Below are 55637 nucleotides of genomic sequence, written 5' to 3'. Positions count from 1 at the left end.
AAGAGCGCGATGGTGAGCAATATTCTTATCGAACGTCCGACAGGTGCTGCTAAAGTAACAATTAGTACTGCTCGTCCTGGTATCGTTATCGGTAAAAAAGGCGAAGACATTGAAAAATTACAGCGCGAACTTACCAATATTATGGGTGTTCCTGCGCAAGTAAGTATCAACGAAATCGATCGCCCAGACTTGGATGCGCGTCTAGTTGCTGAAGCAATTGCTTCTCAATTGGAAAAACGTGTCATGTTCCGTCGTGCTATGAAGCGTGCGGTTCAAAACACGATGCGTGCTGGTGCTAAAGGTATCAAAGTTGAAGTTTCAGGCCGTTTAGGTGGTGCAGAGATTGCACGTACTGAGTGGTATCGTGAAGGTCGTGTACCTTTGCATACGCTTCGTGCGGACATCGATTATGCTACTATGCGTGCAGAAACAACTTACGGTACGATTGGTGTTAAAGTCTGGATTTTCCGTGGTGAGATTTTGGGTGGCATGAAACAAGTCATGAATCCTGCTCCTGCTGAAGATCGTCCAGCTAAACGCGGTCGTGGTCGTGGTGAGGGTCAAGAACAGCGTCGTGGACGTCGTAATGACCGTGCTGCTGACAAGGGAGAATAATCCATGTTGCAACCTAAACGTACCAAATTCCGTAAAATGCACAAAGGCCGTAACACTGGTCTAGCGCATCGTGGTAGTACAGTATCATTTGGTTCGATTGCGATTAAAGCGACTGAACGTGGTCGTATGACTGCGCGTCAGATTGAAGCTGCGCGTCGTACTATTAGCCGTCGTATTAAGCGTGGTGGTAAAATCTTCATCCGTGTATTCCCGGACAAACCAATTACCGAAAAACCATTAGAAGTTCGTATGGGTAACGGTAAAGGTAATGTGGAATACTGGGTTTGTGAGATCAAACCAGGTAAGATCCTGTACGAAATTGAAGGTGTGAACGATGAGTTGGCAACTGAAGCGTTTAAGCTTGCTGCTGCTAAACTTCCGTTTAAAACCACTATCGTGACTCGGACGGTAATGTAATGAAAACTAAAGATCTACGTGAAAAATCGGTAGAAGAGTTGAAAGCGTTGCTTGATGAGCAACAGCTTAACCAATTCCGTCTTCGTATGGCGAAAGCGACTGGTCAATTGGGTAAATCGCACGAAGTGCAAATTGCTCGTAAAACTATCGCTCGTATCAAGACACTCCTTACCGAAAAACAGGGGAACGGACAATGAGTGAAAAAACAGTCCGCACGTTAACCGGCAAAGTCGTAAGCGACAAAATGGACAAGTCTATTGTTGTTCTTATTGAACGCCGCGTTCAACACCCGTTGTATGGCAAATCAATCCGCCGTTCAACTAAATTACACGCTCACGATGAAAACAACGTTGCTAAACTTGGCGACCTAGTGACCATCAAAGAAAGCCGCCCAATTTCTAAAACTAAAGCTTGGACTTTAGTGGAAGTAGTTGAAGTAGCTGCTGAGTAATTACGTTCTTGTTGCATCATCGGTCAATTTCGAGTACTCTTTGAGCCTTTCGAAATTGCGACCGGTGTTGCTCGGTTTTGGAGTAGGGCAATGATTCAAACCGAAAGTATGCTCGACGTAGCAGACAATAGTGGTGCACGCCGCGTACAATGTATTAAAGTACTAGGTGGTTCACATCGTCGTTATGCTTCTGTTGGCGACATTATTAAAGTTACTGTTAAAGAAGCAATTCCACGTGGCCGTGTTAAAAAAGGCGACGTAATGAATGCTGTTGTGGTACGTACTAAGTTTGGTATTCGTCGTCCAGACGGTTCAGTGATCCGTTTTGATGACAATGCAGCTGTATTGTTAAACAACAATAAAGCTCCGATTGCCACTCGTATTTTCGGACCAGTGACTCGTGAACTTCGTACTGAACAGTTCATGAAAATCATTTCATTGGCTCCTGAAGTTCTATAAGAGGCAATCATGGCTAAGATTAAAAAAGGCGATCAGGTTATCGTGATCGCAGGTAAAGAAAAAGGCAAACAGGGTACTGTTCTGTCTGTTTCTGAAGACCGTGTTAAGGTTGAAGGCCTTAACCTAGTGAAGAAGCATCAAAAGCCGAATCGTGTAACTGGCGCTGAAGGCGGTATTGTTACTCAAGAAGCTTCGCTTCATATCTCAAACGTGGCAATTTTAAATGCTACAACCCAAAAGGCTGATCGTGTTGGTTACCAGATTGACGAAAATGGCGTGAAAACTCGCGTTTATAAGTCAAACGGTGAATCAGTGGCGACAGCGAAGTAATAGGTTGATACGGCAATGGCCAGACTTAAAACACGTTACAATGAAGAACTTAAAGCTAAGTTACAACAGGACCTTAGCATTAAGAATGTAATGGAGATTCCTCGCATTACAAAAATCACCCTAAACATGGGTGTAGGCGCAGCCGCAACTGATAAGAAATTATTGGATGGTGCTGTTGCTGATATGACTTTAATTGCTGGTCAAAAACCAGTAGTTACGCTTGCACGTAAATCAATCGCAGGTTTCAAAATCCGTGATGGTTGGCCAATTGGTTGTAAAGTAACCTTGCGTGGCGAACAAATGTACGAATTCTTGGACCGTTTGATCTCAATCGCAATTCCTCGTATCCGTGACTTCCGTGGTTTTTCTTCAAAATCATTTGATGGTCGTGGTAACTACTCGATGGGTTTAAAAGAGCAAATCGTTTTCCCTGAAATCGATTTTGACAAGATTGATCGTATTCGTGGTATGGATATTACTATCACTACTACTGCTCGCACCGATGACGAAGGCCGTGCGCTTATGCGTGCATTCGGCTTCCCGTTCAAATAAGAGGTCGATATGGCTAAGAAAAGTATGATTAATCGCGAGTTGAAACGCGAACAAACTGTTGCTAAATACGCTGCAAAACGCGCTGAATTAAAAGCGATTATTGCAAACGTAAATGCAAGCGATGAAGAGCGTTTCCAAGCGACATTAAAGTTACAGGCATTGCCACGTAACGCATCTCCAGTACGTCTTCGTAACCGTTGTGGTTTAACAGGTCGTCCTCATGGTTACTTCCGTAAGTTCGGTTTAAGCCGTAACAAATTACGTGACACAGTAATGCAGGGTGATGTACCTGGCGTTGTTAAGGCAAGCTGGTAAGGAGCAACTAAATGAGTATGCAAGATACCGTTGCCGACATGCTAACACGTGTTCGTAACGCACAAATGGCAAAGAAACAATCTGTTTCTATGCCGTCTTCTAAGTTGAAAGTTGCGATTGCCAACGTTCTTCAACAAGAAGGTTATATTTCAAACGTAGAAGTCGCTCAAGAAGAAGCAAAAGCTACTTTGACGATTACGTTAAAATATTTTGAAGGCAAACCAGTTATTGAAACTGTGAAACGTGTAAGCCGTCCAGGCCTGCGCCAATATCGCGGTAAAGATAAACTTCCGAGCGTTAAGCAAGGTTTAGGTATTGCAATTGTTTCTACAAGCAAAGGCATCATGACTGATCGCGCTGCACGTGCTGCGGGCGTTGGTGGTGAAGTTATTGCTTTTGTTTCTTAATAGGTGATTCCTCATGTCTCGTGTGGCTAAAGCCCCAGTAACTGTCCCTAACGGTGTAACAGTTACTCAGAACGGCCGGCAGGTCGAAGTGAAAGGCACTAAAGGTACATTGTCTTTCAACCTGCATGCGCTGGTCGAGCTAAAACAGGAAGAAGGTAAACTTCAACTAGCTCCAACTAAAGAGTCGAAAGACGCTTGGATGCAAGCTGGTACTGCTCGCGCTGTGCTTAACAACCTTGTAAAAGGTGTAAGCGAAGGCTTCGAACGTAAGTTGCAACTTATTGGTGTTGGTTATAAAGCTGCGGTTAAAGGTACAATTGTGAACCTTAACCTTGGTTTTTCTCACCCAATCGATTACAACCTTCCTGAAGGCGTAACTGCTGAAACTCCAACTGCGACTGAAATTATTTTGAAGTCAGCAGACAAGCAGTTACTTGGTCAAGTTGCTTCTGAAATCCGTGGTTATCGTCCACCAGAGCCTTATAAAGGTAAAGGTGTTCGTTATTCGGACGAAGTTGTTCTTCGTAAAGAAGCTAAGAAGAAATAAGGCGCGAGATTCTTATGAACGAAAAGAAACAATCCCGTTTGCGTCGTGCGAAAAGCACACGCTTGCACATTCGTGCATTGGGTGCGACTCGCTTGTGTGTAAACCGCACTCCGCGTCACATCTATGCTCAAGTGATTTCCGCAGATGGTGGCAAAGTATTAGCGCAGGCTTCTACTTTGGATGCATCTTTACGTAGCGGTACAACTGGTAACGTAGACGCAGCTACTAAAGTAGGTGCTTTAATCGCAGAACGTGCAAAAGCTGCTGGTGTAACTAAAGTTGCATTTGACCGTTCTGGTTTTAAATATCATGGTCGTATCAAAGCCTTGGCTGATGCTGCTCGTGAAAACGGCTTGGAGTTCTAATCATGGCTAAAGTTGAACAAAACGAAGGTCTTGTTGAAAAGCTGGTTGCCGTTGACCGTGTAGCCAAAGTTGTTAAGGGTGGTCGTATCTTCTCTTTCACAGCATTGACTGTTGTGGGTGATGGTAATGGTCGTGTGGGTTTTGGTCGTGGTAAAGCACGTGAAGTTCCAGCTGCTATTTCTAAAGCACTTGAGGCTGCGCGTCGCAACATGATTACTGTAGACCTTGCTGGTACTACTTTACAACATCCTGTGAATGCTCGTCATGGTGCAAGTCGTGTATACATGCAACCTGCTTCTGAAGGTACTGGCGTAATTGCTGGTGGTGCTATGCGTGCCGTTTTAGAAGCTGCTGGTGTACATAACGTACTTGCTAAATGTTATGGTTCTACGAATGCGGCGAACGTTGTAAACGCAACTTTTAAAGGTTTGCGTGATATGACTTCTCCTGAGAAAGTTGCTGCAAAACGTGGTCTTTCAGTAGAACAAATTCAAGGGTAATCAATCATGAAAACGATTAAAGTTACCCAGACTAAATCTGCTTCGCATCGTTTGAAAAATCACAAACTTTGCCTTCAAGGTTTAGGTCTGCGTCGTATTGGTCATACTGTAGAAGTGCAAGATACGCCTTCTAACCGTGGTATGATCAACAAAGTCTACTATATGGTTACTGTAGAGGAATAAGCCATGACTCTGCGTTTAAATGAACTTTCACCTGCTGAAGGTGCAAAGCGTGAACATCGTCGCTTGGGTCGTGGTATCGGTTCTGGTGTCGGTAAAACTGGTGGCCGTGGTGTTAAAGGTCAAAAATCACGTAAAAGTGGTGGCGTTCGCCCAGGCTTTGAAGGTGGTCAAACAGCAATTTATCGTCGTTTGCCTAAATTCGGTTTCACTAGCCAAATCGCATTGAAAACTGCGGAAGTACGCTTGTCTGAACTTGCTAAAGTTGAAGGTGATATTGTTTCACTAGAAACTTTGAAAGCTGCGAACGTTGTTCGTCGTGATCAGGTTCGTGCACGTGTTGTTCTTTCTGGTGAAGTAACTCGCGCGTTTACAGTGCAAGGTGTTGCTTTGACTAAAGGCGCTAAAGCTGCGATTGAAGCAGCTGGCGGTAAAGTCGAGGAGTAATACCGAGTGGCTATGTCTCCTAGTTCTTCAGGTCATGTGAACATGATGAAAGGACAACCATTTCATGTGAAATATCGTGAAATTATTCGCCGATTAATGTTCTTGGTTGGTGCATTGTTGGTCTTTCGACTAGGAGCGCATATTCCGTTGCCGGGTATTGATAATGTAGCGCTAGCCCGTTTTTTTAAAGCCAATGAAGGAACCTTCTTGGGTTTATTTAATATGTTCTCTGGCGGTGCATTAGAACGTATGTCAATTCTGGCTTTGGGTATTATGCCGTACATTTCTGCATCGATTATCGTGCAGTTGATGTCAACGGTTGTTCCTTCGCTAGAAGCTTTGAAGAAAGAAGGCGAGCAGGGCAAACGTAAAATCAATCAATATACACGTTATGGCACCTTGTTCCTTGCTTTAGTGCAGGGTGTAGGGATGTGTGCAGGCTTGATTAGTCAGGGTATTACTTTGACTTCAGGCTTGGCATTTTATGTTCCAGCGGTGGCTTCATTGGTCGCTGGGACTATGTTTTTGATGTGGCTGGGAGAACAAATTACTGAACGTGGTATCGGTAATGGAATCTCTATGATTATTTTTGCAGGAATTGTCGCTGGATTGCCAAATCAGGTTATTCAGGGGTTTACTTCTGTACAAAATGGTCAGGGCAGCTTAATTGGAATGGCTGTATTCGCTTTATTATCACTTGCGGTACTTGCTGCGATTGTTTTTATTGAGAAAGCACAGCGTCGAATTCCAGTTAACTATGCACAAAAACAACAAGGCCGTCGTGTATTTACTGCACAGCAAACACATTTGCCATTAAAAATTAATATGGCAGGTGTAATTCCAGCAATTTTTGCTAGCTCACTGTTATTATTTCCAGCGAGTTTAGGCCAATGGCTGGGAAGCGCTGATCCAAATGCAGGAATTGTAAAACGTGCACTGCAAGATTTGGCACTCGTGCTATCGCCTGGACAGCCGTTGTATCTCATGCTTTTTGGTACGTTAATTATCTTTTTCTGTTATTTTTATACGGCACTGGTGTTTAGCCCAAAAGAAGTATCAGAGAACTTAAAACGTAGCGGTGCATATGTACCTGGTATACGCCCAGGTGAGCAAACGGCTCGTTATTTGGATCATATTCTTAATCGTTTGACTTTTATCGGCGCGATTTATATTACTGTTGTGTGTTTAATGCCAATGATTCTGCAAAGTTCATTTGGAATTCCATTTCACCTCGGTGGTACATCGTTGTTAATTGTTGTCGTTGTTGTGATGGACTTTATGGCACAGCTTCAAGCTCACCTAACTTCACATCAATATGACAATCAAACGTTAATGAGAAAAACGACTGCTCATCCTAAGGGATAAGCGCACTTAGAGGTTTCATCATGAAAGTACAAGCTTCTGTAAAGAAAATTTGTGGTAGCTGTAAAGTTATCCGTCGTAATGGGGTTATTCGCGTGATTTGCAGCGCAGAACCTCGTCATAAGCAGCGTCAAGGTTAATCTGATCAAGACCTGTTGATTTCAGTAGGCGAATTAGGTTAATATCCGCCCCTCAAAGTTTTTTTGTGGGGCGGTTGATTTATCTACTGCCTTTTTGGAGAAAAGTGAATGGCTCGTATTGCCGGTGTAAACATTCCGGATAACAAGCATGCTGTTATCTCTCTCACTTATATTTTTGGTATTGGTCGCCACACATCTAAGAATATCTTAGCTGCTGTAGGTATTGCACCGACAACAAAAATCCGTGAGTTGGATGATGCTCAGCTTGATGCGATTCGTGCAGAGATTGCCAAGGTTCCGACCGAAGGTGATTTACGTCGCGAAATTTCCATGAACATTAAACGTTTAATGGATTTAGGCTGCTACCGCGGTCTTCGTCATCGTCGCAGCTTGCCTGTCCGTGGACAACGCACCAAAACTAACGCACGTACCCGTAAAGGTCCGCGCAAACCGATTAAAAAGTAAGATTTCTGGAAGCTAAAAGATGGCTAAAGATACTCGCACACGCAAGAAGGTCACCCGTACCGTCTCTGAAGGTGTTGCACACATTCACGCGTCTTTTAATAACACCATTGTTACGATTACCGATCGTCAAGGTAATGCATTGGCTTGGGCCACCTCAGGTGGACAAGGCTTCCGTGGTTCACGTAAATCAACTCCGTTTGCTGCTCAGGTAGCTGCTGAAGTTGCTGGTAAAGCAGCTTTGGATTACGGTTTGAAAAATCTGGACGTCCTTGTAAAAGGTCCGGGTCCTGGTCGTGAGTCTGCGGTTCGTGCATTAGGCGCAGTGGGTTATAAGATCAACAGCATTACCGATGTGACTCCAATCCCTCACAACGGTTGCCGTCCACCTAAAAAACGTCGCGTGTAAGGAGAAACATTCATGGCTCGTTATATTGGTCCAAAATGCAAACTCTCTCGCCGCGAAGGGACAGACCTGCAACTTAAATCTGGCGTTAAACCGTTTGACGTCAAAACTAAAAAACATGCTAAAGCGCCTGGTCAACATGGCCAAGCTCGCGGAAAGCAATCTGAGTATTCACTACAATTACGTGAAAAACAAAAAGTACGTCGTATGTACGGTGTGTTAGAGCGTCAATTTAGTAATTACTATAAAGAAGCTGCTCGTGTAAAAGGTGCAACAGGTGAGAACTTGTTGAAATTGCTTGAAAGCCGCCTTGATAACGTAGTTTATCGCATGGGTTTTGGTTCTACACGTGCAGAAGCTCGTCAGCTTGTATCTCACCGTTCTATTACTTTAAATGGCCGTCGTGTTAACATTGCGTCTATTCAAGTAAAAGCTGGTGATGTGATTGCAGTGCATGAAGGTGCTAAACAACAATTACGTATCAAAAACGCAATTGAATTAGCTTCTCAACGTGGTATTCCTGCTTGGATGGAAGTTGATCATTCTAAGTTTGAAGGTACGTTCAAAGCTGCACCAGATCGTTCTGATCTACCTGCTGAAATCAACGAAAGCTTGATTGTAGAATTGTATTCTAAATAATCCTTGAGGTAGCAATAAATGACGCGTACTGCAAACGAGTTTCTAACTCCGCAAGCGATCAAGGTCGAAGCGGTGAGCGGGACCTCGGCAAAAGTGATTCTGGAACCTTTAGAGCGTGGTTTTGGCCATACTCTAGGTAATGCTTTACGTCGCATTCTATTGTCTTCTTTGCCTGGCGCTGCTGTGGTTGAAGTGGAAATAGAAGGCGTCGAGCACGAGTACAGTACTTTAGAAGGCTTGCAGCAGGACATCGTCGAGCTCTTGCTGAACCTAAAAGGATTGTCTATTAAGCTGTTCGATCAAAATGAAGCATATTTGACATTGGAAAAACAAGGTCCTGGCGATATTACTGCTGCGGATCTTCGTTTACCTCATAATGTTGAAGTGGTCAACCCAGAGCATTTGATCGGCACATTGAGTGCTTCAGGTTCAATTAAAATGCGCCTGAAAGTTTCTCAAGGTCGTGGTTATGAAACATCTGACTCACGTTTCCCGGAAGGTGAAACGCGTCCTGTAGGTCGTCTACAGTTAGATGCATCTTATAGCCCGATTAAACGTGTTTCTTACACCGTTGAAAATGCGCGTGTAGAACAACGTACTGACCTTGATAAATTGGTCATTGATCTTGAAACCAACGGTACTGTCGACCCTGAAGAAGCGATTCGCAAAGCGGCAACAATCTTGCAACAACAAATTGCAATTTTTGTTGATCTTCAGAAAGATCAAGCACCTGTGGCTCAGGAACCTCGTGAAGAAGTTGACCCAATCTTGCTTCGTCCAGTAGATGATCTTGAGCTTACTGTTCGTTCTGCTAACTGTTTGAAAGCAGAAAATATTTACTACATTGGTGATCTTGTTCAACGTACTGAAGTTGAGTTGTTAAAAACTCCTAACTTGGGTAAAAAATCGTTGACTGAGATTAAAGATGTTTTAGCTTCGAAAGGCTTGCAACTCGGCATGCGTTTAGAAAACTGGCCACCTGCTAGTTTACGCATGGACGATCGTTTCGCCTATCGTAGCCGTTAATTAAGTAGGACTATCACCATGCGTCATCGTAATAGTGGTGTGAAATTAGGCCGTACAAGCAGCCATCGTAAAGCGATGTTTCAAAACTTGGCGAATTCTTTGTTTGAACATGAGTTGATCAAAACAACTGTGCCTAAAGCAAAAGAATTACGTCGTGTTGCTGAGCCTTTAATCACTCTAGCAAAAAACGATACAGTAGCAAACCGTCGTTTGGCATTTGCTCGTACTCGTTCAGCTGCAACTGTAGGTAAATTATTTACCGTACTTGGCCCTCGTTACAAAGAACGTAACGGCGGTTATCTACGTGTTCTTAAAGCGGGCTTCCGTGCTGGTGATGCAGCGCCAATGGCTTACGTTGAACTCGTAGACCGCGAAGTAAATACTTCAGCAGAATAATATATTTATTCAAAAAAAGATCGGTTTTATACCGATCTTTTTTTATGCTTTTTTAAAAGTTGTCCCCAAGTGATAAAAAAAAGCGACAAATGACCTAAACTTGACATTGCACATTGTCAAATTTGTGCTTTAATAAAATGGAATTCTTCGCAAGGTTATAAAAAAAACATGGAAAAGCTAGTTGATGTATTGATTGTAGGTGCAGGTATTTCTGGTATTGGAATTGCAGCGCATCTTTCAAAAAACTCTCCGCAACGTCAATTTGAAATCATTGAACGTCGTGAAAGTATTGGTGGAACTTGGGATTTATTTCGTTATCCTGGTATTCGTTCTGATTCGGATATGTCGACTTTTGGTTTTAACTTTAAACCGTGGCGTAGTGCGAATGTTCTTGCTGCTGGCCCGGCAATTAAAGGGTATTTAAATGAAGTTGTTGACGAGTTTGGACTAAAAAAGAAAATTCATTTTAAGCATCGCGTGCTTGCTGCAAACTATGATACTGCTCAGAAAAAATGGGTGGTAGAAATTGAAGATGCTGACCTGAAAAAGCAGACTTGGATTGCAAACTTTGTGGTTGGATGCACGGGTTATTATAATTATGATCAGGGCTTTGAACCAGAATTTCCAAATAGAGACGCTTTTAAAGGTCAATTTATTCATCCGCAACACTGGCCTGAAAATCTAGATTATACAGGTAAGAAAGCGGTGATTATTGGTAGTGGTGCGACAGCTATTACCCTTGTCCCTGCAATGGCGAAAGGTGGGGCTGGTCATGTCACGATGCTGCAACGATCACCAACTTATATCGCTTCTATCCCTTCAATCGATTTTGTATATGACAAAATGCGTAAGCTCTTGCCAGAAGATGTGGCCTATAAGCTGACACGTGCGCGTAATATTGGTGTGCAACGTGGTATTTATGCGTTATCTCAGAAGCAACCTCAGTTAGTACGCAAGCTACTTTTAAAATCGATTGAAATGCAGCTTAAGGGTAAAGTTGATATGAAACACTTTACACCAAGCTATAACCCTTGGGATCAACGTTTATGCGTAGTACCTGATGGCGATTTATTTAAAATTTTACGATCTGGCAAAGCCAGCGTAGAAACGGATCAGATTGAGAAATTCACTGAAACAGGTATCCAGCTGAAATCAGGTAAACACCTTGAAGCAGATATTATTGTGTCTGCAACGGGTTTGGAAATACAAATTCTCGGTGGTATTAAAGGCACAATCGATGGTCAGCCTTTAGATACTTCAAAGTCAATGCTTTATCAGGGGGTAATGGTCAGTGATGTGCCCAATATGGCGATGATTATTGGCTATATTAATGCATCATGGACGCTCAAAGTTGATGTAGCAGCAGATTATATTTGTCGTTTACTGAATTATATGGATAAAAATGGCTATGATGAAGTGATTCCAGAAGGGGATCAAACTGAATTAATGGATGATACTGTGATGGGAAGTCTGACATCTGGCTATATCGCCCGTGCAGCAAATGTGATGCCAAAACAGGGTAAACACGCACCATGGAAAGTAACCAATAACTATCTGGCAGATCGAAAGGCACTCAAAAATGCGCGGTTTGATGATGGTGTTTTAAAGTTTCATAAGGTTGATACCAGTGCTGCGCCTAAATCCAAGCCAAAATTGGTTTCCTAATCCATAGCGTATGAATAGCAAAAGGAGCTTTATTTAAAGCTCCTTTTTGTTTAGTTAAGAATGAGTAATTTAGAGAGTACGAGAAATTAACTCTTTCATGATTTCATTAGTGCCTGCATAAATGCGGTTAGCTCGATTATCAATATAAGCACGAGCGATTGGGTATTCCAGCATATAGCCATAACCGCCATGAAGTTGTAAACAGTCATCGACTACTTTGGAAAACATATCTGAAATTTTATATTTCGCCGCTGCGGCTGCATCTATCCCTAAACGTTCTTCCAATTGTAATTGCATGCAACGGTCTAAGTAAGTTCTACAAAAGTCAATTTCTGTACGTAGTTCAGCCAGTTTAAAACGTGTATTCTGAAATGTTCCTATTGGCTTGCCAAAAGCCTTGCGGTCTTTGGTGTATTGAACAGTATGTGCAAACGCTGCTTCCGCCCCAGCTTGACAGATGATTGCGACTAACATACGTTCCCATGCCAATTCTTTCATTAGCATCATAAAGCCCATGCCTTCCATACCAAGTAGGTTTTCTTTTGGAACACGGACATTGTCAAAAAATAATTCGCAGGTATCCTGACCTTTCATGCCGATTTTATTGAGTGGCTTACCTTTACTAAATCCTGCACGATCGGCTTCAACAATAATTAAAGATAAATTGGCTGATCCCTTTTCATTATTGCCTGTTTTACATACGACAATCGCCATATCGCATAAATAGCCATTGGTGATAAAAATTTTTGAGCCATTGATGACATACTCATCCCCCTCTAAAACAGCAGAAGTACGCACCCCTTGTAAATCTGAACCAGTTCCAGGTTCCGTCATGGCAATGGCAGTAACTGTCTCACCTGTCGCCATTTTTGGTAGCCACGTCTGTTTTTGTTCTTCATTGCCAAAATTATTAATGTAATTAGCAACGATATCAGAATGCAATGAAAATCCCGTACTAGAATCCATAGCATAAGCTTGTTCTTCAATTAAAATCATGCTGTATAAGCGATCTACTCCAGAACCTCCGTATTGTTCAGGCATCGTGGTACATAACAATCCCAAATCACCTGCCTTGTTCCATAAATCACGGTCAACATGTTGTTGTTTTTCATATTTTTCGATGTTGGGAACAACTTCCTTTTCATAAAATTTACGCACAGTTTCACGAAAGGCGTTATGCTCCTCATTAAAAAGATTGCGCTCAAGCATATTGGGAATTGGACGAATCGCACCTGATTGCATTGTTGTTGTATCCTTGCAGTTTGTTTTACCAACAGAAAGTAAAAATCATATAGCTAAGGCAAACAATGGGATGAATGCTCAAAAGTTATATTGTGATGATGGATTTAGTCATTCGGGCAAATCAATTGACCACAAATCGGCGCTGATCGGTTAAACTAGCGAAGTTTTTTATCGACTTGGGGAATCTAATGTCTGAAGAACTCACCCTCGAAGAGCGTAAAGTGATTTATCGTGCGCGACGCGGGCTTAAAGAAATTGATGTTTATTTTGATCCTTATGTCCGAAATCATTATCTGACAGCGGAAGCAGCAGAAAAAGCACTTTTTGCTGAATTAGTTGATCAGGAAGATCCAGATTTACTGGATTGGTTTATGGAAGTATCTGAACCACCGAAGCCAGAGCTCAAAACTTTTATTTTGAAGCTTAAGCATTACGTGCATGGTTAATCATCAATTTCAACTGAAACGCAGCTTGCTTGCCCTGTTGTTTCAGTTGGGAATGTTGTTACTGATCGGAATCATCTGGTTCCATCTTTTTCCTTTTTATATTTTTTTGATTGGAACTTTTTTGGCAATTATTGCCTATACAATGTATTTGAAGCGTCCCAAAATGTGGGCTTTGGCTTATCTGGATCAACATCTTTGGTCAATTCAATGGTCAAATCAAGAGCAGATTGAACAAGCACAGCTTTACAAAGTGGTAGATCACCATATTTATATCGTTCTGCATTTTTATCAAAATAACAATTCATACATAATTTGGCGTGATCAAGTTAGCTTAAATGAATGGAAACAGCTTAAAGTTATGGCAAAATTGTTCTAATTGTTAAACAATTTTAAAACCTGTGTTAAATTTAAAATTATTTAAAAACATATGGTTATTGTAAAAAACCTAAGAAATTAATCATATTGTCTGATCAAATTATTGAAAAAATCTTAAATCAAATGATTGTCTGACAATTTTATCGTTATGTATAAATTACATCGGTTAAAGTACAAACACCAACGTAAAGTGTGAAGGAGGTCAGAAATGATCGATATTCCAACGTGGTTGTTTCCAGTCATTGCTTTTGTTTTGGCAGTGGTTATAGGACGAGCAGGAACTTTACTCAGGGATTATATTGAACACCATCAATAAATAAGAGTACAACCCATTCTCCAGTTAATAAGTAGCATGTGCTGAACCGTCGCAATGCTACTTTTTTTTGCCTAAAATTTATGTAAAAACTATAAAAGTGCCAATTTTTCCATCATTTATTTATGTCATATTGCGGGATTAATATTAGAGTAATTGCTCTTTTATTCGGATTGTGCATCTGATAAGGTACAACCCAAAGGAAAAATAAAATGATTTCGAGGGATAGGAAATGCCAAAAATATTCAAAATAGGTCAGGGTTTGGCCGTTGCGGTTCTTGCCTCATCTGTATTATCTGGATGTTCTTATGTGGTCAAATCAGGTGCCAATGTTGCCTTGAATTTTAGTGAAAATCATATCGTTCCACCTATTTTGGCAATGGGTGATGTGGATATGATTTGTAATTCTGGAAATGCTTTAACACCTGCCATTATGGCCACCAAAGATATGGGAGCTGACCCAACTAATATGGCAGTTTTGCTGTATGCAGGTGCGGGTATGTGTGCAGAAAATCAGGCACTTGAAGCTGAATTACATTATTTAAGAGCTTCAAAAGCTGGACAAGTTACAGAAGCGCAAGATGCTCGTATAGAACAAAAACGCTGGGCAGCCGTTGCAGCGCAACGTCAATATAATGGTTATCAACTATTTGCTGAACGTTGGGAGAAAAAATACAAGTATCATTTGGGCGAATCTTGTCCGAAGATGCGTAGTGACAAGGATCAATTGACTTATCTGCTTGGGTTATTAAGTGGTTTACAGGCAGTGACCAATGACATCAATTCTGGTGGGGATGTCAATGTTCCAAAAGATATTGCAGGGATCGTTGAACGTAGTATGGCATGTTTGGATAATACCAAATATTGGGGTGTGCCGAATGCAACTCGTGCTGTTATCTGGACTTTGTTACCAGGGGCTGATGAAGGCAAGCCTGATCCATATGTAACACTTAAGCAGTCTATGCAGATTGGAGAGCAAAAGGGAGTACGTTTATCGCATGCTTTATATGCGGTGGCGGCTCAGGCGAGTGGAGATGATAATAAAATTCGCGATGCGCTTAGATCGTATGCCGAATCCCGTGGTGATGATAAACCTGTAAATCCAAATTTTAGATTATTGGATGCTATGGGCGGTGTGATGGTACGTGGTATTTCTGATCGTTACTGGACTGAAAATACGGGCGTGCGTACAGGTGATGGCGGTATGTCGACATTCTGGGATGAAAGTGGCAAAACTTCTTCAGAATTGGAAGATTTATTTAACGATAGTGGTACAGATGCCAGCAGTACAGATACACCACCAAGCACAACTGAGGAAAAGCCAGCTGAATAAACTCGGCAGACAAAAAGTGTAAATCGTAGAACTGGATATTTTGATTTATAGTGGAGGGGATAAGGCTGTTTAATAACGCTTTGTCCCTTTTGTGCATGTGAATGGAGGCGGATCATGAAAGATGAGGATCTCATTAAAAAAGTGATTTTTGTCGCTGTATGTATTTCCATTTCGGCATGTTTGCAGGTGTTTTCAGATGTCTTTATTTATTGGCGCCCTGCGCTATTAACAGAGTTTTGGCGATTATGGACAGCGCATTGGGTGCATGTCGGCTGGATACATTTTCTGCTCAATATGTTGGCATTTGGCTGTTTGCCTTTTATTTTTCCGCATGCCCGAACACGACATATGATGTTGTTACTACTCGTTTTATCGCCTTTTATTAGTCTGATTTTTTATTTCTTTATGCCACATATCGAGGCTTATGCCGGGCTTTCAGGGGTATTACATGGTATGTATGTTGCTGTTGCTATCGTATATTTGGAATATCCCAAAGAACGTAATTTCGCTATGTTAGTGATTGCTTTAATTGTCATTAAAATCATTTGGGAAAATACATGGGGCAATAGCCGTACAGCACAATTGATCGGTAGCCCAATATTAGTTGAAGCACATTGGTTAGGGGCCTTAGGGGGATTATTATCAGGAATGGCCTATTTATTCAAACAAAAGTTAAAATGCGAAAAAGTTGACAAAATAAACCGCTAAAAATTGTGATCAAGCCATTCTTTAATGGAAAGGTATGTTGCAAATTTAAACAATGGAAAAGGACTGCAATGGGGGATGGAATAACCTATTGCCAAGGAGAGATTACTTAAAACTATCGCTGGTTTTGGGTAATGCTGCAAAAGAACTGGAAAAGACATGCAAGAAAATCAAGAAAATAGATCTGGCCTGGGGTTTCTGGGTTATATCTGGAACGAATGGATTTCAACATACGTCATCCTCATTATGTTATTACTGACCCTGATTATTGGAACAGGTGAAATGATCCATGGTCAGATGTTACGGATGGGAGAGCGTTTATATGGTGATCCCGCAGTCGGGATGCAATATTCCTTTTTACGTGCTGAACCACAAAAACCAGAGTGTGAACGCCATCCAAATATAGATGCGCAGGTTCAGCAACAGATGCAGGCCAATAAACACGATGAGTTTGCTGACTTTTTTGGTGCAGCATCTGAGTCTGATGTTCGTGCTTCTTTGTTAGCAGCACAACAACTTTGTGAAGAAAAACATCAGTTTTACGATAAAGCAATGAAGCATATTGAATCGCATCCATCGCTTCGTGCTTATCGAACTATGGAAACCACTTTCTTTGGTATCTTTAAATTTGGTACAGAGAATCGTACGATTTTCCTGCTGGTTATGGTGTTCTTTGCAGCCATTACCGCTAGCTTGAAAATTCACCATATTGGCTTGCGTAGTCCAAAAACCCGAATTGATTTTCGTGTCTATTCTGTAGCAATGGTTTTGGGTAATGCTTTATTAACTGCTTCTACAATTAGCCAATATCGTTCCCTGATCAATTCTGGTGTTGCATTGACTACAGAAACACTGGTCATTGCATGGTTGTGGATGGGACTATTTGGTATTTTGACCTTAATTAGTCTTTATCAGTTGTTCAGGATTCCGAAAACAGCTCAACCTGGTGGGAATTTTGGTTTAGCATTACTCAGTGTGCCCTTATATGCTTTTATGTCAATTTTGACAGGCATAGCATTTACCTTCTTCATGGATTATCCAATGGGGCAAGGGATTTATTTGAGTATTCTGGTCGAATTCTCAGGGATCTTCTTGAATTTGGCGTTATTTATCTGGGCGGGTATGTTATTGACTCAGACTCGTGTGATGGACCTGTTCCTGAACATTCTGCGTCCTTGGAACCTTGCACCTGAAACATTGACTTGGTTAATTCTTTTAGCAGCAGCTATTCCTACCGCTTACACAGGCGCATCGGGTATTTTCGTTATTGCAGCTGGTGCGATTATTTATAAAGAAGTCTGGAATTCAGGAGCACGTCGTCAGTATGCATTGGCTGTTTCTGCAATGTCAGGCTCGTTGGGTGTGGTGATTCGTCCATGTCTATTGGTTGTTTTGATCGCAATGCTAGATAGTCGTCATGTGACTTCGGATGAATTATTTGATCATGGTTTTTATGTTTTCTGGCTGACGGCATTTATTTTCCTAGGTGTATCGTTGCTGTTAGCTGAAACTAAATTCCGCGTGAATTCACCTAAAGTGGCTGTGCCAGGTATGCTACGTGCGTTGATACCTGTTATTCCTTATATTGTTATTACTGTTGTGGTGTTAGCGTTTTATAAGTATGGTTTAGATACAAGTATGAACGAATTCACCGCACCTGTAATTTTACCTCTGGTGCTAATCGCGATTATTTTGTTTGATAAGTTGCGTAAAGAACCTGAACATTTACCTCAAGTGCAAGCGCATGAGTCTTTGATTAAGCAACATGAACAGGATTCGCCATACTTGCGTGAGCATGGTGCACAAAGTACTCAGTACCGTCGTGGTTTCTTTAGTTCAATGCACTTTGCCACTGCAGAAACAGTAGGACATATCGGTGCGTTAATTATTCTAATGGCACTTTCTGCAAGTGTTGGTGGACTAATCGAACGTACCGAGATTGTGGAATATTTGCCGACACATTTGGGCAGTATTTATATTTCATTGTTCTTTATTGCGATGTTGCTAGCATTAATTGGTATGTGTACCGATCCATTTGGTGCAGTGATTTTAGTGGCTGCGACTATTGCACCTGTGGCTTATGAAAATGGTATTCATCCTATTCATTTCTGGATGATTGTATTGGTTGCATTTGAATTGGGTTATGTTACTCCACCAGTGGCGCTCAATCATCTATTGACGAGGTTGTCAGTAGGAGACGAAGAAGTCGCGGCGGCAGATCGCGAAGCCAAAGAAAAATATACCAGTTTCTATTATCGTTATGAACGCTGGTTATTACCGATCATGGTGTTATTCCCAGCTTTAATGATTGTGACCTTTGCGCCTTATATCTTTAAGATGTTTGGTTGGTATCATTAATTAGAATATCCATCTTATTCAAACATTAAAGCACCTTCGGGTGCTTTATTTATTGGAGGCTAGTAATCATGAGAATAATTAAACCATTATGCATAGATCAATTCATCATTAAAACTTCAGTTATCAGCCAATCACTTGCCTTACACCATCGAATATTTGATTAATATAAAAATAAGAGTTTAGTGACTTTTTAGGTCTTTATAAAATCGGCTTACCATGTACCAAGAAAAATGATAAAAGAGTGATTGTGTCTTTAGACTTTAAAGATAGAAGCGTAAGCGTTTTATCTAGGACATCACGTGAACGAGAAATAGAGGATAAAGATAATCGGGCAAGGAAGTTACCCGCCCAATTCTGAAATCTAAAGAAATTATTTTTGCTCGGAGAGCTGAGCTTCAAGTAACTTCACTTGTTCCTGTTTTAGCTTAATCAACGTATCGGCATCCTGATGTTGGGCTTTTAACGTTGATTGCTGTTCTTTAAGCTGAGCTTGAATATCATCAAGTTTAGCGACTTCCTCTTTTGCAAGAGAGGCTTGATCAGGAACGGGTGTTTTTAGAATTGATTCATCAATTAAAGCATGAGGCGCGGGCTCACTTTCCGCAGATGAATCGGCAGGAAAAGCGGGTTTTGTTTCTGGTTTGGATACAGGAGTCTGTGCTTCAACTGCCTGTGTGGTGGTTTGCACGGACTTAGTCTGACTTTCAGCAAAAAACCATTGTGCAGCAAAAAATAGCAACACAAGAATGCTGATTCCCCCAATAATGATCCATAACAAACGAGAGTTATGGCGTTGTTCTAACGTCATTGCTTAAGCCTTTTATTTTGAACGACGTGGTTTGAATTGTATCACTCCGACTTCATCAGCGACCGCTGGTACATCAGGCTCTTCAACATGAGTAGGGCGATTTTCACTATAGTCACATTCGATACATTCAATCCATTCGTCGTCGTTTGTGGTTAGCATGACAATCCGATCTGCGGCACCGCATTTTGGACATTTAGCACCTGCAATAAACCGACGTTTCATTTTGTCACTTCCTAACCACTTACGAACAATTTTGACGCTTAGTTTAAGCCGTTTTATGGTCGTTCGTCCAACCCTGATGACGTAATAATGCATCAATTTTTGGTTCACGACCACGGAAGTTGACAAACGCCTCTAAAGCCGTATCTTTGCCACCCACGGCGAGGATGGCTTCACGAAACTCATGCCCCGTTTTTGTGTTAAAAATGCCTTCTGACTCAAAGCGGTCAAATGCATCACTGGCAAGGACTTCAGCCCATTTATATGAGTAATATCCTGCCGCATAACCGCCTGCAAAAATATGGCTAAAACTGTTTTGAAAACGGTTATATGAAGTGGTTGGCAATACTGAAAATTGACTGCGAATGTCATCTAAAACAGACTGGATTTGTGTGCTGTTTAATGCAGGATTTTTGGAATGAATGGTTAAATCGAACAAAGCAAATTCAATTTGTCTAAGTGTCTGCATTCCAGATTGAAAGAAACGAGCATTTAACAATGCGCTGAGTAATTCTTCAGGTAATGCTTCTTTGGTTTCAATATGTTCACTGAGTACATCCAGACTTTCTTTATCCCATGTCCAAAACTCCATAAACTGGCTTGGTAGCTCTACTGCATCCCATGCTACTCCATGTGTTCCAGCAACAGAGATATTATCTACTTCAGTCAGCATGTGGTGTAAACCATGCCCGAATTCATGAAAGAGCGTATTTACTTCATCATGAGTAAGTAGCGCAGGCTGATTACCGACAGGCGGGGTAAAGTTACATACCATATAGCAAATCGGTTTTTGTAAGCCTTGTGTGGTTTGCATACGGGAACGGAAGCCGCTCATCCATGCACCGCCTCGTTTACCATTACGTGCATAGAGGTCGAAGTAGAATCCAGCGATGACTTTGCCTTGATCTTCGAGCTCATAATAATGAACATCAGGATGCCAGACGGGTGCTAGACGTTCAACAATCTGAACGCCGTACAAACGGTTAACGATCTGGAATAATCCCTGAATGATTTTAGGTGCAGGAAAATATGGTTTAAGGGTTTCTTGAGATAAATTAAACTGTTTCTGTTTAAGTTTTTCTGAATAATACCCACTATCCCAAGGCTGTAATTGCTCAATGCCATCCTGTTGAGCAATCGATTTAAGTTCCTCTATTTCCTTAAGTGCTGGGGCGCGAGCATGTTCAGCCAAATCAACCAGAAAGTCATGTACAGTTTTTACATCTGGGGCCATTTTGCTAGCGAGTGAATATTCGGCAAAATTATTAAAACCTAATAATGCTGCCATTTCTTGACGTAATTTTAGAATTTCTTCCATCACGCCAGTATTATCAAACTCTTTATGATCTGATTGATCCGACGCACGTGTCGTATAAGCTTTATATAGTTCTTCGCGTAAGCTGCGGTCATTAGCGTAAGTCATAATCGCTAAATAGGCAGGCATATCTAGTGTTGCGACGGGTTGGTCGAGTTCACGCTGTTGTCCGTATTGTTTTAACAACTCAATACTGCTTTGTGGTAAGCCATCTAATTGCTCTTGATTCAAAGGCTTAAAATAAGCTTGGGTTGCATCCAGAACATGATTGGAAAAATCAGAAGATAGTTGTGATAAGCGTGCCGAAATTTCTGCATAACGTTTTTTTGAATCACCTTCGAGTGCAACACCTGATAATTTAAAATCGCGTAAAGCTAGACGAATAGCACTTTGTTGGGCTGCGCTTAGAGCAGAAAATTGTGGACTGTCATGGATGTGTTGATAGGTCTGATAGAGTGCCGTGTGCTGACCCAGTTGAGTATAATATTCACTCAAAGCAGGCAGTAACGACTGATAAACTTCGCGGGTTTGAGCGTTATTCATCACGGCATTAAGATGAGACAAGACGCCCCATGATTCGCTCATATTATTTTCAAGCTCATCCATTTGTTCCAATACTTTCACTTGCTCGGAAAAATCAGTCGGAGCCTGTTTTAAGGCCTGTAGAAACTGTTGGCCTTGTGTAATATTTTTTTCGATGTCTTGCTTGAGTGTATCAAGCTGGATGTGATCAAAATGAGGAGCGGGAAGGGTTGCTTTCTGTAATGTCATTGTCGTAGCCATAATTTTTTAAACTTATGACTAGATGTAAGGGTTTAAAGCAAGGAAATCAAGTTGAGCTCAGGATTTATTAAAATGATTTCTTTTTAAATCCTTAGTCCATCTTATTCATTTAGATAAATCGTTATTCTGCACAAATCATGCAAAAAACCTATTCTATTTCATAATGCGATATTTTATATGGGTAACTAGGTCTGTACCCCTTTGTTCAAGTATCTCTAAATTAATAGGGGGCATATCCTCAAATAAACGTTGACCTTGACCCACAATGATTGGAACAACATGTAGCCATAATTCATCGATTAGACCCGCTCTCAGATATTGATTAACGGTACAGGCGCCTCCTGCAATAGCTACATCTTTTTCACCAGCAAGCTTTTTTGCCTTTTCCAATGCGCTATGTATTCCATCCGTCACAAAATGAAAAGTCGTTCCTCCCTGTAAAGAAAAATTTTCACGTGCTGTGTGGGTTAGTACAAAAACAGGAGCATGATAGGGCGGTTCCTCACCCCACCAGCCTTGCCATGTATTATATTCTGGTCCAGTTGGACCAAACATGTTACGACCCATAATAAATGCGCCCGCAGAGGTTAGACTGGCGATTTCATTCTTGTTTTGATCGGCTTGACCAAATAACCATTTGCATAAACTTTGGTGAATATTGGGTAATTCACCAAAAGGTTTATCTTCAGTCATATGGAGGCCTGCGACAAAACCATCAACAGATATACAAATACCGCATATGACTTTGCCCATATTCGCCTTCCTGAGGTCTATTTAAGTATCCAGTTTGCTTTTCGCATTGGATTTCTTACGTTTAGGTTTGGTTTTTTTCTTCACCTTTTCTGGTTTTGCCGTCACTGGTGCAGTTGCTTTCTTGCCCGATTTTTTGGCATAAGAACTCGGCTTATTTTTCGATTTCTCTTTCTTTCGTGAGGGTTGCTCATCAGGCTCAACGTGTGAATTAAACACATGTTCAGTGGTTTGAGCTTTGGCAGTCCGTGGTGCGCGACTACGAATGATTCGACCTGCATGAGTAATTTGCTGAATTAACTCAAAATCAATCTTGCGTTCTTCCAGATTTACAGCAGCGACTTTAATTTTGAGTTCATCACCTAAACCAAAAATCTGCCCACGATTTTGACCTACCAAACTTTGACTTGCTTGATCATAAAGGAAGAAATCATCACCTAAATGGCTGACATGAATCATACCATCTACATATAAATCCTTTAAGGTTACAAACAAGCCAAACTCAGTTACAGCACTGATAATACCAATAAACTCTTCGCCCAAATGCTGCTGCATATAATGACATTTTAACCATGACGTCACGCTACGTGACGCTTCATCAGCACGGCGTTCAGTTTTAGAGAAATGTTCTCCCGCATCATCGAGTGCTGCACCAGAAAGTGGATAAGGTTTTTGTTGCAAATGGGCCTTGATTGAACGATGTAAGAGTAAATCAGGGTAGCGACGAATAGGCGAGGTAAAATGTGTATACGCTTCATACGCCAAGCCATAATGCCCCGCATTTTTTGCGCCGTAAAAAGCTTGCATCATCGAGCGTAACAGCACCGCATGAATACTGGGTGCATCGATGCGATCTTTGGTTGCTTCGATCACACGCTGATAATCTGCCTGCGTTGGTAGATCAGGGAAAGGTAAGCCTAATAGTTTGACAAAGTCTTTCACTTTTTGAATACGAGAAAATTCAGGTGCTTCATGGACACGATAGAGCATTGGGATATCATGTTTTAAAGCGTATTCTGCTGCTGCGACATTGGCCAGTAACATACATTCTTCAATAAGCTTATGTGCTTCATTGCGTGTACGAGGCAAAATTTCCTTAATTCCGCCTAACTCATCAAACGTCATATAGGTTTCAATGGTTTCAAACTCCATCGCATGACGTTTTGCGCGTAATTCTTTAAGTGTTTGATAGAGTTGAAATAAGGTATTTAAAGATTTTTGAATGGATTTATCCGTAGGAACCGCATCGGTTTGACCATCAAAATATTGTCCGACCTGAGTATAAGTTAAACGTGCTTTGGAATGCATCACCGAAGGGTAAAATTCATAATCCATGACACGACCAGCGCGTGATAATTTTAGATCACAAACCATACACAAACGATCAACGTGCGGATTTAATGAGCAAAGTCCGTTAGAAAGAGCTTCTGGTAACATCGGTAGCACGAAATGCGGAAAATATACCGATGTACCGCGTTCCTGAGCTTCATCATCAAGTGGTTTCCCTAAACGCACATAATGACTGACATCGGCAATTGCCACTACCACACGATACCCGCCACCTGAACGTTTTTCAGCATAGACGGCATCATCAAAATCACGCGCATCTTCACCATCGATGGTCACTAACGGTAAATCACGCAAATCGATACGATCTGCAATATCTTTTTTAGAGGGTTCTTTAAAGCTTTCAGCCTCGGCGACTACTTCTTCAGGAAATTCATAAGGCAGGCCATATTCTAAAATGGTCTGAGGAATAATGATCTCGGTATCAGCTTTGTCTGCCATCGACTGAATGACATGGCCTGTTGCAAATTCTTCACGCGTTGGATAGTCATCAATCTCAATACGCAAATAATCGCCAACTTTGGCATTGGCATGCTCAATCAACTCTTTTTCTAAAGGAATTGGCTGATGTGCATTAGGCGCAGCGGGCTGAATATGAAATTCACCTTCATGTTCTGCTACCTTGCCAATTAATTGTTTGATGCGGTGCTGCATCACTTCAGTAATAAAGCCCCAGCCTTTGCCTTTACGGTCAACCGAAGTCTGACGAACTTTGACACGATCGCCATTAAATACCAAGCGTAACTCACGCTCAGGTAACAAGAGATCATTTTGACCATCGATATGGGCAGAGCCCAGACCTTTGTTATTAATATAAACGGTCGCTTCAAAAGTAGGCTGATCCCCAAGAAGCTGAAATTTAAAACCATCTTTGGCGATTTGACCATCACGAACCATCGCGCTTAAACGATGACTTAAGGCTTCTATACTTTTTTGATCTTTGATTTCAAAATGATCGACTAATTCGGCATGCGAGAGAGGCGTGTCGATTTGCTCGAGTGTCTTTAAAATAAGCGTCCGGCTAGGGATAGGATTTTCGTAACGCTCAGATTCTGCTTTCGCTTCAGGGTCTACCCAGTTTTTCATAATGTCTTTTGGCTTCATATTTGAAGATAAGTTTAGCATAGCTTATGCAGTAACATTCTGCACGATCATCATGACAAGTCTATGTTATTTATATTTAGATGCGTATAGCTCAAACATAGTCATTATATTAACAAGCTGTAAAGACTAAATCATTCGACAGAGTACAATTTTGTTTAAAAAATAGTTGATTGGATAAAAAACTAAGAAAAATTAGATGTGATGACTTGCAGTTCATAGGCTAAGTTTGTATTATGGCGGCTCGTTACGGTGAGATGGGTGAGTGGCTTAAACCACATCCCTGCTAAGGATGCGTACGGGTAACTGTACCGAGGGTTCGAATCCCTCTCTCACCGCCACTTTACTTAATGCGCTCATAGCTCAGCTGGATAGAGCACTTGGCTACGAACTAAGGGGTCGGGAGTTCGAATCTCTCTGAGCGCACCAAGTAAAACATGGCAAAAGTAACGAAGGCCAGATTAATGGCACACAAGTAATGCGCTCATAGCTCAGCTGGATAGAGCACTTGGCTACGAACTAAGGGGTCGGGAGTTCGAATCTCTCTGAGCGCACCAACTTGAACAATTAACCGCTTAAATGCGGTTTTTTTGTTTATAATATCTATAAAATGTATACCTTATTTATTTCATGCCATTGATTAAATTTCTATTTATAACCCTGTCTATCTGCTTTGTGAGTTTTATTGCTTATAAAGTCTGGCAGCCGTCTCAGGCTCAATACGAAGATTATCGCGCATTATTATGCTTGGTGATTCAACAGAATGACTTAAAAGAAAAAGATCAAATTTTCAAAGAAATGGCGAAGGTGCAAAAACATTCTTATCCAGACTATGCATTACATAAGCCTGCCTTTAAAGAACGATTTGCCCAAAAGGTCTTTTCGCAGTTTCAAGATTTAAAACGAGCCGAGCAGCAACAAGCGCGAAAGTCTTTAACGGTCTGTGAAAATTTACTCTTGTGGTGATTTTAGGGCGAGGATAGTCGAGTCTTACATTCGTTAAGAATAATAATATCAATATGTGATCTTGCTGTATATTGAAGCTAAAAAACAAGGAAATAAAAAATGACGCCTCCAGTTTTACATACGATCATCATGTATGCCAAAGATATGCAGCGGCTGGCAAAGTTTTATCAAACGTATTTTGCATTTGAAGGTGATGATTATAGTAAAGAGGGATTAATCGAATTAAACTCACCCGATCAGGGCATTACCATTTTAATTCATCAGGCGGCAAAAAGCGTAAAAACTGGTCAGGCGAATATTAAATTGGTATTTTCAGTCGAAGATATTGCTTCATTCAAGTCGCTGTGTTTATCCAAAGGGCTTATTTTTGGCGCAATACATCAGGCTAATGGTTATCAATTTGCAAATGCTAAAGATACTGAAGGTAATTCGGTTTCAATTTCCAGTCGAATATTTCGAAAGAATGCATCTATAACATTATAAATGTAAAAAAAGTTACTTTTATTACGTATTTCATATATACAGTATGTATATAAATCTTTGTAATACATTTAAATAATGTTGAAGTTGGCACATTGTTTTAGCAAAAAAATAAGCAAATTAAATCTTTAATGATTTAAACCTGTATAACGTACTCGACATTGGATTGAACATGATAGAAGCGGAACTTCCTCAAAATGAAGCGGGGCGAATATATGCACTGAATGGGTATCAAATCTTGGATACCATGGCTGAACAGGGGCTAGATGATCTGGTTCAACTTGCATCAAGAATCTGTGAAGCCCCAGTTTCTATTATCAGTCTGATTGATGAAAATCGTAGTTGGTTTAAGTCTTCTTATGGCGTGCCTCGTGGCGAAGTTGAACGTAAATATAGTATTTGTAGCCACGCAATTTTACAAAAAGATATCTTTGTGATTGAAGATACCTTATTGGATGAACGTTTTCATGACAATCCTGCGGTACGTGGAGATTTGAGTATTCGTTTCTATGCGGGTGCGCCACTGACCACTTGCGATGGTTTTAATCTGGGAACCTTATGTGTCTTGGATTCCAAACCCCGTCAGTTAAGTGAGCATCAGTATCAGGCCCTTTCTGTTCTGGCAACACAAGTCGTGCAGCAGTTTGAATTACGCAAATCTAATCTGGAAATATTGAGAAAAAATAAAGAATTGCAGTATTTAAATGAGTCTAAGGATAAGTTCTTTTCGATTATTGCTCATGATTTACGGGCACCGTTTCATGGTATTTTAGGTTTTTCTGATGTACTTGAAACTGAAATTGAAACACTGGATGAACAAAGTATTCGAGATATTGCTGGATATTTACGTAGTACAGCCCAAGCAACTTTCAAGCTGCTGGAAAATCTGCTGCAATGGGCGATGTCAGAAGGTGGCGCCATTGTTTATCAACCACAGTCCGTCAATATTGCAGAATTAATGTCAGATGTATGTGAAATTCTTCAGGCAATTGCCCAAAAAAAGAATATTCAGATCGAATGTGACATAGAAGAGGGTTTGCATTGTTACGTTGATTTGAACATGATGCTGTCCGTGCTACAGAATTTGATATCAAACGCATTAAAATTTACTCCAAATGGAGGGCAGATCTACTTATCTGCGAGGAAGCAGCAAGAACAAGTCGAAATTACAGTGCGTGATACAGGCATTGGTATGTCTGATGAAGCTTTCAAAAATTTTAATTCGAGACAGCAAATTCGCAGTGAAAAAGGCACAGAAGGTGAAAAAGGGTCAGGTCTAGGGTTATTATTGTGCTTACAGTTTATTGAAAAAAATCAGGGTGATTTGACTGTAAAAACAGAAAAAGGAGCAGGAACCACTTTTGTTATCCATTTTTCTACCCAGCAGTCTCATCGTTCACAGTTAATAAATGTAGACTATAAAATGATTGGTGAAGAATATTTATAAAATTGAAGATGATGTAACAACAGATGTCTAATAACTAAACGGTTGATGATCGTTTTGTGAAAAAGATATTATCAATGGCAAAAAAACGCGTATAATGCGCTCCATCAAGTACGCGCTCATAGCTCAGCTGGATAGAGCACTTGGCTACGAACTAAGGGGTCGGGAGTTCGAATCTCTCTGAGCGCACCAACTTGAACTCAATATGAGTTAAATTAAACCACTTTTTAAGTGGTTTTTTTGTGTCTATCATAAATAACTTTTCTTACAGCATTATTTCATTTTTTCCTTAATCTTCAGACTAAACACGGCATTGCCGCCTGCTGCTGGTAACATATCATGGTAGGGCAAACTACGCATTGCACGCAATAAAAACGGAGCTTTTTCATCAATCTTGGCGGCACTGGTCATTTTAAATAGAGTTCCATTGCTCTGCGGTAGTAATTGCATCTCTCCTTTGACAAAACGAAGATCGCCACCAATGGCACTATACTGTGATTGAGTGGAATCAATATTAAAGCGCATTTTAAAATTAAACGGAATGTTAATCACTCCTAATCCCACAGAAACCCGAAAATTCGCATCTTGCTGTTGTGGTGTAGCAGAGGTCAATTCTACTTTTTTAATTTGTCGTGGAAACAGGGTTTGAAAAGAGGCGGGATTCAGCCAGTTTTGTAATTGTTGTGGTGTTTTTGCGTAGTACTGATAGGTCGTGGTAAAACGCATAGTTTCACGACCATGGGGATAAGGCACAGTAGATGATGGTTGAATAAAAGATACTGGATAACCAGTACTTCGGCTCAGATCATTTATTTTTCTGATTTGATTGCTGTTAAGCTGCAAAGGTGGTACTTGCCCCGCTTCGAGAACAGTGGCCTGAGTTTTCATCCATTTGCGTTTTAAGGATTCCAATATAAAAGCATTACTACCGATCGGAATACCAAGCTTCGCATCAGGAACAGCAGATAAAATCTTGCGAAGTAAAAAACCATTAATCTGATTTAGATCACCCCATTGGGTTAAGGTAATCAGGGTTTTTTGTGGCCCCAGATTGAACCATTCAAATTTTCCGATCCCATAGGGTACAGGTGCATCGGTAATTAAACTGGCGACACTGTTAGTACCCACTTGGTGCTGCATGGAGATATCTTCATTGAAATTTAAGACTGGAATGGGCGTTGGAATTTGAACTTTGTACTTGACCCGAGTGATACTGCCACTTTTTTCTTCAATTTTTGCAGACTTTAGCGTAGGAAATAACCCGACATAATGGCTATAGTCCGTCAATACTTTAGCAACTTCTTGTGTGCTTACTGGAACCACAATCGCTGCACTGACAAATTGTACATTTGGTTGAGGATTTTTCTTTTGAGTAGGTACATTGGTTTTAGTGTAGGGATGGGCATAGATCACAATATTATTTTGAGCAAAATTGGCCAGTTGTTGTGGATCCTGTTGAAATACTGCAAGACTGCTAGGAATGTTCTCATTCCATGTGAAAAATTGGGCAGAACTGGAACTACTATAAGTTAAAAAACTAACAAAAATGCCGCATCCATAGGCAAATTGGCGCATAACATCCTCGCATGGTGTCATTGTTTTGATTCAGCCTTATGTGTTTAAGGGGTTTTAAGGCTAAAAAAAAGCCATTTTATGTAAATCACGATGAAATACAATCGTGTTAAATTCTTAATGAATTGTAGTTATCCCCTAAATAAAACCATAGAACTGGTGTAGTATTTTGAACGTAATTCATCGCTTATATTGAACATCTTATGTCAGAACTCCAACCTGCTATTTCACTGCGTTATCAACTTAATTTAGAAGAATCTCAAGATGGTTTTGCACTTGCGACATTTGGAAAAAAACAATTTACCCGCTTTATTACGCCCGTAATAAGTATTGCCATTATCATTTGGGGGTTTTATTTAGGTGTGGCTGGGGTGGGGCGTTATTATGTCGCACTAGGTGCCTTTTTTTTGGTGATGCAAATTTTAATGCGTTACTGGTTTTTACCGATGATGTTTAAACGTCAGTTTGTAAAATATCAGTTTGGTAAAAGTGAACAAGGTATTGATCTATATCAAGATCGTATGGAACTTTATGCGACTGGCCGCAAACAACAATTCGCGTATAGTGAAGTGGTTAATTTTGCCAAAGGTAAATTGACTTATATGATCGAACTGAAAAATCGTACTGTGATTATTGTCCCGAAACGTGCTTTTAGTGACAGCACACAACAAACTCAGTTTGAAAATACTTTTAAAAAATAATCAACACGCAATATTATGAAAAGGGAGATCTTATGAACGCACGTCCATCAAAAATTATTTGTGTGGGTAGAAGTTATGCCGAGCATGCTAAAGAATTGGGTAATGCCATTCCTGATCGCCCTGTTTTATTTATTAAGCCGCCAAGTAGCTTGATTGGTTTGCAGGATGGAATTGAATGGAATTCAGCCCATGGCAGTTGTCATTTTGAATGCGAACTGACCTTGCGTATAGATCATCCCCTTAAAAATGAAACCGATCCAGAAAAAGCATTGGCTGCAATTGGTGCTGTGACCATAGGGCTGGATTTGACCTTGCGTGATCTACAGACTGAATTGAAAAATAAAGGTCAACCGTGGGAACGTGCCAAAGCTTTCGATGGAGCTTGTGTTTTAGCAGATTGGGTTGATGTCGGTGAAATTGAAGATTGGAAACATGTGACCTATAGTTTTTATATCAATGATCAAGTTCGCCAACAAGGCGATACTGCGTATCTGCTATTAAGTATTGGTGAATATCTGTGTGATATGAGTCAGGCATTTAGTATTGAAGCAGGAGATGTAGTGATGACGGGAACCCCTGCTGGCGTTGGGCCATTGCAGCGTGGCGATCAACTCAAAATGATATTAAATGGTAAAACCCAGCAGTTTATCTGGGAAACTTTTGTCAAAGCTTAAATTTTGGATCAATGAATAGCCTGTAATTCAATTGAAGCAGGCTTTTTATGATCTAAAGGTAATTCGAGATTTCAATCAGGTTTTGATCAGGATCACGAATATATACAGATAAAATACTACCCAAAGCTCCTGTACGCAGTATAGGCCCTTGTTCAATGTGGATATGTTGCTGATCTAGATGCTGAACGATTTCTTCCAATGGCGTTTGGCTAATAAAGCAAAGATCTGCAGAGCCTGCGGTGGGAAAAGCGGCTTTGGGTTCAAATTCATGCCCCGTCTGGTGCAAATTGATTTTTTGAGATCCAAACATAAGTGCCTTTCGATTCTCTCCAAATTCAACTACTTCGAAATTTAACACGCGTTGGTAAAAAACACAGGTTGCTTCAATATCTGCAACTGTAAGCACAAGATGATCAAGATGGGAGATTTTCATAAAACTGCGTCCTATCGTTGAGCTTACGTTGCAGCAAAAGTTTGGGGAGGTTTGGGTGCGGTGATGACGATGACTATTGCTGTCGCTACAAGTGCTAAGGTCAAGTACACAACGGCATGCCATCCACCATATTCCCAGAACCAACCGCCCGCTGAACCGATAATACTTGAACCTAAATAATAAAATAACAGATACAGTGCAGTTGCATGTCCTTTGGCTTGTTTAGCTTCTAGGCCAACATTGCTACTAGCAATAGAATGAGCAATAAAATAGCCTGTGGTAATTGCAGCAATTCCGATAATAATCGCAAATAAACCCGCATTGAGGGTCATTAAGATACCACCAAGCATAAAAGCGAAACCCATTAGCATTGCTATTTTTCGACCAAATTTATCGACCAGTGAACCTGCTAAAGAGGAGGAAATCATACCGAGGCTATAAGAGAGAAAAATGAGACTAATTTGTGTTTGAGTTAATTGATAAGGTGCAGCAGCCAAGCGAAAAGTCACATAGTTAAATAAGGTGACAAAAATACTGGTGATTAGAAAACCAATTGTATAAATACGAATTAATCTTGGATTTTTTAAGTGATTTTTCCATGCCGATAAATGAAACTGAAGCTGTATGCCTTTTTGTGCAATAAAATTTTGGGATTTAGGTAATAACCATAAAAAACCTAAAGCACAAATTAGACAGATTCCACCTAATACGCCTAATGCTACACGCCATGAGAAATACTGCGTGAGTAAACCCATTCCCACACGACCCATCATGCCACCAAATGCAGTCCCTGCAATATAGAGCCCCATGGTTTTACCCAAATGAGCGGGATGAATTTCTTCGGCAATCCACGCCATCGCAACCGCGGGAACTCCACCGATTACAAAACCTTGCACAGCACGCGCAATGAGCAAAACATGCCAATCAGGCGAAAAACCACACAAAATATTAAGCAGCGCAGCTAGACCCATTGAGACAAACATGAGCCCTTTACGGCCAAGTGCCTGAGAGAATGCACTGGATAAAACGATAGAAAAAGCCAGCAAGCCCGTAGTCAGTGATAGGGCAAGTGCGCTGGTTCCTGGGCTGATATGAAATGTATGGGTGAATTCGGGCAGCAGCGGTTGCACACAATAAATCATGGAGAAGCTAGCAAAACCTAATAAGAAAAGTGCAAGACCTGCTTTAAAGTAAGCCGATGTTCCACGGCTAATCCAGTGTTCGGCATTTGCTGCATGGATGACTTGAGATGAATCAATACCGCCGTCAGACTCGCTTGCTGTTGAAGGAATCGTCATGAAATAAACCAGAGTTTAAAAAAATAAGAAGAGAGTGTGTTGGCAGTGCTTGCCTAGCTGCCAACGTGATTAGATTAGCAATCTCACTACTATTTGTCTAATATATATAGATATCAATCTCTATATGTTTTATATATGGAACTACGTCATATTCGTTATTTTTTGGTGGTTGCCGAAGAAAAAAGTTTTACTCGGGCAGCACAACGTCTGGGAATCAGTCAGCCGCCACTTAGTATGCAAATTAAAAATCTGGAAGATGAAATTGGCACGGAGCTTTTTTACCGTTCAGCGCATGGCGCAGAATTAACTGCCGCAGGACAAGTTTTTTTGAATGCGGTACAACCGATTCAGCAACGAGTCGACGATGCCGTTAGTTTGGCACAACAAATGGCAAATGGTGAATTGGGACAATTGCGGCTTGGTTTTACTGGTACGGCAATGCTTAATCCCGTTTTACCGCATAGTATTCGTTTGTTTCAGCAGCAGTATCCCCAAGTTCAACTCCGATTAGAAGAAGGAAATTCCTTGGTTTTAATTGACCGCTTACTGAATGATCAACTGGATATCGCTTTGATTCGTCCCCCGCAGCATATTCCTGCTGACATTCACATGCAGACTTTAATGTATGAGCCGCTGGTGGTGGTTATGCCCTTGGAACGGCAGATCGATCAACAACAGGAAATTCAACTTAAAGTATTAAAAGATGAAAACTTCATTATGGCAGCACATTCGGTCAGTGCAGGTCTACTTGATGCTGTATTGGCAGCGTGTCGTAGTCATGGACTAGAACCCAAAATTGGACAAAGCGCACCGCAAATTGTCTCTATCGTTTCGCTAGTGGCAGCAAATTTGGGGGTATCGTTGGTTCCAACCTCAGCCATGCAATTGGGGATTAAAGACGTACAATATTTAAATGTAGCTGAGCCTAAACCTGTGGTTGGCTTTTCTCTTGCTTATCGACGAAATACGCATTCACAAGCTGCCATTAATTTTTCGAGTTTAATTCAGTCATTGGTAAAAACCATCGATTGAATTTAGGGGGCAGAAAACGTTTTTCTGAATTGATCGGGTGTGAGTCCCATCCAACGTTTAAATAAATTGATAAAAGCCGTAGCGCTAGCATAGCCTAAATCCAGTGCAATACTTTCCACAGTATGTCCTTGTTCAAGTAACGGCAAGGCTTGCATAATGCGTAGACGCTGACGCCATTCATGCAAAGACATTCCAAGTTCACTCTGACTATATCGTGCCAATGTTCGCTCACTGGTATTCATTTGCTTTGCCAGTTCAGCCTGTGAACGATGATCTGATGGATTTTGCTTTAAATATTCAAGTAGGGGTTCAAGTAAATAATGCGAGCTGGACGGCAAATAGCTTCCAATAACTTGAGCATGCTGAAGTTGATCCAGTAATACATGCAATAAGCGCAAATGTTCATCAGGATTTATTTCAGCCGATAGCGTAGTTTTAAGATGTTCCATCATGGCAGGAACCAATGCAGAACTAAGTAAAATTCCTGCATGTTTTGGCATTTCCTGACACAAGGATTCATGAATATACACGGTACAGTGCGTTACTTTTGTCCGATTTAGGCCACTGTGTTTTAAGTGTGGTGGTAACCACAAACCATAAGGTGGTGGGGTTAAATAATGAATTGAGTCGACATTTACCTCTAAAACACCATGGTAAGCATAAATAAACTCTCCCCATGCATGCTTATGTTGAGGATAAATAGTCTGTGCCGGTGCATCTCTGATCTGGTACCAGAGCGGCGCGGGAATATCATTACAAGCCGGAATTTCTAAAAAGTTTTTAATAAGATGAGCATTTTTCTTCATATCTTGATTTGAGTTTTATTGCCTGCATTCGATGATGAATTGTCTTATTTGGACTATATCACTTAAATAAGTCAGCGCTATAGTTGTTTTGTCTATTTAACAAAGGAAGATACGGTGAATGATCGGAAGGCACTGGATGCACGAGCATCTGGTTTGATGGTGGTTTTATGTATGATTTGGGGCTTACAGCAAGTAATCTTAAAAATGGCAGCCCCTGATATTTCACCAATCATGCAAATCGGGTTACGTTCGGGGTTGGCCGCAATATTGGTTTTGCCGCTTTTATATCGTGAGAAGAATCGACAGCTTTTGGCCAGACCTTATTTACGTTCGGGTCTGTTGGTTGCTTTTTTCTTTGCCTTTGAGTTCTTCCTTTTGGCAGAAGCCATTCGACATACGTATGCATCACACACTGTAGTATTACTTTATACCGCCCCTATTTTTGTAGCTTTGGGGCTGCACTGGAAATTGCCTGCAGAACGACTAAGTGCACTGCAATGGCTTGGTATAGCTATCGCTTTTGGTGGGATAATCTTTACATTTATTCGACCTCAGAGTGTTCATGAAATTGGAGCAAACTCAATTTTATGGGGCGATTGTCTCGCACTCATGGCTGCTATCGCTTGGGCTGCGACCACGATTTCTATACGTTTAACACCTTTATCCCAAGCACCTGCTACACAGACTATGTTCTATCAAATGTTTGGTGGCTTTGTATTGCTCATGATTGCTGCATGGACCACAGGGCAAACCGAAATTCACTGGAGCAAACTGACAATTGGTAGTCTGGCATTTCACACTTTCGTTGTTTCTTTTGCTAGTTTTTTAGTGTGGTTTTGGTTATTAAGGACTTATCTGGCATCACGACTTGGTGTTTTTTCGTTCCTTACCCCAATTTTTGGTATGGGATTTGGTGTGTATTTTTTAGATGAAAAGCTTGAGATTAATTTCGTGCTTGGAACAGCTTTGGTACTGATAGGCGTTATTGTGGTCAGTTTGCCGGGTTGGATACAATCGAGACGGATTAAAATCTGTAGATACCGCTAATTAAGCGGTATCTACAAAATATCACTTATCTTCAAATATTGTAGAGAGTGGGATGGCCAATTTCGCTGCCAGATAATCATCTGATTCAATCAGTGCAGGACCAAGTTTTTGCATCCATTCATCATCTGGGTGAATATTCCCTACATCTTGGCGGCGTGGTAATGGAAAAGGCAGCGCTGTAAAAAATGACCAAAAATCGACTTGTGATAAATTTCTGACCAGTACATATTCATCTTTATCCGTACGCTTGATCAGATTCTGCTTTTCTAACATTTCTACATAACCTGGCCAGCGTCCAATTTCACCGCGTCCCATTACATCTAGTGCTTCGAGATCTGTCACACTTTCACCCAATTTTTGTTTTTTATAAAACAGCTCCAGCACATCTAGTAGCATGAGAACAGGGTGGCGTGTCTGGACTTTTTCTGAATGAAAGGCGGTTAGCGCGTAGCTGACTTCAACGCCAAGTAACACTATATTCCATGATAGAAAAATCCATAATAGAAAAATTGGAATGGCAGCAAATGCACCATACACCAATTCATAGCTGGTAAAGTTTGCCATTACAAAACTAAAAATATTTTTGAGTAACTCAAATAACGTGGCACTAAAACACGCTGCGATAGCAGAAGCGTAAAGTGGAACTGTCCGATTAGGAATGGTCCAATATAAAAAGAAAAACCCGACAATAGTTAAAGCAAAGGAAATTAGCCATAAAATGAAAGCACCATTTAACTCATAACCTGCAAAATTATTACTGAGAATACTCATGGATGCGACAGTTGAAGACAGTACAAAAGCACTACCTAAAATAATTGGCCCTAATGAAATAATGGTCCAATAACGCATAAAACCAATGATACCGCCGCGTGTCTCACGAACACGCCAGATCCGGTTAAAGGCTGTTTCAATGGTGCTAAGCATCATTACGGTAGTAACAAACAGAAATAAAATACCAATGACTGTCAGATTGCTAGATTTATCAGTAAATGAATTTAAAATTCGGTCAAAAGCAATGGTGCTTTTGGGTAAAAAATTACTATAAATAAGCTGTTGTAGTTGTTGTCTGGCTGGTTCAAGTGCCCGAATGGAGGAAATGATAACTAAAAAAACAGTTAGCATGGGAACTACAGCAAACAACGTCGTATAGGTGAGTGCCCCTGCATGTTCTCGACACCGATCAGCCTCAAAACGACGAAGTACAAACAGTACAAACTGAAACCATGTTTTATCGTAAAAAGGTAACTTTTTTAAAAAACTCAGCATAAAAATAAAGTCTCATTTTTTTGATCTTTTTAGGTTTTCCACATAAAGCTTAACCAAAAAAAGATTTAAATATCGTATAGTTTTGTTTTTAGTAAATCTGTTTAAAAATATGCAGCCTTATATTCTTGTCCTTTATTACAGTAAATATGGTTCAACCAGAGATATGGCACATTTAATTGCCAATGGAATTGAAGCCACAGGGATGAATGTGAAAATTAGAACATTACCACAACTGGCCACTGTGGTCACTGAAGCACAGCCAAGTATTCCATTAGAGGGCGATATTTATTGTACGCTGGATGATCTAGCCCATTGTTGCGGTTTAGCACTGGGTTCACCGACCCGTTTTGGTAATATGGCCAGTGAAATGAAATATTTTTGGGATCAAACAACAAGTCTCTGGCTCAATGGAGCATTACACGGCAAACCCGCTTGTGTGTTTACTGCATCAGGTTCTATGCATGGTGGACAGGAAAGCACCTTACTCACCATGCTGCCACCTTTATTTCATCATGGTATGCTGATTTTAGGCTTGCCGAATTCGATCCCTGCATTATCTAATACTAAAACTGGCGGTACGCCTTATGGTGCCAGTCATGTAAGTGGCCCAAGGCATGATCAGGAACTTAGTCAGGATGAAAAAATATTATGCGAAGCAATGGGCAAACGTTTAGGCGAAGTGGCGCTTAAACTGCTTTGAATACGCTACAGCGCGATTGGAATATACCAATCCAATCGCTAATTTAAACAATGATTTAAATAGGATAAGCGAACCTAATCAAATTATTGTTTAAAGCGATAGCCGCATTTGAGGCATTTATAATCCTGAAAAATATTTTTATCGATTATAACACCCGCTTTTTTACCAAAACGGTTACCTAGAAAGCCACCAGTGATACCGACACTAATTGCACCAACAAAGGTCCCCACTGTGCCCCCTAAAATTACGCCTAAAGGACCCGCTACAGTTCCAATTGCAGCGCCAATGGACGCACCTGAGGCTGCACCACCTACCGTTCCAGCGGCAGCACCTGCTGAGGTTAAAAGTACGCCACCCGCCTTCTGCAAAACTTGTTCGTGATCACGTTTTTCAAGATCAGTTGAACCACATTTAGGGCAGACCACTGTTGTTTCTGTTTCCTGTTGCGCTTTACCCATATCGTGTAACATCCTATTTTTCTTAAAATCATTTTAGCTGAAACAAAACATAATAGTTTAGCGCAGTTGTAAAGGGAGCAATGAAAATAGCAGGAAAATAGAATAAACGCCTAAAATAGTTGATGGGTGAGTTATACAGATATAAAAAAAGCGCTGTAGCGCGCTTTTATGTCAACATGATTATTCTGACCGAATTATTCTTTAATAAAAGTGACTTTACCATCAGTTAAAGATTGGACACGCGCTAGAGATTCAACACGATAGCCTTTTTCGATCAATAGGTCACGACCTGATTGAAACGATTTTTCAATCACAATCCCGACACCTACAATTTCAGCTTGTGCCTGCTGAATTAAATCAATAAGACCTAATGCAGCTTGACCATTTGCCAAAAAGTCATCAATTACCAAAGCTTTGTCACTTGCATTGATATGCTTGTTGGAAATAGCAATAGTGCTTTCAGTTTGTTTAGTAAATGAAAATACCTTGGCGCGATATAAATCATCTTTGAGCGTAAGTGACTGATATTTACGTGCAAAAATGACAGGAACACCCAATTCAAGACCGGTCATAATGGCAGGCGCAATCCCAGATGCCTCAATGGTAATAATCTTGGTGATGCCTGCATCTTTGAAGCGAGCAGCAAACTCTTTACCAATTTTCTGCATCAGTACAGGGTCGATTTGGTGGTTTAAGAAAGCGTCGACTTTCAAAACTTGATCAGATAGAACGATACCTTCAGTTAAGATTTTCTGTTCTAGTGCATGCACGGGAGAATCCTCTAGGGCGGATGCCTTTTCAGCAAAAGCGTATTTTAAAAAGCATCCAAAAAAATGCAAGCCAAAATCGACAATTCTTAATTAGTTTTACCAGAATAACCTGTTAAGAGCAGTCCATACGAAGTTTTTTCATCAACATGACTGACTTTCACTGGCAAATAATCCAGTTTAGGTGCTAACCAGAATGTGGTATTACGATCAGGTTTGTTGTCGTATTGAATAATCACTTTAATGGTATTAAATGAGCCATAGGGTGTTTTTACGGTTTCTGTCCCTTGTTTCACAAAACGTCGGGTATCAATTCCTTTAGCATCCGCAATTGGATAAGTGGCCTTTATGCCATTTCCCTTTAAATCTTCACGGATTTGCAACTCAGCATTTAATTCATCCAGTACGCCAGATTTCCAAGCAAATGAACGTTTTTTATCGTCCTTTTGAGTATTAATGGTTTTGCTGGACGGGTTGAAATGAATACTCATGCTATTGGTATGAACCAGAACTTTACTGTTCCGATTAAACTGCTGCGAGTTAATCTGACCATTGCTAAAGCTAAATTTACTGATTTCACTTGCTGAGGCAATCACACCCGCTTTGGCAGAAAAATCATAAGTCCAGTTATTGCCCTGTTGGCTTAAGATACGCGTACCTGAGCCCATATTTTTGCCATTATAGGAAAATTGATAACTGGCCTGAAAAGGACTCATGGCCAGCGCATGACTCGAAAAACCTGTAAATAACAGGGCAGTGGTCAGGCTAGCTGCCAAAGTCATGGTTTTCGTTACATGAAGTACCATAAGAAAGTTCCTGATGTCATAAATGAAATAATAAAAAATTTTCAATCACTCAAGATAGTATTACATTTCGCCATGGAGAAAAATGCAGTATTTCAGTGTGCAATGTTTCATTATGTTGATATTTAATGTCTTTATGAATGCTTTATTTTTAGCTTATTCATCTTTTTGCCGTATAGGCGTGACAGTGGTTTCTGCTAGCTCCAATTCCTCTTCGGCTAAATCATCGTCATTTTGGGATTTGTTGAAAAGGGCCATTAAATTGACATTCCCTAATACCACAAGTTCTGCTTCTTTAAGCTGCGCATGGTTGACATGCACTTTGGAAAGCGCATCGATCACACTGCGACTTTTGCCTAACCAGCGATTTAGATCAAGAAATAGAAGTTCATCATTGACCTTAACGACCTCGAAGCGTTCAAGAATCGGGCCTAACGGATCTTTACGTAATATCTTGTGATAGAAAAAAACATAGGCATTAAATCCTATTTTTTGTAAAGCATTTTTAAATTTGGCCTCAACAACTTGTGTATCACTAATTTGTTCAAAGACCAAAAGTTGAATATCTTTATTCAGTTCCATCTGAATTAATTTTAAATCTACAGAAAGGGTCGTATTTAAGCCTTTAAAATTTAAAGTGGCGTATAAACGTAGCCAGCCATCATAGACATCTGCATGCAGATCATCCAAAAAGCTGAGATTATCTGTCACATAGCGTTTAAAGGTTGCATTTAAAAATACTTGCGAAACTGGAATTTCACGTTCTTCTTCAATAAATTCTCCAGCTTTTTCATAAGCCCGGCGCAAGTGTTTAGAGATAGATGACAGTAATGTTGGCATAAAGGCTGTCCAAAAAATAGCTGTTTTGTTCGATTGCAAAATTACAATCTTTTTTAAAACATGAAAAAAAAATAAGTTTATTTGTTGCAGTTTAGCAAAATTAATTGCTACATTTTTAAAACTTCAAACCTTGTTGTTATTAGCTTTGAAGTTGGTCACGCTTTTATTTGAAAATGAATAATAGTTTTATTTTATCCTGTTTTCACAGGTGGGGATGCAACATTTTGTTAGTTGAACACAATGTTTAAAAAAAATGTAGAGTATTTTCCAGTGATTCGACACTGGTGGCAGGATTTTATTTTATTGAGTGCGGTGGCAATTGCAATTGTACTGCATGTACTAATTTTGCTCATTCATTTTGCGATGCCAACACCTTCAGATACTGCGACCAAAGAGATTGCTATCGCGATTCGTCCAAGCACAGATAAAATAGAACATGCTGACTTTCTGGCTCAATCGAATCAAAAAGGTTCTGGACAATTTCATGATTCACATCGAATGTCGAGTGATATGCCTAAAGCGATGCCTGATCAAAGTTCCGGAGAATCTCAGACTCAAACACTTGACCATATTCAGCAAAGACGTGAGCTTAAATTTGAAGAAAAAGTGCTGATGACGGTATTAAGCTGGCAAAAACAGGCTGAAGAAAATCAGCGTAAAAAAGCACAAGATGATTTACAAAGTCAGTTTCAAGCCAAAGCTGCAATGGTGGCCAGTATTGAAGCGCAATATTTACAGCGTCAGCAAAATTTTAGCCGGCAACAACGGATTAAGACAGTAGATGGCATTCAAGCTAAGCAAGATGCTTCTGCTGCTTATTTGAATAAGTTCCGTGAAAAAGTGGAGTTGTATGGCAATCGCTACTATCCCGATGAGGCAAAACGTCAAAATTTGGCAGGTGAAGTCAGATTGATGGTTGTTTTAAACGCGCAGGGGGGAATACGTGCCATTCGTTTAATTGAAAGTTCAGGCCATACTTTGTTAGATGAGGCTGCAAAAGCATCGGTACGTCGTGGCGCTCCATTTGGCCGTTTTGATGCATCCATGAAAGAAATTTCTGAGTTGCGAATTATTCGTACATGGAAATTTAACCCTGCTCAAGCAGAGTTTGAAGTTCGCTAGCTGATTAAGCTTATATCAATAAAAATTATAAAGATAATTCATTATTGTTAATTGAATAAATAATGAAAACAATTATCATTAACTGTTATTTTTTGTTAACAATTTTTAGCCGTCTGTTTTTCTGTTTTTTTAATTAATTGCGCGTTATTTCCGTGCCTCTAGGGATTTGTTCTTATGCTTTATCCAAATTTTAGAACGTTTAAAGTTCGTCCTCTTGTTGTTGCCATGAGCTTGCTTGCGTCACCATTGATTTATGCTGAAGATCAGGCTGAAACAACTGAATTACAGCAATTGTCGAAAATTACAGTTCAGGCTGAGAATGCGAATGGTGTTACCGAAGGAAGTGGGAGCTATACAGCTAAAAGTACAAATACCTCGACTAAATTGAATTTATCTATTAGAGAAACTCCACAAACAGTTAAAGTTTATACTCGTGAATATCTGGATGATCGCAGGATCGATTCATTTCAACAGTTATTAGATAATATTACGGGTGTTTCGACCACTCGTACTGATGAAAGACAGAGAGCCTACGCTCGCGGGTTTGAGCTTGATTACTACCTGATTGATGGAATGCCAAGCACTTTAACTTTAGGTGATGGAGATCCTGATTTAAGTATTTTTGATCGAGTAGAGGTCGTAAAAGGGGCAAATGGTTTAATGACGGGTGCAGGGAATCCTGCAATCGGTTTAAACATGATTCGCAAGCATGCGAATGCTAAAGAACTTACAGCAAATGTAACTGCAACGGCAGGTTCTTGGAATACCTTTGAGAGTACAGCAGATATTTCTACACCGCTTAATGCTGATGGTTCATTAAGAGGAAGAGTGTTTCTAAAAAATTCCCATGAAGACTCATTTATGGATCATTATGAGCGAGAGCGAAGAATTGCGTATGGTGCTATCGATTATGATTTAAGTGATAAAACTACATTGTCATTTGCTGCATCTTATCAAGAGCTAGAGCGAAACGGTGTACGTTGGGGAGGAGTGCCAGCATTTTATTCAGATGGATCACGGACAAATTTTGGCCGTTCTTTAACAATCAGCTCAGATTGGACGTTTTGGAATGTTGATACAACATCATTCTTTGCTGGTTTAAAGCAGAATTTGTTTAATGATGTAAATTTAAATATTAATTATTCGTTCCGCCGTGACAAGGTTGATGATTTAATTTTTTATACAGCTGGATCTGTTGATAAAGCAACGAATACAATTGATATTGCCAATGCTTCAGTTTATCGAAGTGCAGATACAACAGATGAAAATAATGTTGATGTCTATATTTCTGCCCCTTTTACTATCGCAAATAGACAACAAGAAATTGTGTTTGGAGGGTCTTGGAATAAAAATGAAGTGACAGCGAATAAGACTGGCGGCACTTTTGTAAGTGGTAATACTGCACTTACCAAACAAAATAACATAGCGTTGTTAGGCACAGATGTTCTTGATTTCAATAATATGAATACTCATCTTATTGGAAGTTTAGAGATGAACCAAAGTGGGGGTTTAAACTATACAGAACAGTCTTCTGCATATCTTTCAGGCAAGTTTCACTTACTTGATCCGTTACATGCTGTTGCTGGTGTAAGACTTTCAAATTGGAAGTATGAAGCTGAGAATGGTGTTGGTAATCGAAATTTTAATAATGAGGTTACGCCTTACTTTGGTTTAGTATATGATTTTGCAAAGGATTATTCTTGGTATGCAAGTTATACTAGCATTTTTAAACCTCAAAATAATAAAAAAGAAGATGGAAGTTATCTAGATCCAAAAGTAGGTAAAAGTTATGAAACAGGTATAAAAAGTGAGTTCTTTGATAGTCGATTGAACGCTGCATTATCTGTATTTCGAATTGAGATGGATAATGTTGCAGAGCTTTTACTGGATGAGAATGGACAAAATGTACATGCTCAAGGATCAACTGATAATGCTTACTATGGCGTTGATGGAGTGGTCAGTAAAGGTATTGAGTTGAATGTCGATGGAGAAATTAATGAAAATTGGGGTGTTAGTTTCGGTGTTGCAAATTTTGAAGCAAAAGATCCAGATGGGGAAAAAGTAAATACGACTAATTCACGTACAACGGCTGACCTTTTCTTGAAATATAAAAATGATTCGTGGTTTGGTGGAGTTGGCTTAAACTATTACAGTCATATCTATACTGGTACAGGGAGTAAACGTATTGATCGTGACGACCTGTATTTAGCGAGTGCAATGTTGGGATATAAATTTGATAAGAATTTCAGTGCACAAATTAATGTGAATAATATATTCGATAAAAAGTATTATTCGGGAATTGGTACAAACTCGATGGCTTGGGGCGATCCTCGCAACGCAACTTTGACTTTAAGATATAATTTCTAAATTCTATCTAAAAAATAAAATGACCACATTATGTGGTCATTTTAAATTTAATTCTTTTAAAATTACTGCTCTAGATACGGATTTTTTAATCCCAATTTAGCTAAAATTTCGATTTCAAGTGCTTCCATTTCTTCAGCATCTTGTTCACTAAGTTCATGATCATAACCAAGTAAATGCAAAGTGCCATGCACTAACATATGCATAAAATGATCACGCGCTACTTTATGTTGTTCTATTGCTTCTTGTAATACCACAGGAATACAAATCACCAGATCACCTAAAGGTTGAGCATCTAACAAAGGCAAAACTTCTTCAGGAATATCGCTCGAAAAAGACAAAACATTGGTAGGTTTGTCTTTCCCTCGGTAGTCCAAATTTAAGCGATGGCTTTCATCATTGTCGACACAGGCAATTCCAATTTCACAATCATTTTCAATATCGAGATGACGTAAAGTGGTTTCAATGGCTTTTTTAAGTTCGATACGCTTCAAGACTAAATCGGGAGATTTAAATTCTTGTTGCAAACTAAGATTAAGTTTCAAACCTGATCCTTCATAAAAATAGGGGATGCATGGCAATCCCCTGATTTTGTAAGTTGATAAAACAACTTGATTAATACATTAAACTTCCTGATGCTGCGCATCGGCCGCAGTATCATGTTCATTCATCAATGCTTCCTGCCGAGCTTTACGTTCTGCGCGAGCTTCAGCAGTTAATCGATTCTGTTCAGAGTCCCAACCTTCGTAGGCCTCTACAATTTTTTGAACCAATTGGTGACGTACTACATCACGCGAATGGAAGCGAGTAATGTGAATTTCTTTGATGGGTTCCAGTACTCGTAAAGCATGGGCTAAACCTGACTGTTGTCCCCTTGGTAAATCCACTTGCGTAATATCGCCAGTAATCACAGCACGTGACCCAAAACCTAAACGAGTTAAGAACATTTTCATCTGTTCGGGTGTGGTGTTTTGCGCTTCATCCAAAATCACAAAAGAATGATTCAACGTTCGACCACGCATATAGGCAAGAGGTGCAACTTCAATAACTTGACGTTCGATCAATTTTGCAACTTTTTCAAACCCTAACATTTCATACAGGGCATCATAAAGTGGGCGCAAATAGGGATCAATCTTTTGGGTTAAATCACCAGGCAAGAAACCCAGTTTTTCACCCGCTTCAACTGCTGGTCTTACCAGTAGAATTCGCTGTATTTCATTGCGCTCAAGCATATCAACTGCTGCGGCAACGGCCAGATAAGTCTTACCTGTTCCAGCAGGCCCAATTCCAAATGAAATATCACTTTGTAGAATGCGCTGGACGTAGCGTTTTTGATTGGTGCCACGAGGGTTAATGCGGCCTTTAGGCGTTTGTAACCAGACATTATCCAGACCTGTGTGTTCCTGTTCGGAATCATCCATCAGTTCACGATCGGTCTGACTACCTTGAATCATTAAGTGCAGAATATCTGCACTAATCTGACTGGAAATTTCTGATTCATCGTAAAGACGCTGGAGCAAGGATTCTGCTCGTTCGACTGCATCGATGTCACCATCGATGTAGAACGCGTCGCCACGATGAGTTATTTGTACATCTAAACGCTGTTCAATCTGCTTCAAGTGACCGTTGTATGCACCTAACATGCTTTTTAAACGGGTCATTGAAACGCCGGGAAAAGTAACGGTACGTCGAATCGCTGCAGTCAAAGAGGAATCCTTTTTGTCGCCTTGTTCTAATACCCTTACATTACGCCACGTCAGGCTCAAGATTCAAGAGTTCACCATAAACTAAATTCAAAGTTTTTATCTCGGTAATCTCAATCTCCGCGAAGCGTCCCACCCACGAAGCATCTCCGACAAATGTAACCAGTCGTGTATTGTCTGCTGTGCCGACCAAAAGATCTGGATTTTTGTCAGAAACATTCTCGACCAATACCCGTTGAACTGTACCTAACATGGCATCGGTTTTACGAATACTAGACTGCTTGATCCAATGCTGAACTTTGCCTAATCGTTCTTTTTTTACAGTTTCTGAGGTCGTATCTTCTAATTCAGCTGCAGGTGTACCTGGACGTTTAGAATAGACAAAACTATAAGAATGATCAAAATCTAAATCTTTGATAAATTGATAGGTTTCTTCAAAATGCTCATCAGTTTCACCCGGGAAGCCAATAATGAAGTCACTAGATAAGTGCATATCTGGACGGATTTTTCGCAACTTGGCGATCTTCTCGATATAGACATCAATAGTGTGATTGCGCTTCATGGCTTGCAACACTGCATTTGAGCCACTTTGTACAGGTAAATGTAAATGTGACACCATCTGTGGCAAATCGCGGTAGCATTGAATTAAGTCATCAGAAAATTCAAGGGGATGCGAAGTGGTATAACGTAAACGTCCAATACCGGGAATTTCTGAAACGAGTCGTAACAATTCTGGGAAGGTACAAATTCCACCTTCAAAGGTTTCACCACGGTATCCATTGACATTTTGACCCAGTAAAGAAATTTCACGAACGCCCTTTTCAGCGAGGCCTGCAATTTCAGCTAGTACATCATCTAATGGACGCGATACTTCTTCGCCACGGGTATAGGGAACCACGCAGAAAGAACAGTATTTTGAACAGCCTTCCATAATTGAAACAAAAGCTTTAAACCCTTCGACACGCGGTTCAGGCAAGAAATCAAATTTCTCAATATCTGGAAATGAAATATCAACCAGTTTAATTTTATCTTTTTTGGGTTTCTCAATTTGATCCTGATGTTGATCCAGCATTTGGGGCAAACGGTGCAGAGTTTGCGGGCCAAACACCATATCGACATACGGAGCACGTTTTTGAATGTTGTCACCTTCCTGAGATGCAACACAACCCCCAACGCCAATAATTAGATCAGGATTTTGTTCTTTTAGTTTACGCCAGCGACCTAACTCACTAAATACCTTTTCTTGAGCCTTTTCACGAATAGAGCAGGTATTCATCAGTAGAATATCGGCTTCTTTCGGATCAGTGGTCAGTATATAGCCGTGAGAATCGCCTAAAAGGTCTGCCATACGATGACTATCATACTCATTCATCTGACACCCTTGAGTTTCAATATACAATTTCTTGATTGAAACATCATGAGTGTGCGCTGGCTGGGTGACAGTGTTTTCTGAGGCAGCTTTGGCACCATTTGGAATGAAGGTTTGAACCGTCATGTAGGCTCCTAAAACAAATTAAAACGATTATTGGGAATTTGACCCAATGAAAGCGCGCAATTGTAGCAGTATTTACAGCAAAGATATCAAAATAAATAAAATGCAAAAATGGCTGACTCAAATACAGATGGACGTGAAGATTGCCCAATTTAAATGCGGCGTTAAATTCATTGATTTTTCAGTTAAAAAAATGTGAATATTACTGTTGGTGAATCAGCAGGTTACATAACACAACAGTAGTAGGCGCAAAGAATAATTACACTAGCAGGGCGCAGAGGTTGTTGGGGTTTAAAAAAGCATCTATGGCATGGAAAGAAAAGAGTAAATCTTCAGTGGGAATTTTTTTTAAAAATAAATGGATATGTACCACTGCTATAAGTGTTTTGACATCACTTACCGGTTCTGTAGCTTTTGCTGCTGAGGAACAATTTAATGATGCATTACGTGCAGCCACTGCAAGTGATTTAACTGCGCTCGATCAATACCAGTTTTCTATGCAAAATGATGTTTTGGGTTATTATCCAGAATATTGGAAGCTCAATACGGATTTGGGTTTACAGCCTGCGGCATCTATTATTAATTTTGCAAAACGTTATCCCAACTCTGCAATGGCTGAAAAATTATCAGCTGATTATGTAGAAGAAAAAGTTAAGCAAGGTGATTTGACTGGCGCACAACCTGTATTGCCTTATGTGACCAATCCAGACCGTGCTGAAAGTTGTGCGGTAGCACAGGTTCGCGCAAGCTCAGGTGATCCGCTGGTTTTTGCTGAATATAAAGATGTTTGGCTGACGACCAATACTCAGCCTGATTCCTGTAATGGACTTGGCCGCATGATGCAATCTAGTCCACTGATGTCTGCGCAAGACAAACAGCAACGTTTGTGGGGGCAATTGCGGGCAGGACAATCTGGGCTGGCTCTATCTACAGCACAAACTTTAGGCATTAGTCTGTCACTGGCTCAGTTAAATCAGATTCAGTCTAATCCATTAAATTATCTGTGGGCTGCACCAAAAACCTCACAGGTAGATTATGCCTATCTGATTTTTGCATTAGGTCGTTTAGCTGATAGTGATCTAACATCAGCATTGGCTAATGTCAAAAAAACTGCGGAAGGTACCCCTCCAGAAGTTCAAAAGTATTTATACCGTACGGTAGGCTATATCGGCGGTACAACAGTAATGAAGAATAACTTTAATCGCGAAGTTTTAAATAACTTTGATTTAAGTTATGGCTATCCACTGAGTCCTGAAGAGGCTGAAGTGTATGCACGTCAAGCCGTGCGTTTTGGTTCATGGGAAAGTCTGATTCGTGCGATTGACGGCATGTCGGTAAGTCAAAAGCAGGAAGATCGCTGGCAATATTGGCTAGCGCGTGCTTTAGAACAACGTAATGATCGACAGGCCAAACAGCAGGCGCAGCAAATTTATAAAAAATTGGCCCAATCTGGCGATGATTATCATAACTTGTTAGCACGTGATCATCTGGGGCAAAAATACAATGATATTCCAGCCTACTCCCAAGCCACCAATAATGATTTACAGCGATTAAGTCAGGATATTCATTTTAGACGTGCTTTTACTTTACGTAATGTGAATGCCCCAGATAACTATGTCAACCGTGAATGGAACTGGGCGGTGCGTCAAGCATATTTGAAACAGGATGACGGTTTACTACTGGCTGCTGCGCAACGCGCCAGTGAGATTGGTTGGTATGATCGTGCGATTTATGCAGCAGATCGTACTGTCAATAAACATAATTATTCTTATCGTTATATCATGCCCCATAAAGTCACAGTCGTGAATCATAGTCAGAATGCGGGAATTGATCCTGCATGGGCTTATGGTTTAATGCGTCAGGAAAGTCGCTTTGTGACTTCTGCACGTTCGCATGTAGGAGCGGGTGGTTTGATGCAGATTATGCCAGATACAGCAAAACTTGTTGCCCGACAAATGGGTGAAACGTATAACCCAGCTGCACTCAGTGATATGAATACCAATGTGCGTTACGGAACATTTTATTTATCCATGATTCAGGGGCAATTAAGTGGTAATCCCGTATTGGCAACTGCCGGCTATAACGCAGGGCCAAATCGTGCACGTCGCTGGCAACCTGATTTTCAGCCGCTGGCAGCCGATCAATATACGGAAAGTATCCCGTTACTTGAAACCCGCGATTATGTAAAACATGTGATGACCAATGCTGCGCATTATGGTGTTCTATTGGGGCGGGGGCCTCAGTCTATTGAACAGCGCATGCTTCCGATTCCTGTTCGCAGTACACCTTAAACAAAAGTTGGCTTTTATGATAACGGTTAAGTTTTTAGTTCGATGAAGAAGAAAAGTTTTATATACCATTGTTTGTCGTGGTGGACTGGATGTGTTTTTTGGGTAAATCTTTATTTATTTGCTCCGAACTTACATGCCGAAGCACCACGATTACAAGGCTATGTCATGCAAGTTCAGATGACACCTGCGGTATGTGCACTAGATCCTGCTCGACAAAAACAGCGTAAATGTCTGGAAGGTTATTCACTGACTATTAACGGCTTATTGCCTGAAACGACTCACCCAAATTGTGAGACGACCTCTCCGCCGGCACTATCACCATTACAAGCCAAGGTTGTGGCTCGTGTGATGCCCGATGAAAATGCTCGTGCTCAATTATGGCGTAGTATTGGCGGATGTATTCCGATGTCTGCTAGTCAGTATTTTCGTATGATTATTAATTATGCGGAACGTTTGAAAATTCCGGCGGATCTTACGAGTGGTGTGAATAAGGAAATTCAGAAAAATAACCTGCAACAACAATTTGTCCGCCTAAATCCATCATTACCTGCCAGTGGTATTCGTTTTAGTTGCCAATCTTCGCGTTCAGAACCGATTTTGACAGAAGTTCAGGTGTGTTATCAGGTCAATGGAACTTATAAGCAATGTTCCAGCCATGTGGTTTCCAATTGTCCAAATGAGTTCACAATTAAAGGTAGTTATTAATCACTTGGTCTCAGTTGATTTGTATTTTCTATCAGACTTTTGTTGAAATTCATTCTCTTTTAAATGCATCTCTTGCGGGTTTGGAGTACAATCTTTGCCGTTTATGATTATTAGATTAAATAGCGTACTGACTGTTTAATCATCTTAACGATCCTCAATTGGAGATAATTACATGAAGCAACCCGTTCGTGTGGCCGTTACTGGCGCTGCAGGTCAAATTGGTTATAGCTTGTTATTCCGTATCGCAAGCGGTGAAATGTTAGGCAAAGATCAACCAGTGATTTTGCAATTGCTTGAGATCCCAGTTGAGAAAGCTCAACAAGCGCTTAAAGGCGTAATGATGGAACTTGACGACTGTGCTTTCCCATTGTTGGCTGGCATGATCGGTACTGATGATCCTAAAGTTGCATTTAAAGATGCAGACTACGCATTACTAGTAGGTTCTCGTCCACGTGGTCCTGGTATGGAACGTGCTGACTTGTTGAAAGTGAACGGTGAAATCTTCATTGGTCAAGGTCAAGCATTAAATGAAGTTGCTAGCCGTGACGTAAAAGTATTGGTTGTAGGTAACCCTGCAAATACGAATGCTTACATTGCAATGAAATCTGCTCCAGATCTTCCAGCAAAAAACTTCACTGCAATGTTGCGTCTTGACCACAACCGTGCTTTAACTCAAATCGCGCAAAAAGCAGGCGTTGCTGTAGCTGACATTAAAAACCTTACAGTTTGGGGTAACCACTCTCCAACAATGTATGCAGACTACCGTTTTGCAACTGCAAATGGCGTAAGCTTAAAAGACAAAATCAATGATGCTGACTGGAATGCTAATGTATTCCTTCCAACTGTTGGTAAACGTGGTGCTGCGATCATTGAAGCACGTGGTTTGTCTTCTGCTGCTTCTGCTGCAAATGCTGCAATTGATCATATGCGTGACTGGGCTTTAGGTACAAATGGTGAGTGGGTCACTATGGGTATTCCTTCTGACGGTTCTTATGGTATTCCAGAAGGCGTTATGTATGGCGTTCCTGTAACGTGTGAAAATGGCGAATATAAACGTGTTGAAGGCCTTGAAATTGATGCATTCAGCCGTGAGCGTATGGACAAAACTCTTCAAGAACTTGAAGAAGAACGTGCTGCAATTGCAGACATGTTAAAATAATTAAAAACGATTTTTAATCGTAAAAAGGCATTTCTTAAAGGAATGCCTTTTTTATTGTTTAATCTTTTGCATAGGTATGATTTAAAACAAAAAATAACAAGAAAATTAAGCAATTTTTGATGACAAAACACGACATTGTAGTTAACGTGAAGATTAACTTAGGTCAATATTGATTTATGGAGAATAACAATGTTTGAACAACAACCGACTTTAGAATTACTATTTGAGCAGCTTGGATTGGATGCCAATGAAGAAGCAATGGATCAATTTATTAGAGATCATCAATTATCGGCTGACGTTAAGTTGCATGAGGCAGATTTCTGGAGCGCGGCTCAACGTGATTTTCTTAAAAGTCATTGGGACAAAGATGATGACTGGGCTATTGTCATTGATGAACTCAATCAACAGCTTCATATTGATAGTGGATCCTAAAGCCTAGGCTTTAGGATACCTTGAATGGTTTAATGCGTTTTTGTGCGAATGAGGGTTTTAAACCAGTCTTGTTGATGTAATTTAGCAAAGGCAGAATGGAACTGCATCAACTCAAGATCAAACTCCGCACATTGGCTGTATTTTTCTAACCAATGTCGAGTCAATGCATATTCTGATTTGACAGCAGATGCATAGGCCAGAAAAAATAAAATATCGCCGTGCTGTAAATGTGCCAATGGTTTTAGAATTTGCTGGCTAATCGTGGCAAATTTTGTCTCACGATTGAGTTCGTAATACATCATATATGCTTTGGCCAATTGCAGGGACAAATCAAGATAAAGCGATATAGGCATTTCATCAAATTCGATGCGAGAAGTCTCTAAAATCGCAATTGCTTCATGTAAGAAATGGACTCGTTCCTGACGATTACGGCTAATTTCGACCAGTTGTAAGCGCAAATCCCCACGTTCCAGTGCAAGTTCAGGTGTATTGCCGGCAAGGTAGTGTTGATCAGTTTCTCCGATGCGCTCAACAATCATTTTACTTGTATCTAGCATGTGGGTCATCCTCTTGGTTTATCGTCATTATATGAGGCTATTTTGCGATTTTAAAAGTGTTCAGAAGTGCAACGCAGTGTTTCGCTTCGATTTCATATTTATGAACTACTCAGATGACCAGATTGAATGACCATTGCGTAGCCATGCCGTAATTGAAAGTCGCTGACGTTTAGAAATTAATACTTCATGTAATAAATCGCTTTGGAAAATGACCATACGATTCGGCTCGGGTTCAATCATATGCCAGTGATCATTTTTATCTTGTAAGCGTAGCTGGCCACCCCAATCCGATTGCCATTCTGAGTGCAAATAATAGACTGCTGATATCATGCGATCATTTTTTTTCTGAGGATTATCTCGATGGAGTGCATAAAATTCACCAGCATTATAACAGGCAAAATGTGCTTCAATAGTTTGAATTCCCATGAAAAAAACACGATTAAAGGCCTCGGAAAACTCTTGAAGTAGTTTGATATGCTGTTGTGCCATTCTTAATTTTTCATCGATCCAGAGAATGTGATCGCTACGAATTTTACTGACGACTCCACTTTGAATCGCGGCTTCACGGAACTGATTTAAATTTGAGAGACATTCTTCTAACAGCCCTAGAGCAAATTGTGCAGAATGAGTTTGATTGACAATAGCAAAACCGTATTGGTCTAAATCATCCAGAATTTGTTCGATGTCATGTTGAATCGACTCAATAATTTGCTGCATACTGCCTCTAAATAATCAAATAAACGCATCAAAGAAAAACAGTCAAGCGTGCGCTTTGCCTATTCTAAAACAACTCATCCACACGTAACTGCTTTTTTTCATGTTAAAATACACGTTAATCTGAGGAATTAATGTAAAAATGAATTACCGTCACCATTTCCATGCGGGCAACTTTGCTGATGTCATGAAGCATGTACTTTTGCTTCAACTGTTAACGCGCTTAAACGCGAAAGATAAGCCTTATCGTTATATTGATACGCATGGTGGTGCGGGGAAATATGATTTATCTCAGGCCCCTGCACAAAAATCAGGTGAGTTTTTGACGGGTATCCATCGTTTGGTTCAGCTCGGGGATATGGAAAAGCGTAAGGCTCCTGAAGGTGTTCAACAGTACCTAAAACTCGTTGAAAACATTCGTGCCGAACAGGGTAAAGGTACTTATCCTGGTTCGCCATGGTTTGCTTTACAAGCGATGCGTGAAATAGATAAAGCCACTGTTTTTGAAATGCAGCGCGATGTTTTTCAGCAATTACGCCACAATATTCACGATAAGCGAATGGGCTTGCACGAGCGTGATGCCTATGAAGGCTTACTTGCAGTCATTCCGCCGAAGGAAAAGCGCGGCTTGGTGATGATTGACCCTCCTTATGAATTGGAACGTAAGGATTTTCCACAGCTGGTTGAACTTCTACAAAACGCTTATAAAAAATGGCCTACAGGGGTTTTTGCAGTATGGTATCCGATTAAAGATCGCGCGATGATTGAGCGTTTTGAAAAGAAAATGATCAAAACGGGCATACGCCGTCAGCTTATTTGTGAGATTTGTGTTTGGCCAGATGATACTCCAGTCGGTTTAAACGGTTGTGGTCTATTGGTGATTAATCCGCCTTGGCAATTTTCTGAAGATGCCGATCAGGCCTTACAATGGTTATTTCCACATTTACGTATGCAGGAAAATGGCGGTCATGCCGCAGTTCGCTGGCTTGTAGGTGAGTAAGACTCACCGTTCAAAGCATATTGAGATTAACAACAATGACAAACATACAAAAGCCAAACAACGATTCAACTCAGAATGATCATCCTTTTGATGGTATTACCTTTGAGGTGGTTGAAGAGGAACAAACGCAGGAAGGTCAAAAAGTTAAACGCCGTGGTATTTATTTATGGCCAAATTTGATTACGACCGCTGCATTGCTTTCAGGATTTTATTCAATTACTGCCAGTATGAACGGTGAGTTTTTACAAGCCATTTATGCGATTTTTCTTGCTGCATTGCTTGATGGGCTGGATGGTCGAGTTGCAAGAGCGATTGGTGCGCAAAGTGCGTTTGGCGAACAGTACGATTCTTTGTCTGACTTATTGGCTTTTGGTGTTGCCCCTGCCATTTTGATGTACAGCTGGAGCTTGCATGATCTTGGGCGTATTGGGCTGGCGTGCTGTTTTATTTATACCGCTTGCGCTGCGTTTCGTTTGGCAAGATTTAATGTACAAATTGGAGTGGTTGATAAACGCTATTTTATCGGTATAGCAAGTCCTTTGGCTGCTATATTGGTGATTACCCTGATTTGGGTCAGCCGTGATTACCCATTTATTTTTGATACCCGCGACATTGCTATTCAAGTCGTCTATGCAGTGTATATGGTAGTTGTTGCAGTATTGATGATCTCAAACATCAAATATTACTCCTTTAAGCAAATGGATCGCAAACGAGTTCCTTTTGTCGTAATGCTGCCAGTAGTGCTGATTTTTGCAGCAATTACTTACAATATTCCAATGGGGATTTTAGTTGTATCAATTATTTATGCGATCTCAGGTTTTGTGACCACCTTGTTCGCACGTAAACAAAGTCCTACTATAAAGACATAATGCTCATAATTGGGGTTCAGTATGCAAATGTTGATGGGTTCGCTAGAACAGTCCACACGCCTGAACCTCCAGCTCGACCCAACTTCTCTGCTTGCCTATCATCCGCCTAAAGGTCGCTTTAAGCTGGTTTATCATGGATTACTCTTACCAAATTTACCCGCGCCACTACATTTTCTAAATTTTATTACCCTGATTGGCCAACCTAAAATTCCATTATTTTATAATCACAACATTATCAAAGATAAAGCATTAAATACGGCCAGTGTGATGATGGCAATAAGTCCACATCAACGAGGACATTTAAAAAGCTATCAGCTTGATCAACAATGCCAAATTGATCCTTATCATTACCAATTTGATCAAATAGATCAATTCAATGGTTTTTTTCCAAATTTTGAAATTCAACGCCAAGATCATGAATTAGAATTGAATCTTAAAATTCAAACGGTCCCGAATGTCACTTATTTTGTTCCATTAAAATGGAATTTATTTGAACACTGGTCAATTTTGTGTCATTGCGAAGGAAATTTAAAATATCAAAATCAACATTATCAAATCAGCGGGATGGGAAGTTTTGACTATGCTCGAGCTGCTAATATCCCTTACTTGCCATTGGCGTTTTATACGCATCAAGTGATCAATCTAAATGAAACAATGCAAATAATTTTGAGTCAAGTACGCAATCAGTGGAACCAAATTATCTATTCTAAGTTTTATATGCGTTGCACCAATGGAGAAACATTTTTTACAGATAAAAAAGTGTATTTTCACGTTCATCGCGTTTTTCCAAAAATTACTACCCCGAATCACCGTCAAATGTATCTTCCTAGAGAGTTCTCGTGGTATGTGGAAGAAAATGGATGCCCTATCTTTGAAATCAAAGCCCAAAGTCGTGGAGATTTTAAATTTGGAGTAGGAGCAGGATTTGCTGGAAGCTTTCGTTATTGTGCCCGTTTTCGGGATCAGGATTTTGAAGGTGAAAGTGGTTATTGTGAATATATAGATATTCGACCTTTAAACTGGCAAGAAAAAAGCCAAACACAAATTCTTGCAGATGAGTTTCTTCAAATTCAGCCATGTTTACTTAAAAAATAACCAAACGTTTGGAAATGGTACAAAATTTAATCGATGTATTTAAAAACCTTTAAAAAGTGGTTGCATGGATG

63 protein-coding genes, 4 tRNA genes and 1 pseudogene (1 of these 68 running past the window's edge) are annotated in these 55637 nt (G+C 40.3%); 48 read left to right on the top strand and 20 right to left on the bottom strand.

All coding sequences use genetic code 11. The features are described from left to right. From rpsC to IAE19_RS12205, 22 genes and pseudogenes are all read left to right on the top strand, one after another. A pseudogene (rpsC, locus tag IAE19_RS12310) lies at positions 1-679 on the top strand (30S ribosomal protein S3) (it extends 141 nt beyond the left edge of the window). Then, complete coding sequence (gene rplP, locus IAE19_RS12305; protein WP_004985344.1) at positions 619-1032, top strand: 50S ribosomal protein L16; 414 nt, start codon at positions 619-621, stop codon at positions 1030-1032. The pseudogene rpsC and the gene rplP overlap by 61 nt, the downstream one beginning before the upstream one ends. Continuing rightward, a complete protein-coding gene (gene rpmC / locus IAE19_RS12300) occupies positions 1032-1229 on the top strand; it encodes a 50S ribosomal protein L29 (protein ID WP_000849927.1) in 198 nt (65 codons plus the stop codon). The genes rplP and rpmC overlap by 1 nt, the downstream gene beginning before the upstream one ends. Then, positions 1226-1483: a 30S ribosomal protein S17 gene (rpsQ, locus tag IAE19_RS12295; protein ID WP_004924117.1), complete on the top strand. Its 258-nt coding sequence runs from the start codon at positions 1226-1228 to the stop codon at positions 1481-1483. The genes rpmC and rpsQ overlap by 4 nt, the downstream gene beginning before the upstream one ends. Before the next feature lie 90 nt (positions 1484-1573). Further along, positions 1574-1942, top strand: a complete 369-nt coding sequence (rplN, locus tag IAE19_RS12290; RefSeq protein ID WP_004924120.1) for a 50S ribosomal protein L14 — start codon at positions 1574-1576, stop codon at positions 1940-1942. A 9-nt stretch (positions 1943-1951) separates the two neighbouring features. Beyond that, positions 1952-2272, top strand: coding sequence for a 50S ribosomal protein L24 (gene rplX, locus IAE19_RS12285; RefSeq protein ID WP_200461214.1), 321 nt, complete (start codon positions 1952-1954; stop codon positions 2270-2272). A gap of 15 nt (positions 2273-2287) precedes the next feature. Continuing rightward, positions 2288-2824, top strand: coding sequence for a 50S ribosomal protein L5 (gene rplE, locus IAE19_RS12280; RefSeq protein WP_200461213.1), 537 nt, complete (start codon positions 2288-2290; stop codon positions 2822-2824). 9 nt (positions 2825-2833) lie between these two features. After that, on the top strand, positions 2834-3139 hold the full coding sequence (gene rpsN, locus IAE19_RS12275) for a 30S ribosomal protein S14 (protein ID WP_004985353.1): 306 nt from the start codon (positions 2834-2836) through the stop codon (positions 3137-3139). Between the two features lie 11 nt (positions 3140-3150). Then, positions 3151-3546, top strand: a complete 396-nt coding sequence (gene rpsH / locus IAE19_RS12270) for a 30S ribosomal protein S8 (RefSeq protein WP_120370459.1) — start codon at positions 3151-3153, stop codon at positions 3544-3546. Between the two features lie 13 nt (positions 3547-3559). Continuing rightward, positions 3560-4093, top strand: a complete 534-nt coding sequence (gene rplF, locus IAE19_RS12265) for a 50S ribosomal protein L6 (protein ID WP_200461212.1) — start codon at positions 3560-3562, stop codon at positions 4091-4093. 14 nt (positions 4094-4107) lie between these two features. After that, entirely contained in the window at positions 4108-4458 is a 351-nt protein-coding gene (rplR, locus tag IAE19_RS12260) for a 50S ribosomal protein L18 (protein ID WP_002049741.1), read from the top strand. A gap of 2 nt (positions 4459-4460) precedes the next feature. Next, the gene (rpsE, locus tag IAE19_RS12255; protein WP_004657688.1) at positions 4461-4958 is read left to right on the top strand and encodes a 30S ribosomal protein S5; all 498 of its coding nucleotides are present in this window, start codon (positions 4461-4463) and stop codon (positions 4956-4958) included. 6 nt (positions 4959-4964) lie between these two features. Continuing rightward, positions 4965-5141 carry a 50S ribosomal protein L30 gene (gene rpmD, locus IAE19_RS12250; RefSeq protein ID WP_200461211.1) on the top strand — a complete coding sequence of 59 codons (177 nt, stop codon included), beginning with the start codon at positions 4965-4967 and terminating at the stop codon, positions 5139-5141. A gap of 3 nt (positions 5142-5144) precedes the next feature. Continuing rightward, the gene (rplO, locus tag IAE19_RS12245) at positions 5145-5585 is read left to right on the top strand and encodes a 50S ribosomal protein L15 (RefSeq protein WP_200461210.1); all 441 of its coding nucleotides are present in this window, start codon (positions 5145-5147) and stop codon (positions 5583-5585) included. 45 nt (positions 5586-5630) lie between these two features. Next, positions 5631-6950: a preprotein translocase subunit SecY gene (secY, locus tag IAE19_RS12240; protein ID WP_171406783.1), complete on the top strand. Its 1320-nt coding sequence runs from the start codon at positions 5631-5633 to the stop codon at positions 6948-6950. Between the two features lie 20 nt (positions 6951-6970). After that, positions 6971-7087 carry a 50S ribosomal protein L36 gene (rpmJ, locus tag IAE19_RS12235; RefSeq protein ID WP_000867907.1) on the top strand — a complete coding sequence of 39 codons (117 nt, stop codon included), beginning with the start codon at positions 6971-6973 and terminating at the stop codon, positions 7085-7087. Between the two features lie 108 nt (positions 7088-7195). Beyond that, positions 7196-7552, top strand: a complete 357-nt coding sequence (rpsM, locus tag IAE19_RS12230; RefSeq protein ID WP_200461209.1) for a 30S ribosomal protein S13 — start codon at positions 7196-7198, stop codon at positions 7550-7552. Positions 7553-7571: 19 nt separating this feature from the next. Next, a complete protein-coding gene (gene rpsK / locus IAE19_RS12225; protein ID WP_001040166.1) occupies positions 7572-7958 on the top strand; it encodes a 30S ribosomal protein S11 in 387 nt (128 codons plus the stop codon). Positions 7959-7970: 12 nt separating this feature from the next. Continuing rightward, positions 7971-8594, top strand: coding sequence for a 30S ribosomal protein S4 (rpsD, locus tag IAE19_RS12220; RefSeq protein ID WP_200461208.1), 624 nt, complete (start codon positions 7971-7973; stop codon positions 8592-8594). 18 nt (positions 8595-8612) lie between these two features. Then, positions 8613-9620 carry a DNA-directed RNA polymerase subunit alpha gene (locus IAE19_RS12215; RefSeq protein WP_004924164.1) on the top strand — a complete coding sequence of 336 codons (1008 nt, stop codon included), beginning with the start codon at positions 8613-8615 and terminating at the stop codon, positions 9618-9620. 18 nt (positions 9621-9638) lie between these two features. Beyond that, positions 9639-10016: a 50S ribosomal protein L17 gene (gene rplQ / locus IAE19_RS12210; RefSeq protein ID WP_004924167.1), complete on the top strand. Its 378-nt coding sequence runs from the start codon at positions 9639-9641 to the stop codon at positions 10014-10016. A gap of 168 nt (positions 10017-10184) precedes the next feature. Next, entirely contained in the window at positions 10185-11681 is a 1497-nt protein-coding gene (locus IAE19_RS12205; protein WP_200461207.1) for a flavin-containing monooxygenase, read from the top strand. Between the two features lie 69 nt (positions 11682-11750). Here the strand turns inward: IAE19_RS12205 and IAE19_RS12200 are convergent, their stop codons facing one another. Beyond that, positions 11751-12923, bottom strand: a complete 1173-nt coding sequence (locus tag IAE19_RS12200; RefSeq protein WP_200461206.1) for an acyl-CoA dehydrogenase family protein — start codon at positions 12921-12923, stop codon at positions 11751-11753. Positions 12924-13111: 188 nt separating this feature from the next. Here IAE19_RS12200 and IAE19_RS12195 point away from each other — a divergent pair, with 188 nt between their 5' ends. The 5 genes from IAE19_RS12195 to IAE19_RS12175 all read left to right on the top strand — a co-directional run bounded on the left by IAE19_RS12195 (position 13112) and on the right by IAE19_RS12175 (position 18453). Beyond that, positions 13112-13369: a succinate dehydrogenase assembly factor 2 gene (locus IAE19_RS12195; protein ID WP_200461205.1), complete on the top strand. Its 258-nt coding sequence runs from the start codon at positions 13112-13114 to the stop codon at positions 13367-13369. Continuing rightward, positions 13362-13745 carry a hypothetical protein gene (locus tag IAE19_RS16650; RefSeq protein ID WP_227612255.1) on the top strand — a complete coding sequence of 128 codons (384 nt, stop codon included), beginning with the start codon at positions 13362-13364 and terminating at the stop codon, positions 13743-13745. Before IAE19_RS12195 ends, IAE19_RS16650 begins: the two co-directional genes overlap by 8 nt. A 544-nt stretch (positions 13746-14289) precedes the next feature. Continuing rightward, positions 14290-15390 carry a hypothetical protein gene (locus IAE19_RS12185; protein WP_200461204.1) on the top strand — a complete coding sequence of 367 codons (1101 nt, stop codon included), beginning with the start codon at positions 14290-14292 and terminating at the stop codon, positions 15388-15390. 114 nt (positions 15391-15504) lie between these two features. After that, entirely contained in the window at positions 15505-16098 is a 594-nt protein-coding gene (gene rrtA, locus IAE19_RS12180; protein ID WP_200461203.1) for a rhombosortase, read from the top strand. Positions 16099-16254: 156 nt separating this feature from the next. Then, the gene (locus tag IAE19_RS12175; RefSeq protein ID WP_200461202.1) at positions 16255-18453 is read left to right on the top strand and encodes a TRAP transporter large permease subunit; all 2199 of its coding nucleotides are present in this window, start codon (positions 16255-16257) and stop codon (positions 18451-18453) included. A 370-nt stretch (positions 18454-18823) separates the two neighbouring features. Here IAE19_RS12175 and IAE19_RS12170 read toward each other — a convergent pair whose 3' ends face one another. The 5 genes from IAE19_RS12170 to rnr all read right to left on the bottom strand — a co-directional run bounded on the left by IAE19_RS12170 (position 18824) and on the right by rnr (position 24764). Beyond that, positions 18824-19261, bottom strand: coding sequence for a hypothetical protein (locus IAE19_RS12170; protein WP_200461201.1), 438 nt, complete (start codon positions 19259-19261; stop codon positions 18824-18826). A gap of 12 nt (positions 19262-19273) precedes the next feature. After that, positions 19274-19483, bottom strand: coding sequence for a YheV family putative zinc ribbon protein (locus tag IAE19_RS12165; protein WP_200461200.1), 210 nt, complete (start codon positions 19481-19483; stop codon positions 19274-19276). Between the two features lie 43 nt (positions 19484-19526). Beyond that, complete coding sequence (locus IAE19_RS12160) at positions 19527-21566, bottom strand: M3 family metallopeptidase (RefSeq protein ID WP_200461199.1); 2040 nt, start codon at positions 21564-21566, stop codon at positions 19527-19529. Positions 21567-21731: 165 nt separating this feature from the next. Further along, complete coding sequence (locus tag IAE19_RS12155) at positions 21732-22331, bottom strand: dihydrofolate reductase family protein (protein ID WP_200461198.1); 600 nt, start codon at positions 22329-22331, stop codon at positions 21732-21734. A gap of 21 nt (positions 22332-22352) precedes the next feature. Then, complete coding sequence (rnr, locus tag IAE19_RS12150; protein WP_200461252.1) at positions 22353-24764, bottom strand: ribonuclease R; 2412 nt, start codon at positions 24762-24764, stop codon at positions 22353-22355. Between the two features lie 263 nt (positions 24765-25027). Between rnr and IAE19_RS12145 the strand changes: the two genes are divergently transcribed. The 7 genes from IAE19_RS12145 to IAE19_RS12115 all read left to right on the top strand — a co-directional run bounded on the left by IAE19_RS12145 (position 25028) and on the right by IAE19_RS12115 (position 27858). Then, positions 25028-25117, top strand: a tRNA-Ser gene (locus IAE19_RS12145). Positions 25118-25128: 11 nt separating this feature from the next. Further along, a tRNA-Arg gene (locus tag IAE19_RS12140) sits at positions 25129-25205 on the top strand. A gap of 51 nt (positions 25206-25256) precedes the next feature. Then, positions 25257-25333: transfer RNA gene (locus tag IAE19_RS12135), tRNA-Arg, on the top strand. A gap of 118 nt (positions 25334-25451) precedes the next feature. Next, positions 25452-25742 (top strand): hypothetical protein, encoded by a 291-nt coding sequence (locus IAE19_RS12130; protein WP_320159423.1) that lies wholly within the window; start codon positions 25452-25454, stop codon positions 25740-25742. Between the two features lie 99 nt (positions 25743-25841). Further along, the gene (locus tag IAE19_RS12125) at positions 25842-26225 is read left to right on the top strand and encodes a VOC family protein (RefSeq protein ID WP_200461196.1); all 384 of its coding nucleotides are present in this window, start codon (positions 25842-25844) and stop codon (positions 26223-26225) included. A gap of 169 nt (positions 26226-26394) precedes the next feature. Next, a complete protein-coding gene (locus IAE19_RS12120; RefSeq protein WP_200461195.1) occupies positions 26395-27669 on the top strand; it encodes a GAF domain-containing sensor histidine kinase in 1275 nt (424 codons plus the stop codon). A 112-nt stretch (positions 27670-27781) separates the two neighbouring features. After that, positions 27782-27858: transfer RNA gene (locus tag IAE19_RS12115), tRNA-Arg, on the top strand. 81 nt (positions 27859-27939) lie between these two features. Here the strand turns inward: IAE19_RS12115 and IAE19_RS12110 are convergent. After that, positions 27940-29241, bottom strand: coding sequence for an SRPBCC family protein (locus IAE19_RS12110; protein ID WP_200461194.1), 1302 nt, complete (start codon positions 29239-29241; stop codon positions 27940-27942). A gap of 200 nt (positions 29242-29441) precedes the next feature. Here IAE19_RS12110 and IAE19_RS12105 point away from each other — a divergent pair, with 200 nt between their 5' ends. Further along, complete coding sequence (locus IAE19_RS12105) at positions 29442-29939, top strand: YcxB family protein (RefSeq protein ID WP_200461193.1); 498 nt, start codon at positions 29442-29444, stop codon at positions 29937-29939. Between the two features lie 32 nt (positions 29940-29971). Further along, on the top strand, positions 29972-30613 hold the full coding sequence (locus IAE19_RS12100; protein WP_200461192.1) for a fumarylacetoacetate hydrolase family protein: 642 nt from the start codon (positions 29972-29974) through the stop codon (positions 30611-30613). Between the two features lie 52 nt (positions 30614-30665). Here IAE19_RS12100 and IAE19_RS12095 read toward each other — a convergent pair whose 3' ends face one another. After that, complete coding sequence (locus IAE19_RS12095; protein ID WP_200461191.1) at positions 30666-31046, bottom strand: VOC family protein; 381 nt, start codon at positions 31044-31046, stop codon at positions 30666-30668. A gap of 23 nt (positions 31047-31069) precedes the next feature. After that, a complete protein-coding gene (locus IAE19_RS12090) occupies positions 31070-32344 on the bottom strand; it encodes an MFS transporter (protein WP_200461190.1) in 1275 nt (424 codons plus the stop codon). 135 nt (positions 32345-32479) lie between these two features. Here IAE19_RS12090 and IAE19_RS12085 point away from each other — a divergent pair, with 135 nt between their 5' ends. Next, a complete protein-coding gene (locus tag IAE19_RS12085) occupies positions 32480-33376 on the top strand; it encodes a LysR family transcriptional regulator (RefSeq protein ID WP_200461189.1) in 897 nt (298 codons plus the stop codon). Between the two features lie 2 nt (positions 33377-33378). Here IAE19_RS12085 and IAE19_RS12080 read toward each other — a convergent pair whose 3' ends face one another. Then, a complete protein-coding gene (locus tag IAE19_RS12080; RefSeq protein ID WP_200461188.1) occupies positions 33379-34182 on the bottom strand; it encodes an AraC family transcriptional regulator in 804 nt (267 codons plus the stop codon). Between the two features lie 114 nt (positions 34183-34296). Between IAE19_RS12080 and IAE19_RS12075 the strand changes: the two genes are divergently transcribed. Then, the gene (locus IAE19_RS12075) at positions 34297-35229 is read left to right on the top strand and encodes a DMT family transporter (protein ID WP_200461187.1); all 933 of its coding nucleotides are present in this window, start codon (positions 34297-34299) and stop codon (positions 35227-35229) included. 21 nt (positions 35230-35250) lie between these two features. Here IAE19_RS12075 and IAE19_RS12070 read toward each other — a convergent pair whose 3' ends face one another. Further along, complete coding sequence (locus tag IAE19_RS12070) at positions 35251-36495, bottom strand: YhjD/YihY/BrkB family envelope integrity protein (RefSeq protein WP_200461186.1); 1245 nt, start codon at positions 36493-36495, stop codon at positions 35251-35253. Positions 36496-36604: 109 nt separating this feature from the next. Between IAE19_RS12070 and wrbA the strand changes: the two genes are divergently transcribed. Further along, entirely contained in the window at positions 36605-37195 is a 591-nt protein-coding gene (gene wrbA / locus IAE19_RS12065; protein WP_200461185.1) for an NAD(P)H:quinone oxidoreductase, read from the top strand. 83 nt (positions 37196-37278) lie between these two features. Here wrbA and IAE19_RS12060 read toward each other — a convergent pair whose 3' ends face one another. From IAE19_RS12060 to IAE19_RS12045, 4 genes are all read right to left on the bottom strand, one after another. Then, positions 37279-37653: a hypothetical protein gene (locus tag IAE19_RS12060; RefSeq protein ID WP_200461184.1), complete on the bottom strand. Its 375-nt coding sequence runs from the start codon at positions 37651-37653 to the stop codon at positions 37279-37281. Between the two features lie 194 nt (positions 37654-37847). Next, a complete protein-coding gene (locus IAE19_RS12055) occupies positions 37848-38423 on the bottom strand; it encodes a xanthine phosphoribosyltransferase (protein ID WP_200461183.1) in 576 nt (191 codons plus the stop codon). Between the two features lie 86 nt (positions 38424-38509). Beyond that, positions 38510-39226: a DUF3108 domain-containing protein gene (locus IAE19_RS12050; protein WP_200461182.1), complete on the bottom strand. Its 717-nt coding sequence runs from the start codon at positions 39224-39226 to the stop codon at positions 38510-38512. 153 nt (positions 39227-39379) lie between these two features. Next, complete coding sequence (locus IAE19_RS12045) at positions 39380-40063, bottom strand: hypothetical protein (RefSeq protein WP_200461181.1); 684 nt, start codon at positions 40061-40063, stop codon at positions 39380-39382. A gap of 240 nt (positions 40064-40303) precedes the next feature. Between IAE19_RS12045 and IAE19_RS12040 the strand changes: the two genes are divergently transcribed. Both IAE19_RS12040 and IAE19_RS12035 read left to right on the top strand, forming a co-directional pair. Next, a complete protein-coding gene (locus IAE19_RS12040; protein ID WP_200461180.1) occupies positions 40304-41185 on the top strand; it encodes an energy transducer TonB in 882 nt (293 codons plus the stop codon). Between the two features lie 174 nt (positions 41186-41359). After that, positions 41360-43552: a TonB-dependent siderophore receptor gene (locus IAE19_RS12035; RefSeq protein WP_200461179.1), complete on the top strand. Its 2193-nt coding sequence runs from the start codon at positions 41360-41362 to the stop codon at positions 43550-43552. Positions 43553-43614: 62 nt separating this feature from the next. Here the strand turns inward: IAE19_RS12035 and ybeY are convergent, their stop codons facing one another. From ybeY to miaB, 3 genes are all read right to left on the bottom strand, one after another. Beyond that, positions 43615-44094 carry an rRNA maturation RNase YbeY gene (ybeY, locus tag IAE19_RS12030; protein WP_200461178.1) on the bottom strand — a complete coding sequence of 160 codons (480 nt, stop codon included), beginning with the start codon at positions 44092-44094 and terminating at the stop codon, positions 43615-43617. Between the two features lie 78 nt (positions 44095-44172). Continuing rightward, positions 44173-45255, bottom strand: coding sequence for a PhoH family protein (locus tag IAE19_RS12025; RefSeq protein WP_200461177.1), 1083 nt, complete (start codon positions 45253-45255; stop codon positions 44173-44175). Positions 45256-45295: 40 nt separating this feature from the next. Further along, complete coding sequence (gene miaB, locus IAE19_RS12020; RefSeq protein ID WP_200461176.1) at positions 45296-46747, bottom strand: tRNA (N6-isopentenyl adenosine(37)-C2)-methylthiotransferase MiaB; 1452 nt, start codon at positions 46745-46747, stop codon at positions 45296-45298. 302 nt (positions 46748-47049) lie between these two features. Between miaB and IAE19_RS12015 the strand changes: the two genes are divergently transcribed. The 4 genes from IAE19_RS12015 (at position 47050) to IAE19_RS12000 (ending at position 51331) form a co-directional block, all read left to right on the top strand. Continuing rightward, complete coding sequence (locus IAE19_RS12015; protein ID WP_200461251.1) at positions 47050-49035, top strand: lytic transglycosylase domain-containing protein; 1986 nt, start codon at positions 47050-47052, stop codon at positions 49033-49035. A gap of 42 nt (positions 49036-49077) precedes the next feature. Continuing rightward, entirely contained in the window at positions 49078-49740 is a 663-nt protein-coding gene (locus IAE19_RS12010) for a ribonuclease I (protein WP_200461175.1), read from the top strand. Between the two features lie 172 nt (positions 49741-49912). After that, positions 49913-50899 carry a malate dehydrogenase gene (locus IAE19_RS12005; RefSeq protein ID WP_200461174.1) on the top strand — a complete coding sequence of 329 codons (987 nt, stop codon included), beginning with the start codon at positions 49913-49915 and terminating at the stop codon, positions 50897-50899. 189 nt (positions 50900-51088) lie between these two features. Beyond that, positions 51089-51331, top strand: coding sequence for a DUF2789 family protein (locus IAE19_RS12000; RefSeq protein ID WP_200461173.1), 243 nt, complete (start codon positions 51089-51091; stop codon positions 51329-51331). A 29-nt stretch (positions 51332-51360) separates the two neighbouring features. Here the strand turns inward: IAE19_RS12000 and IAE19_RS11995 are convergent, their stop codons facing one another. Both IAE19_RS11995 and IAE19_RS11990 read right to left on the bottom strand, forming a co-directional pair. Then, on the bottom strand, positions 51361-51888 hold the full coding sequence (locus IAE19_RS11995) for a hypothetical protein (protein WP_200461172.1): 528 nt from the start codon (positions 51886-51888) through the stop codon (positions 51361-51363). Between the two features lie 105 nt (positions 51889-51993). Then, positions 51994-52605 (bottom strand): 2OG-Fe(II) oxygenase, encoded by a 612-nt coding sequence (locus IAE19_RS11990; RefSeq protein ID WP_200461171.1) that lies wholly within the window; start codon positions 52603-52605, stop codon positions 51994-51996. Positions 52606-52744: 139 nt separating this feature from the next. Here IAE19_RS11990 and IAE19_RS11985 point away from each other — a divergent pair, with 139 nt between their 5' ends. The 3 genes from IAE19_RS11985 to IAE19_RS11975 are packed head-to-tail and all read left to right on the top strand — an operon-like array spanning position 52745 to position 55566. Then, positions 52745-53602 (top strand): 23S rRNA (adenine(2030)-N(6))-methyltransferase RlmJ, encoded by an 858-nt coding sequence (locus IAE19_RS11985; protein WP_200461170.1) that lies wholly within the window; start codon positions 52745-52747, stop codon positions 53600-53602. A gap of 35 nt (positions 53603-53637) precedes the next feature. Then, positions 53638-54471, top strand: coding sequence for a CDP-diacylglycerol--serine O-phosphatidyltransferase (gene pssA, locus IAE19_RS11980; RefSeq protein ID WP_200461169.1), 834 nt, complete (start codon positions 53638-53640; stop codon positions 54469-54471). A 21-nt stretch (positions 54472-54492) separates the two neighbouring features. Continuing rightward, complete coding sequence (locus IAE19_RS11975; protein ID WP_200461168.1) at positions 54493-55566, top strand: DUF6670 family protein; 1074 nt, start codon at positions 54493-54495, stop codon at positions 55564-55566. Positions 55567-55637 lie beyond the last annotated feature (71 nt).

The organism is Acinetobacter sp. S40, assembly GCF_016624705.1.
GTDB lineage: Bacteria > Pseudomonadota > Gammaproteobacteria > Pseudomonadales > Moraxellaceae > Acinetobacter.
Note: the sequence above shows the minus strand (reverse complement) of the source record. Positions and strands in the feature narration are given on the sequence as shown.

What these genes read in the sequence shown, in the direction of transcription:
- IAE19_RS16650 (WP_227612255.1), top strand. Translation starts at nt 13,362, where the DNA reads ATGGTTAATCATCAATTTCAACTGAAACGCAGCTTGCTTGCCCTGTTG.
- rrtA (WP_200461203.1), top strand. Translation starts at nt 15,505, where the DNA reads ATGAAAGATGAGGATCTCATTAAAAAAGTGATTTTTGTCGCTGTATGT.
- IAE19_RS12155 (WP_200461198.1), bottom strand. Translation starts at nt 22,331, where the DNA reads ATGGGCAAAGTCATATGCGGTATTTGTATATCTGTTGATGGTTTTGTC.
- IAE19_RS11990 (WP_200461171.1), bottom strand. Translation starts at nt 52,605, where the DNA reads ATGCAGCAAATTATTGAGTCGATTCAACATGACATCGAACAAATTCTG.
- IAE19_RS12215 (WP_004924164.1), top strand. Translation starts at nt 8,613, where the DNA reads ATGACGCGTACTGCAAACGAGTTTCTAACTCCGCAAGCGATCAAGGTC.
- rplR (WP_002049741.1), top strand. Translation starts at nt 4,108, where the DNA reads ATGAACGAAAAGAAACAATCCCGTTTGCGTCGTGCGAAAAGCACACGC.
- IAE19_RS12005 (WP_200461174.1), top strand. Translation starts at nt 49,913, where the DNA reads ATGAAGCAACCCGTTCGTGTGGCCGTTACTGGCGCTGCAGGTCAAATT.
- IAE19_RS12165 (WP_200461200.1), bottom strand. Translation starts at nt 19,483, where the DNA reads ATGAAACGTCGGTTTATTGCAGGTGCTAAATGTCCAAAATGCGGTGCC.
- rplP (WP_004985344.1), top strand. Translation starts at nt 619, where the DNA reads ATGTTGCAACCTAAACGTACCAAATTCCGTAAAATGCACAAAGGCCGT.
- rpsM (WP_200461209.1), top strand. Translation starts at nt 7,196, where the DNA reads ATGGCTCGTATTGCCGGTGTAAACATTCCGGATAACAAGCATGCTGTT.
- IAE19_RS12200 (WP_200461206.1), bottom strand. Translation starts at nt 12,923, where the DNA reads ATGCAATCAGGTGCGATTCGTCCAATTCCCAATATGCTTGAGCGCAAT.
- IAE19_RS12015 (WP_200461251.1), top strand. Translation starts at nt 47,050, where the DNA reads ATGGCATGGAAAGAAAAGAGTAAATCTTCAGTGGGAATTTTTTTTAAA.
- IAE19_RS12000 (WP_200461173.1), top strand. Translation starts at nt 51,089, where the DNA reads ATGTTTGAACAACAACCGACTTTAGAATTACTATTTGAGCAGCTTGGA.
- IAE19_RS12085 (WP_200461189.1), top strand. Translation starts at nt 32,480, where the DNA reads ATGGAACTACGTCATATTCGTTATTTTTTGGTGGTTGCCGAAGAAAAA.
- IAE19_RS12035 (WP_200461179.1), top strand. Translation starts at nt 41,360, where the DNA reads ATGCTTTATCCAAATTTTAGAACGTTTAAAGTTCGTCCTCTTGTTGTT.
- IAE19_RS12195 (WP_200461205.1), top strand. Translation starts at nt 13,112, where the DNA reads ATGTCTGAAGAACTCACCCTCGAAGAGCGTAAAGTGATTTATCGTGCG.
- rpmD (WP_200461211.1), top strand. Translation starts at nt 4,965, where the DNA reads ATGAAAACGATTAAAGTTACCCAGACTAAATCTGCTTCGCATCGTTTG.
- IAE19_RS12070 (WP_200461186.1), bottom strand. Translation starts at nt 36,495, where the DNA reads ATGCTGAGTTTTTTAAAAAAGTTACCTTTTTACGATAAAACATGGTTT.
- IAE19_RS12205 (WP_200461207.1), top strand. Translation starts at nt 10,185, where the DNA reads ATGGAAAAGCTAGTTGATGTATTGATTGTAGGTGCAGGTATTTCTGGT.
- rplN (WP_004924120.1), top strand. Translation starts at nt 1,574, where the DNA reads ATGATTCAAACCGAAAGTATGCTCGACGTAGCAGACAATAGTGGTGCA.
- rplX (WP_200461214.1), top strand. Translation starts at nt 1,952, where the DNA reads ATGGCTAAGATTAAAAAAGGCGATCAGGTTATCGTGATCGCAGGTAAA.
- IAE19_RS12010 (WP_200461175.1), top strand. Translation starts at nt 49,078, where the DNA reads ATGAAGAAGAAAAGTTTTATATACCATTGTTTGTCGTGGTGGACTGGA.
- miaB (WP_200461176.1), bottom strand. Translation starts at nt 46,747, where the DNA reads ATGACGGTTCAAACCTTCATTCCAAATGGTGCCAAAGCTGCCTCAGAA.
- IAE19_RS12170 (WP_200461201.1), bottom strand. Translation starts at nt 19,261, where the DNA reads ATGACGTTAGAACAACGCCATAACTCTCGTTTGTTATGGATCATTATT.
- IAE19_RS12110 (WP_200461194.1), bottom strand. Translation starts at nt 29,241, where the DNA reads ATGCGCCAATTTGCCTATGGATGCGGCATTTTTGTTAGTTTTTTAACT.
- IAE19_RS11995 (WP_200461172.1), bottom strand. Translation starts at nt 51,888, where the DNA reads ATGCTAGATACAAGTAAAATGATTGTTGAGCGCATCGGAGAAACTGAT.
- IAE19_RS11985 (WP_200461170.1), top strand. Translation starts at nt 52,745, where the DNA reads ATGAATTACCGTCACCATTTCCATGCGGGCAACTTTGCTGATGTCATG.
- secY (WP_171406783.1), top strand. Translation starts at nt 5,631, where the DNA reads ATGAAAGGACAACCATTTCATGTGAAATATCGTGAAATTATTCGCCGA.
- IAE19_RS12100 (WP_200461192.1), top strand. Translation starts at nt 29,972, where the DNA reads ATGAACGCACGTCCATCAAAAATTATTTGTGTGGGTAGAAGTTATGCC.
- rpsK (WP_001040166.1), top strand. Translation starts at nt 7,572, where the DNA reads ATGGCTAAAGATACTCGCACACGCAAGAAGGTCACCCGTACCGTCTCT.
- IAE19_RS12175 (WP_200461202.1), top strand. Translation starts at nt 16,255, where the DNA reads ATGCAAGAAAATCAAGAAAATAGATCTGGCCTGGGGTTTCTGGGTTAT.
- IAE19_RS12125 (WP_200461196.1), top strand. Translation starts at nt 25,842, where the DNA reads ATGACGCCTCCAGTTTTACATACGATCATCATGTATGCCAAAGATATG.
- IAE19_RS12090 (WP_200461190.1), bottom strand. Translation starts at nt 32,344, where the DNA reads ATGACGATTCCTTCAACAGCAAGCGAGTCTGACGGCGGTATTGATTCA.
- rplO (WP_200461210.1), top strand. Translation starts at nt 5,145, where the DNA reads ATGACTCTGCGTTTAAATGAACTTTCACCTGCTGAAGGTGCAAAGCGT.
- IAE19_RS12060 (WP_200461184.1), bottom strand. Translation starts at nt 37,653, where the DNA reads ATGGGTAAAGCGCAACAGGAAACAGAAACAACAGTGGTCTGCCCTAAA.
- rpsE (WP_004657688.1), top strand. Translation starts at nt 4,461, where the DNA reads ATGGCTAAAGTTGAACAAAACGAAGGTCTTGTTGAAAAGCTGGTTGCC.
- rpmJ (WP_000867907.1), top strand. Translation starts at nt 6,971, where the DNA reads ATGAAAGTACAAGCTTCTGTAAAGAAAATTTGTGGTAGCTGTAAAGTT.
- IAE19_RS12045 (WP_200461181.1), bottom strand. Translation starts at nt 40,063, where the DNA reads ATGCCAACATTACTGTCATCTATCTCTAAACACTTGCGCCGGGCTTAT.
- rplE (WP_200461213.1), top strand. Translation starts at nt 2,288, where the DNA reads ATGGCCAGACTTAAAACACGTTACAATGAAGAACTTAAAGCTAAGTTA.
- rplF (WP_200461212.1), top strand. Translation starts at nt 3,560, where the DNA reads ATGTCTCGTGTGGCTAAAGCCCCAGTAACTGTCCCTAACGGTGTAACA.
- IAE19_RS12185 (WP_200461204.1), top strand. Translation starts at nt 14,290, where the DNA reads ATGCCAAAAATATTCAAAATAGGTCAGGGTTTGGCCGTTGCGGTTCTT.
- IAE19_RS12105 (WP_200461193.1), top strand. Translation starts at nt 29,442, where the DNA reads ATGTCAGAACTCCAACCTGCTATTTCACTGCGTTATCAACTTAATTTA.
- wrbA (WP_200461185.1), top strand. Translation starts at nt 36,605, where the DNA reads ATGCAGCCTTATATTCTTGTCCTTTATTACAGTAAATATGGTTCAACC.
- rpsD (WP_200461208.1), top strand. Translation starts at nt 7,971, where the DNA reads ATGGCTCGTTATATTGGTCCAAAATGCAAACTCTCTCGCCGCGAAGGG.
- IAE19_RS11975 (WP_200461168.1), top strand. Translation starts at nt 54,493, where the DNA reads ATGCAAATGTTGATGGGTTCGCTAGAACAGTCCACACGCCTGAACCTC.
- rpmC (WP_000849927.1), top strand. Translation starts at nt 1,032, where the DNA reads ATGAAAACTAAAGATCTACGTGAAAAATCGGTAGAAGAGTTGAAAGCG.
- pssA (WP_200461169.1), top strand. Translation starts at nt 53,638, where the DNA reads ATGACAAACATACAAAAGCCAAACAACGATTCAACTCAGAATGATCAT.
- rpsQ (WP_004924117.1), top strand. Translation starts at nt 1,226, where the DNA reads ATGAGTGAAAAAACAGTCCGCACGTTAACCGGCAAAGTCGTAAGCGAC.
- IAE19_RS12095 (WP_200461191.1), bottom strand. Translation starts at nt 31,046, where the DNA reads ATGAAAATCTCCCATCTTGATCATCTTGTGCTTACAGTTGCAGATATT.
- rpsH (WP_120370459.1), top strand. Translation starts at nt 3,151, where the DNA reads ATGAGTATGCAAGATACCGTTGCCGACATGCTAACACGTGTTCGTAAC.
- IAE19_RS12120 (WP_200461195.1), top strand. Translation starts at nt 26,395, where the DNA reads ATGATAGAAGCGGAACTTCCTCAAAATGAAGCGGGGCGAATATATGCA.
- rplQ (WP_004924167.1), top strand. Translation starts at nt 9,639, where the DNA reads ATGCGTCATCGTAATAGTGGTGTGAAATTAGGCCGTACAAGCAGCCAT.
- IAE19_RS12080 (WP_200461188.1), bottom strand. Translation starts at nt 34,182, where the DNA reads ATGAAGAAAAATGCTCATCTTATTAAAAACTTTTTAGAAATTCCGGCT.
- IAE19_RS12040 (WP_200461180.1), top strand. Translation starts at nt 40,304, where the DNA reads ATGTTTAAAAAAAATGTAGAGTATTTTCCAGTGATTCGACACTGGTGG.
- IAE19_RS12050 (WP_200461182.1), bottom strand. Translation starts at nt 39,226, where the DNA reads ATGGTACTTCATGTAACGAAAACCATGACTTTGGCAGCTAGCCTGACC.
- rpsN (WP_004985353.1), top strand. Translation starts at nt 2,834, where the DNA reads ATGGCTAAGAAAAGTATGATTAATCGCGAGTTGAAACGCGAACAAACT.
- IAE19_RS12160 (WP_200461199.1), bottom strand. Translation starts at nt 21,566, where the DNA reads ATGACATTACAGAAAGCAACCCTTCCCGCTCCTCATTTTGATCACATC.